This window comes from Streptomyces sp. NPDC000878 (genome assembly GCF_053599695.1).
The window spans coordinates 57,672-114,269 of the sequence record NZ_JBSFMT010000029.1; the positions used below are offsets into that span (position 1 = coordinate 57,672).

52 protein-coding genes and 2 pseudogenes (2 of these 54 running past the window's edge) are annotated in these 56,598 nt (G+C 69.9%); 20 read left to right on the forward strand and 34 right to left on the reverse strand.

Annotated features, from left to right (window positions below; translation table 11 throughout):
* The 4 genes from ACWDR4_RS25040 to ACWDR4_RS25055 form a co-directional block, all read left to right on the forward strand.
* Positions 1–478, forward strand: partial view of an esterase-like activity of phytase family protein gene (locus ACWDR4_RS25040; protein WP_450411806.1) — the end only. 575 nt of this gene lie to the left of the window's left edge; 478 of the gene's 1,053 nt are visible here — the last part of the coding sequence; its start codon lies beyond the left edge, outside the window; its stop codon occupies positions 476–478.
* A gap of 87 nt (positions 479–565) precedes the next feature.
* A complete protein-coding gene (locus ACWDR4_RS25045) occupies positions 566–4,315 on the forward strand; it encodes an ABC transporter ATP-binding protein (RefSeq protein WP_450411808.1) in 3,750 nt (1,249 codons plus the stop codon).
* 249 nt (positions 4,316–4,564) lie between these two features.
* Complete coding sequence (locus tag ACWDR4_RS25050) at positions 4,565–4,888, forward strand: hypothetical protein (RefSeq protein ID WP_450411896.1); 324 nt, start codon at positions 4,565–4,567, stop codon at positions 4,886–4,888.
* 130 nt (positions 4,889–5,018) lie between these two features.
* A complete protein-coding gene (locus tag ACWDR4_RS25055) occupies positions 5,019–6,470 on the forward strand; it encodes an aminopeptidase (RefSeq protein ID WP_450411810.1) in 1,452 nt (483 codons plus the stop codon).
* 72 nt (positions 6,471–6,542) lie between these two features.
* Here ACWDR4_RS25055 and ACWDR4_RS25060 read toward each other — a convergent pair whose 3' ends face one another.
* From ACWDR4_RS25060 to ACWDR4_RS25085, 6 genes are all read right to left on the reverse strand, one after another.
* Positions 6,543–7,166: a GTP-binding protein gene (locus tag ACWDR4_RS25060; RefSeq protein ID WP_450411811.1), complete on the reverse strand. Its 624-nt coding sequence runs from the start codon at positions 7,164–7,166 to the stop codon at positions 6,543–6,545.
* The gene (locus ACWDR4_RS25065; RefSeq protein ID WP_450411813.1) at positions 7,147–7,536 is read right to left on the reverse strand and encodes a DUF742 domain-containing protein; all 390 of its coding nucleotides are present in this window, start codon (positions 7,534–7,536) and stop codon (positions 7,147–7,149) included. Before ACWDR4_RS25065 ends, ACWDR4_RS25060 begins: the two co-directional genes overlap by 20 nt.
* Positions 7,533–7,961, reverse strand: coding sequence for a roadblock/LC7 domain-containing protein (locus tag ACWDR4_RS25070; RefSeq protein ID WP_450411815.1), 429 nt, complete (start codon positions 7,959–7,961; stop codon positions 7,533–7,535). Before ACWDR4_RS25070 ends, ACWDR4_RS25065 begins: the two co-directional genes overlap by 4 nt.
* Entirely contained in the window at positions 7,958–10,588 is a 2,631-nt protein-coding gene (locus tag ACWDR4_RS25075) for a nitrate- and nitrite sensing domain-containing protein (protein WP_450411816.1), read from the reverse strand. The genes ACWDR4_RS25070 and ACWDR4_RS25075 overlap by 4 nt, the downstream gene beginning before the upstream one ends.
* Positions 10,589–10,749: 161 nt before the next feature.
* Positions 10,750–11,454 carry a hypothetical protein gene (locus tag ACWDR4_RS25080; protein ID WP_450411818.1) on the reverse strand — a complete coding sequence of 235 codons (705 nt, stop codon included), beginning with the start codon at positions 11,452–11,454 and terminating at the stop codon, positions 10,750–10,752.
* Between the two features lie 289 nt (positions 11,455–11,743).
* Positions 11,744–13,546: a glycoside hydrolase family 3 protein gene (locus ACWDR4_RS25085; protein WP_450411820.1), complete on the reverse strand. Its 1,803-nt coding sequence runs from the start codon at positions 13,544–13,546 to the stop codon at positions 11,744–11,746.
* Positions 13,547–14,056: 510 nt separating this feature from the next.
* On the opposite strand from ACWDR4_RS25085, the gene ACWDR4_RS25090 reads away from it, so the two are divergent.
* The 3 genes from ACWDR4_RS25090 to ACWDR4_RS25100 all read left to right on the forward strand — a co-directional run bounded on the left by ACWDR4_RS25090 (position 14,057) and on the right by ACWDR4_RS25100 (position 16,965).
* Positions 14,057–14,974, forward strand: a complete 918-nt coding sequence (locus tag ACWDR4_RS25090) for a peptidoglycan-binding protein (RefSeq protein ID WP_450411822.1) — start codon at positions 14,057–14,059, stop codon at positions 14,972–14,974.
* A 196-nt stretch (positions 14,975–15,170) separates the two neighbouring features.
* Complete coding sequence (gene aroA, locus ACWDR4_RS25095) at positions 15,171–16,412, forward strand: 3-phosphoshikimate 1-carboxyvinyltransferase (protein ID WP_450411824.1); 1,242 nt, start codon at positions 15,171–15,173, stop codon at positions 16,410–16,412.
* Between the two features lie 151 nt (positions 16,413–16,563).
* Entirely contained in the window at positions 16,564–16,965 is a 402-nt protein-coding gene (locus ACWDR4_RS25100) for a hypothetical protein (protein WP_450411826.1), read from the forward strand.
* Positions 16,966–16,969: 4 nt separating this feature from the next.
* On the opposite strand, the gene ACWDR4_RS25105 is transcribed toward ACWDR4_RS25100, so the two are convergent.
* Complete coding sequence (locus tag ACWDR4_RS25105; RefSeq protein ID WP_450411828.1) at positions 16,970–19,729, reverse strand: ATP-binding protein; 2,760 nt, start codon at positions 19,727–19,729, stop codon at positions 16,970–16,972.
* Positions 19,730–19,892: 163 nt separating this feature from the next.
* A complete protein-coding gene (locus tag ACWDR4_RS25110; protein ID WP_450411830.1) occupies positions 19,893–20,840 on the reverse strand; it encodes a LysR family transcriptional regulator in 948 nt (315 codons plus the stop codon).
* Positions 20,841–20,891: 51 nt separating this feature from the next.
* Between ACWDR4_RS25110 and ACWDR4_RS25115 the strand changes: the two genes are divergently transcribed.
* Positions 20,892–21,446, forward strand: coding sequence for an RBBP9/YdeN family alpha/beta hydrolase (locus ACWDR4_RS25115; protein ID WP_450411832.1), 555 nt, complete (start codon positions 20,892–20,894; stop codon positions 21,444–21,446).
* Positions 21,447–21,468: 22 nt separating this feature from the next.
* Here the strand turns inward: ACWDR4_RS25115 and ACWDR4_RS25120 are convergent, their stop codons facing one another.
* Positions 21,469–22,269, reverse strand: coding sequence for a sugar phosphate isomerase/epimerase family protein (locus ACWDR4_RS25120; RefSeq protein ID WP_450411834.1), 801 nt, complete (start codon positions 22,267–22,269; stop codon positions 21,469–21,471).
* 31 nt (positions 22,270–22,300) lie between these two features.
* Complete coding sequence (locus ACWDR4_RS25125; RefSeq protein WP_450411836.1) at positions 22,301–23,236, reverse strand: GNAT family N-acetyltransferase; 936 nt, start codon at positions 23,234–23,236, stop codon at positions 22,301–22,303.
* Positions 23,237–23,596: 360 nt separating this feature from the next.
* Here ACWDR4_RS25125 and ACWDR4_RS25130 point away from each other — a divergent pair.
* A pseudogene (locus tag ACWDR4_RS25130) lies at positions 23,597–23,935 on the forward strand (alkaline phosphatase family protein); the annotation flags it as partial.
* 136 nt (positions 23,936–24,071) lie between these two features.
* Here the strand turns inward: ACWDR4_RS25130 and ACWDR4_RS25135 are convergent.
* Positions 24,072–24,527, reverse strand: coding sequence for a MarR family winged helix-turn-helix transcriptional regulator (locus ACWDR4_RS25135; protein WP_450411838.1), 456 nt, complete (start codon positions 24,525–24,527; stop codon positions 24,072–24,074).
* Between the two features lie 63 nt (positions 24,528–24,590).
* Here ACWDR4_RS25135 and ACWDR4_RS25140 point away from each other — a divergent pair, with 63 nt between their 5' ends.
* The gene (locus tag ACWDR4_RS25140; protein WP_327714627.1) at positions 24,591–24,959 is read left to right on the forward strand and encodes a VOC family protein; all 369 of its coding nucleotides are present in this window, start codon (positions 24,591–24,593) and stop codon (positions 24,957–24,959) included.
* A gap of 224 nt (positions 24,960–25,183) precedes the next feature.
* On the opposite strand, the gene ACWDR4_RS25145 is transcribed toward ACWDR4_RS25140, so the two are convergent.
* Positions 25,184–25,579: a nuclear transport factor 2 family protein gene (locus ACWDR4_RS25145; RefSeq protein ID WP_450411840.1), complete on the reverse strand. Its 396-nt coding sequence runs from the start codon at positions 25,577–25,579 to the stop codon at positions 25,184–25,186.
* 79 nt (positions 25,580–25,658) lie between these two features.
* The gene (locus ACWDR4_RS25150; protein WP_450411842.1) at positions 25,659–26,204 is read right to left on the reverse strand and encodes a GNAT family N-acetyltransferase; all 546 of its coding nucleotides are present in this window, start codon (positions 26,202–26,204) and stop codon (positions 25,659–25,661) included.
* 191 nt (positions 26,205–26,395) lie between these two features.
* Between ACWDR4_RS25150 and ACWDR4_RS25155 the strand changes: the two genes are divergently transcribed.
* On the forward strand, positions 26,396–26,917 hold the full coding sequence (locus ACWDR4_RS25155) for a GNAT family N-acetyltransferase (RefSeq protein ID WP_450411843.1): 522 nt from the start codon (positions 26,396–26,398) through the stop codon (positions 26,915–26,917).
* Positions 26,918–27,004: 87 nt separating this feature from the next.
* A pseudogene (locus ACWDR4_RS25160) lies at positions 27,005–27,373 on the forward strand (transposase); the annotation flags it as partial.
* Between the two features lie 22 nt (positions 27,374–27,395).
* Here the strand turns inward: ACWDR4_RS25160 and ACWDR4_RS25165 are convergent.
* From ACWDR4_RS25165 to ACWDR4_RS25180, 4 genes are all read right to left on the reverse strand, one after another.
* Positions 27,396–27,563, reverse strand: a complete 168-nt coding sequence (locus ACWDR4_RS25165) for a hypothetical protein (protein WP_450411901.1) — start codon at positions 27,561–27,563, stop codon at positions 27,396–27,398.
* Positions 27,563–27,865, reverse strand: coding sequence for a hypothetical protein (locus ACWDR4_RS25170; protein ID WP_450411845.1), 303 nt, complete (start codon positions 27,863–27,865; stop codon positions 27,563–27,565). Before ACWDR4_RS25170 ends, ACWDR4_RS25165 begins: the two co-directional genes overlap by 1 nt.
* A gap of 184 nt (positions 27,866–28,049) precedes the next feature.
* A complete protein-coding gene (locus ACWDR4_RS25175) occupies positions 28,050–28,211 on the reverse strand; it encodes a hypothetical protein (protein WP_450411846.1) in 162 nt (53 codons plus the stop codon).
* A gap of 32 nt (positions 28,212–28,243) precedes the next feature.
* A complete protein-coding gene (locus ACWDR4_RS25180; protein WP_450411848.1) occupies positions 28,244–28,501 on the reverse strand; it encodes a hypothetical protein in 258 nt (85 codons plus the stop codon).
* Between the two features lie 159 nt (positions 28,502–28,660).
* Between ACWDR4_RS25180 and ACWDR4_RS25185 the strand changes: the two genes are divergently transcribed.
* Positions 28,661–29,815: a helix-turn-helix domain-containing protein gene (locus tag ACWDR4_RS25185; protein ID WP_450411850.1), complete on the forward strand. Its 1,155-nt coding sequence runs from the start codon at positions 28,661–28,663 to the stop codon at positions 29,813–29,815.
* 152 nt (positions 29,816–29,967) lie between these two features.
* Here the strand turns inward: ACWDR4_RS25185 and ACWDR4_RS25190 are convergent, their stop codons facing one another.
* Complete coding sequence (locus ACWDR4_RS25190; protein WP_450411852.1) at positions 29,968–31,014, reverse strand: LacI family DNA-binding transcriptional regulator; 1,047 nt, start codon at positions 31,012–31,014, stop codon at positions 29,968–29,970.
* A 417-nt stretch (positions 31,015–31,431) separates the two neighbouring features.
* Between ACWDR4_RS25190 and ACWDR4_RS25195 the strand changes: the two genes are divergently transcribed.
* The 3 genes from ACWDR4_RS25195 to ACWDR4_RS25205 are packed head-to-tail and all read left to right on the forward strand — an operon-like array spanning position 31,432 to position 34,576.
* Positions 31,432–32,589, forward strand: coding sequence for a Gfo/Idh/MocA family protein (locus ACWDR4_RS25195; protein ID WP_450411854.1), 1,158 nt, complete (start codon positions 31,432–31,434; stop codon positions 32,587–32,589).
* On the forward strand, positions 32,586–33,743 hold the full coding sequence (locus ACWDR4_RS25200) for a dihydrodipicolinate synthase family protein (protein WP_450411856.1): 1,158 nt from the start codon (positions 32,586–32,588) through the stop codon (positions 33,741–33,743). Before ACWDR4_RS25195 ends, ACWDR4_RS25200 begins: the two co-directional genes overlap by 4 nt.
* Before the next feature lie 35 nt (positions 33,744–33,778).
* Positions 33,779–34,576, forward strand: coding sequence for a sugar phosphate isomerase/epimerase family protein (locus ACWDR4_RS25205; protein ID WP_450411898.1), 798 nt, complete (start codon positions 33,779–33,781; stop codon positions 34,574–34,576).
* Positions 34,577–34,648: 72 nt separating this feature from the next.
* On the opposite strand, the gene ACWDR4_RS25210 is transcribed toward ACWDR4_RS25205, so the two are convergent.
* The 8 genes from ACWDR4_RS25210 to ACWDR4_RS25245 all read right to left on the reverse strand — a co-directional run bounded on the left by ACWDR4_RS25210 (position 34,649) and on the right by ACWDR4_RS25245 (position 41,808).
* Positions 34,649–35,665, reverse strand: coding sequence for a hypothetical protein (locus tag ACWDR4_RS25210; protein ID WP_450411858.1), 1,017 nt, complete (start codon positions 35,663–35,665; stop codon positions 34,649–34,651).
* 59 nt (positions 35,666–35,724) lie between these two features.
* Complete coding sequence (locus tag ACWDR4_RS25215) at positions 35,725–37,173, reverse strand: cytochrome P450 (RefSeq protein ID WP_450411859.1); 1,449 nt, start codon at positions 37,171–37,173, stop codon at positions 35,725–35,727.
* The gene (locus ACWDR4_RS25220; protein ID WP_450411861.1) at positions 37,170–37,856 is read right to left on the reverse strand and encodes a class I SAM-dependent methyltransferase; all 687 of its coding nucleotides are present in this window, start codon (positions 37,854–37,856) and stop codon (positions 37,170–37,172) included. The genes ACWDR4_RS25215 and ACWDR4_RS25220 overlap by 4 nt, the downstream gene beginning before the upstream one ends.
* A gap of 123 nt (positions 37,857–37,979) precedes the next feature.
* Positions 37,980–39,368 carry an NAD(P)/FAD-dependent oxidoreductase gene (locus ACWDR4_RS25225; protein ID WP_450411863.1) on the reverse strand — a complete coding sequence of 463 codons (1,389 nt, stop codon included), beginning with the start codon at positions 39,366–39,368 and terminating at the stop codon, positions 37,980–37,982.
* Positions 39,361–39,882, reverse strand: a complete 522-nt coding sequence (locus ACWDR4_RS25230; RefSeq protein WP_450411864.1) for a flavin reductase family protein — start codon at positions 39,880–39,882, stop codon at positions 39,361–39,363. Before ACWDR4_RS25230 ends, ACWDR4_RS25225 begins: the two co-directional genes overlap by 8 nt.
* Entirely contained in the window at positions 39,875–40,351 is a 477-nt protein-coding gene (locus tag ACWDR4_RS25235; RefSeq protein WP_450411866.1) for an SRPBCC family protein, read from the reverse strand. Before ACWDR4_RS25235 ends, ACWDR4_RS25230 begins: the two co-directional genes overlap by 8 nt.
* Positions 40,352–40,388: 37 nt before the next feature.
* Positions 40,389–41,360: a bifunctional lysylphosphatidylglycerol flippase/synthetase MprF gene (locus ACWDR4_RS25240; RefSeq protein WP_450411868.1), complete on the reverse strand. Its 972-nt coding sequence runs from the start codon at positions 41,358–41,360 to the stop codon at positions 40,389–40,391.
* Positions 41,344–41,808 (reverse strand): hypothetical protein, encoded by a 465-nt coding sequence (locus tag ACWDR4_RS25245; protein WP_450411899.1) that lies wholly within the window; start codon positions 41,806–41,808, stop codon positions 41,344–41,346. Before ACWDR4_RS25245 ends, ACWDR4_RS25240 begins: the two co-directional genes overlap by 17 nt.
* Before the next feature lie 327 nt (positions 41,809–42,135).
* On the opposite strand from ACWDR4_RS25245, the gene ACWDR4_RS25250 reads away from it, so the two are divergent.
* Positions 42,136–42,783 (forward strand): dihydrofolate reductase family protein, encoded by a 648-nt coding sequence (locus tag ACWDR4_RS25250; RefSeq protein WP_450411870.1) that lies wholly within the window; start codon positions 42,136–42,138, stop codon positions 42,781–42,783.
* A gap of 34 nt (positions 42,784–42,817) precedes the next feature.
* Here the strand turns inward: ACWDR4_RS25250 and rbsD are convergent, their stop codons facing one another.
* The 6 genes from rbsD to ACWDR4_RS25280 are packed head-to-tail and all read right to left on the reverse strand — an operon-like array spanning position 42,818 to position 48,867.
* Entirely contained in the window at positions 42,818–43,213 is a 396-nt protein-coding gene (rbsD, locus tag ACWDR4_RS25255) for a D-ribose pyranase (protein ID WP_450411872.1), read from the reverse strand.
* Positions 43,210–44,118, reverse strand: a complete 909-nt coding sequence (locus tag ACWDR4_RS25260) for a ribokinase (RefSeq protein ID WP_450411874.1) — start codon at positions 44,116–44,118, stop codon at positions 43,210–43,212. Before ACWDR4_RS25260 ends, rbsD begins: the two co-directional genes overlap by 4 nt.
* 52 nt (positions 44,119–44,170) lie before the next feature.
* Entirely contained in the window at positions 44,171–44,293 is a 123-nt protein-coding gene (locus ACWDR4_RS25265; RefSeq protein ID WP_450411876.1) for a hypothetical protein, read from the reverse strand.
* A 5-nt stretch (positions 44,294–44,298) separates the two neighbouring features.
* Positions 44,299–46,254, reverse strand: coding sequence for an ABC transporter permease/substrate-binding protein (locus ACWDR4_RS25270; protein WP_450411877.1), 1,956 nt, complete (start codon positions 46,252–46,254; stop codon positions 44,299–44,301).
* Complete coding sequence (locus ACWDR4_RS25275) at positions 46,244–47,797, reverse strand: sugar ABC transporter ATP-binding protein (RefSeq protein WP_450411879.1); 1,554 nt, start codon at positions 47,795–47,797, stop codon at positions 46,244–46,246. The genes ACWDR4_RS25270 and ACWDR4_RS25275 overlap by 11 nt, the downstream gene beginning before the upstream one ends.
* Positions 47,794–48,867: a LacI family DNA-binding transcriptional regulator gene (locus ACWDR4_RS25280; RefSeq protein WP_450411880.1), complete on the reverse strand. Its 1,074-nt coding sequence runs from the start codon at positions 48,865–48,867 to the stop codon at positions 47,794–47,796. Before ACWDR4_RS25280 ends, ACWDR4_RS25275 begins: the two co-directional genes overlap by 4 nt.
* A gap of 251 nt (positions 48,868–49,118) precedes the next feature.
* Here ACWDR4_RS25280 and ACWDR4_RS25285 point away from each other — a divergent pair, with 251 nt between their 5' ends.
* The 3 genes from ACWDR4_RS25285 (at position 49,119) to ACWDR4_RS25295 (ending at position 53,364) form a co-directional block, all read left to right on the forward strand.
* Positions 49,119–49,484 carry a hypothetical protein gene (locus ACWDR4_RS25285; RefSeq protein ID WP_450411882.1) on the forward strand — a complete coding sequence of 122 codons (366 nt, stop codon included), beginning with the start codon at positions 49,119–49,121 and terminating at the stop codon, positions 49,482–49,484.
* 65 nt (positions 49,485–49,549) lie between these two features.
* Positions 49,550–51,823, forward strand: coding sequence for an SF1B family DNA helicase RecD2 (gene recD2, locus ACWDR4_RS25290; protein WP_450411884.1), 2,274 nt, complete (start codon positions 49,550–49,552; stop codon positions 51,821–51,823).
* A gap of 242 nt (positions 51,824–52,065) precedes the next feature.
* Positions 52,066–53,364: a citrate synthase gene (locus ACWDR4_RS25295; protein WP_450411885.1), complete on the forward strand. Its 1,299-nt coding sequence runs from the start codon at positions 52,066–52,068 to the stop codon at positions 53,362–53,364.
* Between the two features lie 720 nt (positions 53,365–54,084).
* On the opposite strand, the gene ACWDR4_RS25300 is transcribed toward ACWDR4_RS25295, so the two are convergent.
* Entirely contained in the window at positions 54,085–56,391 is a 2,307-nt protein-coding gene (locus ACWDR4_RS25300; RefSeq protein WP_450411887.1) for a heavy metal translocating P-type ATPase, read from the reverse strand.
* Positions 56,392–56,414: 23 nt separating this feature from the next.
* Positions 56,415–56,598, reverse strand: the 3' portion of a protein-coding gene (locus ACWDR4_RS25305) for a heavy-metal-associated domain-containing protein (protein WP_389353686.1). It continues 56 nt past the right edge of the window; only the last 184 of its 240 coding nucleotides appear in the window; its start codon lies beyond the right edge, outside the window; its stop codon occupies positions 56,415–56,417.

Consider the following 56,598-nt stretch of genomic DNA (forward strand, 5'->3'; position numbering starts at 1 on the left):
CTCCACGGGCATCGTCCGCTGGCAGACCTGGGAGAGGAAGGGCGGCCCCTTCGGCCCCTTCGTTCTCGGCGCCCAGTACGCCTACCGCACCGACACCAACCTCGGCGTCCCCGAGGTCGCGGCCACCCCCGACGGACGCCTCCTCGTCCTGGAGCGCGGTTTCACCGCCGGCGTCGGCAACACCGTCCGCCTCTACCTGGCCGACCCGCGCCACGCCACGGACACGAGCGGCGTCGAGAACCTCACGGGGCAGTCAGGCGTACGCCTGGTCAAGAAGACCCTTCTCGCCGACATGGTGAACTGCCCGTCACTGGGAGCGACCGCCAAGCAGCCGCAGCCCAACCCCCTCCTCGACAACATCGAGGGCATGGTGATCACCGGCCGTACCCACGGCGGTCTGCGCGTCCTCCTGGTCAGCGACGACAACCAGAACGCCGTACAGACGACCCGTTTCTACTTCCTCCGGGTTCGCGCCTGAAAGATTGCGGAGGGATGAAATCCGCTTCGCTCCGTGTTGGTGTCTACCGGCGGAGTACGGACGAGCGGATCTACGGAGGGCACCGGAGTGACAGACCAACGGGGGCGGGAACCGGAACAGGGATGGGCGCGGCGGCTGGTCGGATACGCCTGGCGGTATCCGAAGGACGTCGTGCTCTCCCTGGGCGCCTCCCTCGGCGGTATGGCCCTCCTGGCGCTCGTCCCGCTGATCACCAAGGTGATCATCGACGACGTCATCGGCGACAAGACCCGCTCGATGGCCCCCTGGGCGGGCGCGCTCGTCGTCGCCGCCGTCCTCGTCTACGTACTGACCTACGTCCGCCGCTACTACGGCGGCCGGCTCGCCCTCGACGTCCAGCACGATCTGCGGACGGAGATGTTCGAGACGATCACCCGGCTCGACGGGCGCCGCCAGGACGAGCTGTCGACCGGGCAGATCGTCGGGCGGGCCACCAGCGACCTCCAGCTGATCCAGAGCCTCTTCTACATGCTCCCGATGACCATCGGGAACGTGCTCCTGTTCCTGATCTCCCTCGCGATCATGGCCTGGCTGTCGATCCCGCTGACCCTGGTCGCCCTCGCCGTCGCCCCCGCCCTCTGGATCATCGCCAAGCACAGCCGTAAGAAGCTCCACCCGGCCACCTGGTACGCGCAGGCCCAGGCCGCCGCCGTCGCCGGTGTCGTCGACGGCGCCGTGACCGGCGTACGCGTGGTGAAGGGGTTCGGGCAGGAGGACCAGGAGACGGGGAAGCTCCGGGAGGTCGGGCGGCGGCTCTTCGCGGGCCGGCTGCGGACGATCCGCTTCAACTCCGTCTACACCCCGGCCCTCCAGGCCGTGCCCGTGCTCGGGCAGGTCGCGATGCTCGCCGTGGGCGGCTGGCTGGCCGTGGGCGGGCACATCACGCTCGGTACGTTCGTCGCGTTCTCCACCTATCTCGCCCAGCTCGTCGGCCCGGTGCGGATGCTCGCCATGGTGCTGACCGTCGGCCAGCAGGCGCGGGCCGGTACCGAACGCGTCCTTGAGCTGATCGACACCAAGCCCTCCATCTCCGACGGGCACAAGGACCTGCCCGCCGACGCCCCCGCCACCGTCGAGTTCGACGACGTGTCGTTCGGGTACGACCCCGAGCGCCCGGTCCTCGACGGGCTCAGCCTGGAGATCCGGGCCGGCGAGACCCTCGCCGTCGTCGGGTCGTCAGGCTCCGGCAAGTCGACCGTCTCCCTCCTCCTCCCGCGCTTCTACGACGTGACGCGCGGCGCGGTCCTCATCGGCGGGCACGACGTCCGCGAGCTGACCAGCGACTCGCTCCGGGCCGCGATCGGGCTCGTCCCCGAGGACTCCTTCCTCTTCTCCGACACCGTCCGCAACAACATCGCGTACGGCCGCCCGGACGCGACCGACGAGCAGATCCTGGTCGCCGCGCGCGCCGCACAGGCCGACCGTTTCATCGCCGAGCTGCCCCACGGCTACGACACCAAGGTCGGCGAGCACGGCCTCACCCTCTCCGGCGGCCAGCGCCAGCGCGTCGCACTCGCCCGCGCGATTCTCACCGACCCCCGCCTCCTCGTCCTCGACGACGCCACCTCCGCCGTGGACGCCCGCGTCGAGCACGAGATCCACGAGGCCCTCAAGCACGTCATGGAGGGGCGGACGACCCTCCTCATCGCCCACCGCCGCTCCACCCTCGGCCTCGCCGACCGCATCGCCGTCCTCGACGGTGGCCGTCTCGCCGACCTCGGCACCCACGAGGAACTCCAGGCCCGTTCCGCCCTGTACCGGCGGCTGCTCACCGACCCGGACGAGCTGGGCGGTGTCTCGCCCGGCCGCGCGCTGCCCTCCCTGCCGCCCGAGGACACCTCCGTACGGGACGAGCTGGACGCCGAGTTCGACGCCGAGCGGGGGGTCACCCCCAGGCTGTGGACCGGTGACCGCGAGCGCAAGGACACGGCGTTCGACGGGATGCCGGCCACGCCCGAACTCCTCGCCCAGGTCGAGGCGTTGCCCCCGGCCGCCGACACCCCGGTCATCGACGAGGCCCGCGCGGTCACGCCCGAGGAGTCGTACGGGCTGAAGCGGCTGCTGCGCGGCTTCGGGCTGCCGCTGCTGGTGACCCTCGGGCTCGTCGCCGTGGACGCCGGCATGGGACTGCTCCTGCCGATCCTGATCCGGCACGGCATCGACTCGGGCGTCTCCCAACTCGCCCTCGGTGCGGTGTGGGTGGCCTCCGTGCTCGCGCTGCTGTCCGTCATCGTCCAGTGGGCGACGCAGATCGGCGAGATGCGGATGACGGGCCGTACCGGCGAACGCGTGCTGTACGCACTCCGGTTGAAGATCTTCGCCCAGCTGCAACGCCTCGGACTCGACTACTACGAACGGGAGTTGACCGGCCGGATCATGACGAGGATGACGACCGACGTCGACGCCCTCTCCACGTTCCTCCAGACGGGCCTGGTCACCGCGTTCGTCTCCGTCGTCACCTTCTTCGGCATCATGGTCGCTCTCGTCGTGATCGACGTACAGCTCGCCCTCGTCGTCTTCGTCACCATCCCGGTGCTGGTCGTCGGCACGTTCTACTTCCGCCGGGCGAGCGTGAAGGCGTACGAACTCGCCCGTGAGCGCGTGTCGTTGGTCAACGCCGACCTCCAGGAGTCGGTGTCCGGGCTGCGGATCGTGCAGGCCTTCCGGCGCGAGCGGGCGGGCGGCGAGCGGTTCGCGGAGGGCAGCGACAGCTACCGCCGGGCGCGGGTCCGGGGCCAGTGGCTGATCTCCGTGTACTTCCCCTTCGTACAGCTGCTGGCCTCGGTGGCCGCAGCGGCGGTGCTGATCGTGGGGGCGGGGCGGATCGAGAACGGCACGCTGACGACCGGTGCGCTGGTGGCGTACCTGCTCTACATCGACCTGTTCTTCGCGCCCGTGCAGCAGCTCTCGCAGGTCTTCGACGGGTACCAGCAGGCGACGGTCTCGCTGGGGCGCATCCAGGAGCTGCTCCAGGAGCGGACCTCGACCGAGGCCGCCGAGGAGCCGCTGGAGGTGCTCTCGCTGCGCGGGGACATCGCCTTCGAGGGCGTGGACTTCGCGTACGGGTCCGATGACGACGCCGAAGAGGCCCTGAGCGGGGTCGAGTTGACGATTCCGGCCGGGCAGACCGTCGCCTTCGTCGGGGAGACGGGCGCCGGCAAGTCGACGCTCGTGAAGCTGGTCGCCCGCTTCTACGACCCGACCGGCGGGCGGGTCACCGTCGACGGCACCGATCTGCGTGACCTCGACATCACCTCGTACCGGCACCGCCTCGGGGTCGTCCCGCAGGAGGCGTACCTGTTCCAGGGGACCGTGCGGGACGCCATCGCGTACGGGCGTCCGGACGCCACCGACGCCCAGGTGGAGGCGGCGGCGCGGGCGGTCGGGGCGCACGACATGATCGCCACGCTGGAGGGCGGCTACCTCCACGAGGTCGCCGAGCGCGGACGCAACCTCTCGGCGGGGCAACGCCAGCTGATCGCACTGGCCCGCGCCGAACTCGTCGACCCGGACATCCTGCTCCTCGACGAGGCCACGGCGGCACTGGACCTGGCCACCGAGGCCCAGGTCAACCAGGCCACGGACCGCCTGGCAGGCCGCCGTACGACCCTGGTCGTCGCCCACCGCCTGACCACGGCGGCCCGAGCCGACCGAGTCGTACTCATGGAACACGGGCGCGTCGCCGAGGACGGCACCCACGACGAACTCCTCCAACGCGACGGCCAATACGCCGAGCTGTGGCGAACCTTCGTAGGCACCCCGGACCAGGAGGAACCGGTCACGTCACGATCCCGCTGACAGAACGGTGAACGCCCCGCAGGGGCCGTTCGCCGTTCAGGGGCGCGGGGCTGTGTCGATATGCGGCTCCGCCGCGGGGCGCGACCAGCCACAGCGGACCGGCACCCGAAAGACCACGCAACCGTTCGACACACCCCTTGCGTCCGTACATCAGTACGGCAATACGCGGCAACGGGAGGGGACACGGTGAGCGTTGGTCAGCCAAGGCGCCGCACGGCACTCGCACTGGCCGTGCTGACCGCGTCAGGCATGCTCGCCCTGGCCAGCCCCGGAACCGCCGAAGCGGCAGCGCCCTGCTCCGGCCGCAAGGCACGCACGCTCACCTTCTCCACCGGCGAGGTGCACATCTACCGGCGCAGCAACTACGTCTGCGCGGTCACCGTGCCCAAGCGCCCCGGCGTCCGCCAGTGGATGTCGGTGAGCGTACGGGCGCGCGGCGGACGCCCGGTCGTCGACGAGGGCGTGTTCTCGAAACGGGCCGGCCCGGTGACCGTGCACGCGGGACGACGGCAGGTGTGGGTGAAGGGGACGGTCGGGCGGGGATCGGTCAGTTCTGGCTGGATTCGGTGTTGAGCCCCTCCCGACACTCTGCTCACACCCTATTTACTGATCCCCTGCCCGAGGGATTTCCCTATCTCCCCTGGTGCGCCCGGCGGTTGCTCCGATAGCTTCCGGCGCACAGATGTTTCATAGGGGAGGGTGCATGCGCAAGGCGCTCAGATGGCTGCTGGCGCTCACCGTGCTCATAGGCACGTTGAGTACGGCGGGAGCGGCGACCGCCGCTCAGCCGGAGGCCACCGGCACCACACAAACGACCAGTAGCGCGGACATCAAGGACCAGCTCCTCGCGATCCCGGGCATGAGCCTGATCCAGGAGAAGCCGTACACCGGCTACCGGTACTTCGTCCTCGACTACACCCAGCCGATCGACCACCGGCGCCCGTCCAAGGGCACGTTCCAGCAGCGCATCACCATCCTGCACAAGGACGTCTCGCGCCCCACGGTCTTCTTCACCAGCGGGTACTTCGTCAGCACGAACCCCAGTCGCAGCGAGCCGACGCGGATCGTCGACGGCAACCAGGTCTCCCTGGAGTACCGCTTCTTCACGCCGTCCCGGCCCGACCCGGCCGACTGGTCCAAGCTGGACATCTGGCAGGCGGCCAGCGACCAGCACCGCCTCTTCACGGCGCTGAAGAAGATCTACACCAAGAAGTGGCTGTCCACGGGCGGCTCCAAGGGCGGGATGACCGCCACGTACTACGAGCGCTTCTACCCGCGTGACATGGACGGCGTCGTCGCGTACGTCGCCCCCAACGACGTGGTGAACAACGAGGACTCGGCCTACGACCGGTTCTTCGCCACCGTCGGCACCAAGGAGTGCCGCGACCGGCTGAACGGCGTACAGCGCGAGGCGCTCGTGCGCCGGGAGCCGCTGGAGAAGCGGTACGCGGAGTTCGCCGCCGCCGAGGGCTTCACCTTCGACACCATCGGCAGCCTCGACAAGGCGTACGAGGCGACCGTCCTTGACTACGTCTGGGGCTTCTGGCAGTACAGCCTGCTCGCCGACTGCGAGTCCATCCCGGCCGACGCGAAGAACGCGACCGACGACGACATCTGGACCTCGATCGACACGATCGCCGGGTTCTCCTTCTACACCGACCAGGGCCTGGAGCCGTACACGCCGTACTACTACCAGGCGGGCACCCAGCTCGGCGCGCCCACCATCGAGTTCCCGCACATCGAGAAGAAGTACATCCGCTACGGCTATCTGCCGCCGCGGGAGTTCGTCCCCCGGGACATCTCGATGAAGTTCCAGCCGCGGGCGATGCGTGACGTCGACAACTGGGTCAAGCACCGTGCGAACCAGATGCTGTTCGTGTACGGGCAGAACGACCCGTGGGGCGCCGAGCAGTTCCGCCTGGGCAAGGGCGCGAAGGACTCGTACGTCTTCACCGCCCCCGGGCTGAACCACGGCGCGAACGTCGCCGCCCTGGTCCCCGAGCAGAAGGACCTCGCCACGGCCCGCATCCTGAAGTGGGCCGGTGTCGCCTCGACCGCCGTCCAGTCGAACCCGTCGGCGGCCAAGCCGCTGGCGACGTACGACGCCAGGCTCGACAAGCGGAACATCGAGCGGGAGCCCACGCTGCGGCCGTAACGGCCGTGGAGAGTATGGGTAGTTGAATGCGACGCGGGCTCGACGGCAGCTGCCGTCGAGCCCGCGCTCGTGTCAGCTGCCGATCGCCGCCGGCGGGCGGCCCGCCATCAGCCGGTTCACCAGGGCCAGCAGCAGGTCCCGGCTGTCCCCTCGCTCCCGGAGGTCGCCCATGACGACCGGGACGTTCGGGTCCAGGTCGAGCGCGTCCCGTACCTCCTCCACCGTGCGGTCCCGCAGCCCGTGGAAGCAGTTGACGCCGACCACGAACGGCACGCCACGGCTCTCGAAGAAGTCGATCGACGCGAAACTGCTCTCCAGCCGCCGGGTGTCCGCGAGGACGACCGCGCCGAGCGCCCCGTGCACCAGGTCGTTCCACATGAACCAGAAGCGTTCCTGGCCGGGCGTCCCGAACAGGTACAGGACCAGCTGGCTGCTCACCGTGATCCGGCCGAAGTCCAGCGCCACGGTGGTCGTGGCCTTTCCTTCTATCCCTCCGAGGTCGTCGACCCCGAGCCCCGCGACGGTCAGCTGCTCCTCGGTGTGCAGCGGCGGGATCTCGCTCACGGAGCCGACCATGGTGGTCTTGCCGACGCCGAAGCCACCCGCGATCAGTATTTTCACCGCGGCGGGCGCGGTGGGCGACCCGGCCACGGACGCCTGCGACCCGGTCTGTTCGTCAGAGTCTGAGTAGGGCATCCTTCACCGCCTGAAGAAGAGTCATGTCCGGTTCCTGGCCGACGGCCACCGCGAGCGGCGGCCGGGCCGTCACCCGGTCCAGCGTGATGAGGTCGCCGACGAGGATCTTCGTCACCGCCACGGGCAGATTCAGCCCGGCGGCGACCTCGGCGAGCGCCACCGGCGTACGGCACTGCCGCAGGATCAGCCGGTGCTCGGGCTGCAGCCCCCGGTCGCCGGACCGTTCGGCCGGCGAGACGGTGGCGATCACCGTGATGAGGGTGAGGTCGTCACGTACCGAGGCCGTACGCCCATGGGTGATCGTGTACGGCCGGACGAGGCTCTCCTCGGCGTCGTCGTCGTCCGGCGACACGTCCGCCCAGTGGTTCACTCACGCCCCCCGCCCTCCAGCTGCCGGCCCCGCACCTCGGTCCCCAGCCGCTGCCCCACCTGCTGTACGAGGGTGTCCATCGCCACGGCCATGATCTCGGCGTCGACCTCCTGGTCCGCCACGACCGCCAGATGGGTGCCCCGCCCCGCCGAGCTGATGAACAGCCAGATGTCGTCCAGCTCGATGATGACCTGGTGGACGGCCCCGCCGCCGAAGACCTCACCGACACCGCGGGCCAGACTCTGCTGACCGGTGGCGATGGCGGCCAGACGTTCCGCGTCGACCCGGGCGATGCTGCTGGACTGGCTCACCACCAGCCCGTCGTCGGACAGCACGATGGCGTTCCGGGTGCCCGGAACCTGGTCGACCAGACGGTCGAGCAGCCAGTCGAGGTCGGAGTTGGTGGCAGTGGTTCGCAGAGTCATCGTCCGTCTTCCTTCCGGGCCCGGTCGGGTCCCGGTGAGGGGTGGGTGGGCTGGTGGTCGGTCTGGCCGCCTGTGTCGGGCCTGAGTCGCGAGGCCCGGGACTGACGCTGGAAGGCACCGACGGTGGCGCCGGACCGGGTGCCCGTCCGGCGGGGGAGCGGTGCCTGTGCGGCGGCGGGCCCGGTGCGCGGCGGTTCGGCGGCGGGGTACGAGGGGGGCGGCTCCCGGAGTTCGGTGACGAGACTGGCCTGCCGGACGCGCCGGGGGAGGGGGTTCTGGCTGCCGTTGGACGCCTGGGCGGGGGCCTGCCCGGGGCGGGCCGGCGGCGTCGACGACCCGGACGACCCGGACGGTGCCGACGGTGCGATCCAGGGGCCGATGAGCGGACGGACGTACGCCTCCTGGTCGCCGCCGGACTGACCGGCGTAACCGGTGTGCCCGGACTGGCCGTTGTGTCCAGCCTGGCCGTTGTGCGGCCGGGGTGCGGGGCGGGTCGGGGCGTCCGCCTGCCTGGGGTGGGCGGACGTGCCGTGGAGCGTGAGCGGGTCCGGGGCCGTCGGGTGCGTGGGGCGGGAGGTCGCGGCGCGCAGCGCGAGGCGGTCCGGGACCGGTGCCGACGGGGAGGCCGTGGGCATCGGGGGCGCCGGAAGCGAGGCGGGCCGCGCCGGGACCCGCTGGTCGCCCGTGATCAGGTCCGCGGGGACCAGCACGACGACCCGGGTGCCCCCGAACGACGAGGGCCGCAGCTCGACCTGGAGGCCCAGGTTGGCGGCGAGCCGGGCCACGACGTACAGGCCGAGGCGGGCGTCGTCGGCGCGGGACATCACGTCCATCCGGGGCGGGTTCAGCATCAGCTCGTTGGCCTCGGCGTACTGCTCCGGGTCCATGCCCATGCCGCGGTCCTCGATCTCGATCGCGATGCCGCGCCCCACCTGGGAGGCGGTCACCTCGACCGGGGTCGGCGGCCGGGAGAACGACACCGCGTTCTCCATGAGTTCCGCGAGGAGGTGGACCATCGGGCCGACGGCACGCTCGGACAGCCAGGTCTCGCCGTCGGTGTCGATGCGGATGCGCCGGTAGTCCTGCACCTCGCCCTGGGCCGAGCGCAGGATGTCCAGCAGCAGGACGGGTCTGCGCCAGCGCCGCTGCGGGGTTCCGCTGCCGAGGATGACCAGGTTCTCTTCGTAGCGGCGCAGCCGGGCCGCCAGGTGGTCGAGGTCGAACAGGCCTTCGAGGACCTCGGGGTCCTCGTGCCGCCGCTGCATCTCGCCGAGACGTTTCAGCTGCATGCCGATCAGCAACTGGGTGCGCCGGGCGATGCGTTGCAGCAGCCGTTCGAAGCCGCGGTACAGCTCGATCTCCCGCACGGCGGTGTCCAGGGACGAGGTGCGGGCCTGGTTGAGGGCCTGGCCGAGCTGGCCGAGTTCGTCGTCGCCGTGCCGGATCTCGGGCAGTTCGGCGTCGGTGTCGACCTTCTCGCCGTTGCGCAGCCGCTCCACGATGTCGGGCAGCCGCTCCTGGAGCTGGAGGGCCTCGGCGCGCAGTCCGAAGATCCGGCGGCGCAGGATGCCGGTGAGGCGCAGCGAGATGACCAGCATCAGCAGTACGGCCGCCGCGCTCACCGCGCTGTTGACCATCATGTCGGTCATCAGACCGCCGAGTTCGTCCTCGGTGGCGGCGACGAGGTCGTCGGCGTAGGCGCTGTTGGCCTGCATCAGCGCGGGGGTCATCCCGGCGAGGCTCTGCTGCCACTGCCTGCCCTGCAAGGCGGAGACGGCGGTCCGGCCGCTGTCGTCGGCGTTCGCGGTGTTCAACAGGCGCTGCTCGACCGAGGTCTTCCGCTTCCAGTCGGCGCCGGACAGCACGGCCCGGTAGGCCTTGGCCCGGTTGGCGGGCAGCTGCGGCAGAACCTTGTCGCTGTAGATGTGCTGCTCGCTGCCGATGACCTCGGCCAGCTGGAAGCGCTCCTCGGCGGTGAGCCGGCCGCTCGCCACACCGGCGGCGATGACGGCGTCCTCGCGCGAGAGCATCTCCAGGCCCCACTGCGCGTCGAGCGCCGGGCGGACGAGGACGGACGTCTCACCGAAGCCGACGTTGCTGAAGTCCTCCAGCAGATGCGTGCTCGACGCGATCACACCGGTGTAGGCGTCGAACGTCTGCTGCCGGTCGGCGGACCGCCGGTCCACGGCGTCCCGGTAGTCGGGCAGCTTCTTCAGACCGAGGGTGACCTCCTGGAAGGCCTCGGCGAGAGCGGACGGGCCGGTGCCGACCGCGTCGAGGCTCTGTACGGACCTGTCGGTGAGCGTGCGCTGACGGGTCAGCTCGGTCCGGCCGGCCTTGGGGTCCGCGAGCGCCGCCACGCTGAGCCGCCGCTCCGCCTGGAGGTTGAAGGAGACGGTGACGAGCGGGGTGCCGAAGCGTTTCCCCTCCTCGTTGCGGTCATGGACGGTCCGCCAGTCGCCGTAGAGCTGGGCCGAGTTCATCGCGCCCAGGGCCACCAGGGCGAGACAGGGCACCAGGGCCAGGACGAGCAGGATCGTCCGGAGCGACAGCTGGCGCTTCGGAGCCGCCTGAGCCTTCGGAGCCCGGTCCTGCTGCTGTTGCGCCGTGCGTGCGTGGAGTGCCACAGAGGTTCCCGGCATGTGAGTGGTGGCGGACTGTCCGAAAAGAAGGGGTCCGCGCCATGACAGGGGGAGCCTATCGATTCACGAATTCACCACAACAGGGGTTCCGGTGAATGGGAGTGACTCGTTATTCGTCCGACATTCGCCCGACAAAATGGAATCTCTCACACCGCTTTCGCGCACCCCACCGGCCGTTCCCCGCCCAGCTGTACGTAAAGGGCCGTGGAGGAAGGGCAGTTGACGCGTTTGACGACGGCCTCGGTCACTTCGTACTCCGGCTTCTTCTCGCCCGTCCCGTCGCACGCCGTCTCGCGGACCTCCCCCTGCCCGGCGCCGTACACGCAGTCGCCGACGATCGTGCGCGGGCCTCCGCCGCCGCCCGGGTCGCCGGGGTGCGGGGCCTGGAGGTTGCGCATGCAGGAGTAGCCCTGCGGAACGGCCCCGTCGCCGTCCTCGTCGGCGGCGGGCCGCTGTTCGCTGATGTGCAGCACGAAGTCGGTGGTCGCCGGGCACGCGGGACCGGTGCTCACCTTGCCGTCGTGCCGGGCCACGACCCGGGCCGCCGCCCGCTCGCTGGTGCAGGGCACCTCGGTGAAGCTGGTGGTGCCGAAGGAGCTGCACTCGTCGACGGAGAGGAAGACGGTGCCGTAGCCGGTGGGCCGGGGCGGCACCGGCCGCTGGTCGACCGCCGTACCGTCGGCGGTCCCGGAGGTCCCGGAGGTCCCCGCCGAGGAGTCGTCCGCGGAACCGCCGCCGGACGCCAGTTGACACCCCGTCCCCATGAACAGCGCGACCACCGCGAGCAGCGCGCAGGCGGACACCCGCACGCGCACCACTTCCGTGGACCCCACAGAACGCCTCTTGCGCATCGCATCCCCCCGAGTACCCCCGCCCAGCGTGGCCCGCGCCGCCAGGGCCACGCCAGATGTCCAGAGGATTTGCGCCTTTTGGGGGTGGTGTGCCGGTTGTGCGACGTACGTCGCGTACGCCGCCTTGCGTCCCGCTCACAAGCGGTCCCGGCGAGATCAACTACGGTCCGGCAGCACCCTGAAGGGGCCGCAGGCCTCCTTCAGGGGCGCGGGGAACTGCGCGACCAGCCACGACGGCGCAGCAGCGACCCGACAACCGGAACCCCCTCACGCACTACCGCCGGAGCACTCAGTAAGACAGCCCGTGACCGATCGGATAAAGCACCTGCGTCGGATCGCCCGCACGCAACACCGGCACCGGCAGCTTCCCGCGCGGCCGGACCCGCCCCGCGATCACCCTCGCGGCGGCCCGGAGTTCGACGTCGGTCCAGGAGTACGAGGCCAGATAGGCCTGGACATCGGGCAGTTGGGCCACGTCGTAGGGATTGCGGACGGCGACGCACACCACCGGCCGCCCGGTGGCGAGGAGTTGGGCGACCAGGGTCCGCTGACTGCTCGCGGCACTGAGGTTGTACGTCCCGACCACCACCGCGTCCACCTCCCCGGCGGCGGCGACGGCCCGGGCGATGACGGCGGCGGAGGGGGCGGTGCCGGTCGAGAGGGTGGTCGCGGTGAAGCCCAGCTCCGTGAGGGCACCCGCGAGGACGGTGGTGGGCGGCCCGGTCGTACCGGACGGCGAGGCGGGATCGGCCCCGACGACGAGCACGTTCTTCTGCGTGACCCTCGAAAGGGGCAGCAGCTTCCGCTCGTTGACGAGGAGGGTGGTGGTCCGCTCGGCGATCCGGTCGGCGGCGCCGAGATGCCCGGCGACACCGACGGCCCGGTCGACGCCGGCGTGGGTGACGTACGGCCGGTCGAGCAGTCCGAGCCGGTTCTTGAGCCGCAGGACGCGCAGGATCGACGCGTCGAGCCGCGCCTCGGTCAACTCCCCCTGCCGTACGGCCGCGAGGACCGCGTTCCAGGCGATGTCGAGCGAGGGCGGGTTGAGCAGCTGATCGACTCCCGCCTTGAGCGCGAGCACCGGAACACGGTCGTCGCCGTACTTCTCCCGTACGCCCTGCATGCCCAGCGAGTCCGTCACCACGACCCCGTCGTAGCCGAGTTCCTCGCGCAGGATGCCGGTGAGGATCGGGCGGGAGAGGGTCGCGGGGTCGCCGGAGGCGTCGAGGGCCGGGACCATGATGTGCGCGGTCATGATCGAGTCGATGCCCGCGCGGATCGCGGCGCGGAACGGCGGCGCGTCGATGGTGCTCCATTCCTCCCGCGTGTGCTCGATGACGGGGAAGCCGTAGTGGCTGTCGACGGCGGTGTCCCCGTGCCCCGGGAAGTGCTTGGCGGTGGCCGCGACGGAGGACCGCTGATACCCGGTGACCTGCGCGGCGACCATCCTCGCCACGGCGTCCGGATCGGCGCCGAAGGACCGTACGCCGATCACCGGATTGGCCGGGTTGACGTTCACGTCGGCGACGGGCGCGTAGTCCTGGCGGATCCCGAGGGCGCGCAGCTCGGCGCCGCCGATGCTGCCCGCCGTACGGGCGTCGGTGCGTGAGCCGCCCGCGCCGAGGGCCATGGCGCCGGGGAGGAGGGTGGCGGGTTTGCCGACGCGGGCGACGATCCCGTGCTCCTGGTCGGTGGAGATGAGCACGGGCAGCCCGCGGGGCAGACCGAGCGAGGCCCGCTGGATCCCATTGCTCAGATCGGCGATCTGATGCGGATCGCGGGTGTTGTGCGCCCAGGCGAAGTAGATGATCCCGCCGACCCGGTACCTGGCGATCAGCTCGGCCGCCGTCCGGACGCCGATCTCCGCGAGGTTGGCGTCGATGTCGGCCTGGTCGGGCGCGGTCGCGGAGTGCCCGTACACCCGCATGACGAACAGCTGACCGACCTTCTCCTCCAGGGTCATCCCGGCGACGATCCGACGGAGCCGCGCGTCACTGTCGTACGGCTGTGCCTCACCCCCGAGGGCGAGCGCGGCGCCGGTGCCGGCGGTCGCGGCGAGAAGAGCACGTCTGGTGGTGCCGGAGTCGCGCACAGGGGCGCTCCTTCCCTTGTGAAGGAAACTTCCGAGAAGTCACGAATAACCGGGAAGTTTCTTCCAGTCAAGGGTGCGCACACTAACGGGAGATGGCCGCTTTTCCCCGGAAAGGGGCCGTCACCGGCGCATCGGAGGGGGGCGCGCCGGTGACGGCTCGCTGCCGGCCGCGGGCGGCTGGAGAGGGTAGGTCAGCGATCGCAGCCAGCAGCGAGGCCGACACCGCACCACGGTGACTCATCCGGCAGTCGTGCCGGTTGGACGGGGGCGGGTCGGCGTGGGTTCCCGGAATCGGCCGAATCCGGAAAGTTGGTACGGGGGAGGGCGGCGGGACGGATGCGATACCCACGAGCGGCTTCCCGTAATCGGACCGACACACCGCAATCACGCCAACCCTCTTACATTCCAAGTCTGTTGGGCGATGATCCCACCAACGCCCTGCATGCTCTCACCGCAGCAGTGCCTGTCGGGGGACCGGCCAGGGGGAAGCCGAGACACAGGAGGCGTCGGATGGCAACGAAGACAGGACCCCAGAGATACCCGGGCGCCAGCCGGGCGAACTGGTACCAGGACGACTACCCGGGCGACCCGATGCAGGTCAACGTCGTCGTCCTGCACACCACCGAGGGGCGCAGCCTGCCCACGTACAGCGGCGGCTCGATAGCGCCCAACCTGACGGCGGTGCCGGACCTCGCCGCCAAGAAGCTGAAGTGGTACCAGCACTTCGACATAGAGACCTCGTCCCGGGCCCTCGCCAACAAGCGGGGCGGGGTCGAGACCAACACGCTCAACGTCACCCAGGTGGAACTGGTCGGCACCTGCGACCCCAAGACGCACAAGAAGTGGACGGAGGCGGGCCAGGCGCACATCTACTGGCCCGAGGCCCCCGACTGGGCGCTGAAGTCGGTCGCGCGGTTCCTGGCCTGGACGCACGAGGAGCACGGCGTGCCGCTGTCCGGCCCGAAGGCATGGCCGGACTACCCGACCTCGTACAAGGACGGCGGCGGCCAGCGGCTGTCCTTCACCGAGTGGAAGGCGTTCAAGGGCGTCTGCGGGCACATGCACGTCCCGGAGAACGACCACGGCGACCCGGGCGGGATCGACTTCTCCGCGATCGTCAGGTACGCCAAGGCCGAACTGGACGTCGACGACGAGCCCACCCCGCCGACGACCACGCCCAAGCCGGCGGTGCCCGCGTACCCGGGCCGCAAGTACTTCAAGGAGGGCGCCGTGAACGACCACGTCCTCAAGCTCGGCAAGCAGCTCGTCAAGCGCGGCTTCGGCGACCACTACAAGGTCGGCCCGAGCCGCAGCTGGGGCGAGAACGACCGCCTCAACGTCCGCGACTTCCAGAAGTCCCGCAAGGAACTCCGAGGCGACGCGGACGGCTACCCGGGGCCACTGACCTGGCGCCTGCTGTTCTCCTGACGGGCAGGGGGGCGCTGCCTGAGACAGCGCCCCCCGCCTTAAGGGGCGCGAGGAACTGCGCGACGAGCCACGACGGCGCAGCAGCAACCCGACAACCGGAAACCTCGCGCACTCCCCGCGGAGCACACCGCACAGTTCATGGTCCATTTCGCGGACGTTCCGACGCGCGAGGCACGGGCCGGGCCAGCATAGGACCATGGCCGTCGTAGACATCCCCGGTTCCAAGTCCATCACCGCGCGCGCCCTCTTCCTCGCCGCCGCAGCCGACGGGGTCACCACCCTCGTACGCCCCCTGCGCTCGGACGACACGGAGGGCTTCGCCGAGGGCCTGGTCGGCCTCGGCTACCGGGTCGGCCGGACCCCCGGCGCCTGGCAGATCGACGGCCGCCCGCAGGGCCCGGCGGCCACCGAGGCGGACGTCTACTGCCGCGACGGCGCCACGACCGCCCGCTTCCTGCCGACGCTCGCCGCCGCAGGCCACGGCACCTACCGCTTCGACGCCTCGCCCCAGATGCGCCGCCGCCCGCTGGCCCCCCTCACCCGCGCCCTGCGCGACCTGGGCGTGGACCTGCGGCACGAGGAGGCGGAGGGCCACCACCCGCTGACCGTCGCGGCGGCGGGCGTCGAGGGCGGAGACGTCACCCTGGACGCGGGCGAGTCGTCCCAGTACCTCACCGCGCTCCTGCTCCTCGGCCCCCTGACCCGCAAGGGCCTGCGCATCCACGTCACGGACCTCGTCTCGGCGCCCTACGTGGAGATCACCATCGCGATGATGCGGGCGTTCGGTGTGGAGGTACGCAGGGAGGGTGACGTGTTCGTGGTCCCGCCCACCGGCTACCGGGCCACGACCTACGCCATCGAGCCCGACGCCTCCACGGCCAGCTACTTCTTCGCGGCGGCGGCCCTCACCGGCGGCGAGGTGACGGTCCCCGGCCTCGGCACCGGCGCGCTCCAGGGCGACCTGGCCTTCGTCGACGTACTGCGGCGGATGGGCGCGCGAGTGGAGATCGGTGAGGGGGGTACGACCGTCACCGGCACGGGCGAGCTGCGCGGCCTGACGGTGAACATGCGGGACATCTCCGACACCATGCCGACCCTGGCGGCACTCGCCCCCTTCGCCTCCGGCCCCGTACGCATCGAGGACGTGGCCAACACCCGCGTGAAGGAGTGCGACCGCCTGGAGGCCTGCGCGGAGAACCTCCGGCGGCTGGGGGTACGGGTGGAGACCGGCCCCGACTGGATCGAGATCCACCCCGGTACGGCTCCCGCACAGGGCACGGACATCAAGTCGTACGGCGACCACCGCATCGTCATGTCCTTCGCGGTGACCGCCCTGCGCGCCCCCGGAATCACCTTCGACGACCCGGGCTGCGTACGGAAGACGTTCCCCGGGTTCCATGAGGCGTTCGCGGAACTGAGCACCAAGCTGCCGCGCTAGGGCGGTGCCCGGGGTCGCACCTGGGGTCTTCCCTGAGGCGTACCCCGAGGCGCGGTGGTCCGTGTCATCCCTAATGTCCCCGACGAGGGATGCGGAGGACGCCCGGCAGGGGGCCGGACGGCACGCTTCCCGAACGAGGGAGATGATCGTTGTGGGACCGAACGACGTTGAGATCGTCCGGGTGTTCGCCCGGAACACGGCCAGCCCGAGCGCCGACCCGACCCTGAACCCCAAGGAGGCGGCCGAGGTCGCGGTGGAGGTCGAGGCGGGCGACGCCATCTTCCGGATCGGGGCACCCTACGAGGTCGAGGTCACCGTCAAGGATCTCGTCAGTGGCACGAACATCCCGACGACGACGGCCAACCTGGTCAGCGGGCTGCTCAGCCAGGCCCCTTGGAACAAGCAGCAGAGCACGTTCGTGTTCGGCATCGCGGCCGCCGAGCTGGACAAGCACAAGGGGCACCAGTGCGAGATCTACGCCTCCGTGTACATGGGCCTGACGGACCCGGACGCGAGCTTCGCGACCAGCCCGCGCTTCCTGATCCAGCGCTGACGCGTCATCCGGTGCCGACCGGGCCGGGCGGGAGTCTCGTCGCCAGCTCGACCCGGGAGGAGATGCCGAGCTTCGTGTAGGCATGGCCCAGGTGGTACTCGACCGTCTTCACGCTGAGCAGCAGTTCCCGGGCGACTTGGCGGTTGGTGAGACCGGAGGCGGCGAGCCGGGCGACGGCCAGTTCCTGCGAGGTCAGCACGGGGCCGCGGTCGGGTGGCGACGGGGGACACCCGGCCGTGCGGGCCGTTCCGCAGGCGGCGAGTTCGCGGGCGCAGCGCTCCAGGAGGGGAACCGCACCGAGTCCCGTCAGGGTCTCGAGCGCGGCCTGGAGCGCCTGCGCGGCGGCCGCCCTGCGACCGGTCCGGCGCAGCAGTTCGCCCAACGCGAGCTGGAGCCGGGCCCGTTCGTACGGCGCGGTGACCCGGGCGGCATGCGCGAGTCCGGTACCGAACATGTCCTCGGCGGCCTCGGGTTCGTGCCGGGCCGCGAACAGCTCACCCCGGATCCGGCAGCCGGTGGCCAGGGCGGCCGCGTGTCCACGATCGGTGGCCAGCGCCTCGAAGGCGGTCAGCGCGTGGTCCGCCTCGTCGAGCCGCCCGAGCCCGATGAGCGCCTCGGCCAGCAGATCGCGCCACGGCCCGGTCATCGGCTCGCAGAGCCCCTCGGCGGCGTTCGCCTCCAGGAGCGGCAGCAGTTCGGCCGCGGCGGCGTCCGGCTGCCTCCGCAGGAGGGCGAGGAAGGCACGCGCGCGCCGGGACTCGGTCATGATCATCCCCGGCGTGACCGGTATGTCGGGCACTTGGCGCAGATGCCACTCCGCCCGGTCGTGGTCCCCGCGGGCGGCGAGGACCCACGCGGCCGCCGCGTGCACCGTCGGGTGCAGTTCGTTGCCGGTGTCGTCGGTGAGGGACGCGGCCGAGTCCAGGAGCTGTGCGGCCTCCTCCCAGGCGCCCAGCGCGTACTGTGTGAGGCCCAGCTGGAACATCGCGATGATCCGCAGCATCATCGGCCCGTCCCGGCAGATGAACACCGCTTCCCGTAAGTCCCTTTCGGCGCCCGCCAGTTCGCCCGCCCACAGCCGCAGCAGACCGCGTCCGCAGAGCAGATCCACGTCGGCGGTGGTGACGAGGGAGGCGTCGGGCAGCTCCGCGACCACGGCGAGCCCGCGCTCGATGTCACCGCTGAGGCCGTAACCGGTCATCCGGACGTAGCGCAGCATCGTGCTGGAGGCCCGCCGGGCGCACAGTCGCAGGGACCGTCCGGCCCATTCGGCGGCGTCCAGGCCCTGGTTGAGGGACAGTGCCATGAAGCTGAGCATTCCGGCGATGTACGAGGCCGGCTCCGGGTCCGTCGTGGGGTCACAGTCGTTCCAGGCCTCGCGCAGCAGGGGCTCGGCCTGCCTGAGGTCGCCGTCGAAGGGCAGCATCATCGCCCGTGCATACCGATGCGCAGCCGAACAGGGGTCCCCCGGCAGTTCGTCGAACACCGCCTGCGCCTCCTCGCGCCGCCCTTCCCACAGCAGCGCCTCGACCGCCTCGACGCCATACCGCTCGCGGTCCCGCTCCGTACGGGCCAGTCGGGCGGCGTCGCGCAGCAGCGGGGCGGCGCTGCCCCAGCGCCGGGCGGCGGCCTCGGTGCGGGCGGCGTCGGCGAGCTGTCCGGCCAGCGTGTCGTCCGGGCCCTGCGCGGCGTGCACCAGGTGCTGGAGGCGGCTGTACACCGAGTCCGACTGCCCGGCGGCGGCCCGGTGCAGCGCGTGCCGCCGTACGGGCCCGAGCCTTCGGTAGACGGTGGCGCGCAGCATGGGATGGGGAAAGGACATGCGAGGGCCGCCCGGCTCCGGTGTCTCGTCGAGCAGCCCGGCGCCGACCGCCTCCTCCAGCGCGGGCAGCGGATCCTTCAGCTCCGCGAGCCGGGCGGCCCTGTGCAGCGGGCAGGACATGCCGAGCACGCTCGCGGCGGAGGCCAGGGCCTGTGTCTCGGCGGTGCAGTCCGTCAGCCGTTGTTCGATCAGCCGCGCGTACCCCAGCGGCGCGGGCAGTGGGAACGCCGTGGACATCAGGCGGGCGGGCGGTACCTGTTCGAGCAGCGCTTTGACGTGCAGCGGGTTGCCGTCGGTGTGGTCGAGCAGCCGTACGACGGCGGTCGGTGGCAGCGAACCGCCGCGGGCGGCGGCGAGCTCACCGACCTCACCCGCGCTCAGCCCGGTCAGGGACAGCTGTAGCGTCCCCTCTCCGGTGAGCAGCCGCCGCAACCCCTCGGGCAACGCCGGATCATCGGCCTCCCGTACGACGACGACCGTGAGTACCCGGTCGGCGCGCAGTCGGCGCAGGGCGAAGGCCAGCGCCTGGAGGGACGAGGAGTCCGCCCAGTGCGCGTCGTCCACGACGAGGATCAACGGCCCGACGGTACGGGTCTGGAGCTCACCGAGCGCGTCGAGCAGCCGGGCGCCGGCGGTCGGCGCGTCGGCCGCCGGGGGCCGGGGGAGGACCTGCTCGTTGTGCGCGGTACGGGAGAGGAGCTGGTCGAGCAGCCCGAGCGGCAGCCCGGTCTCGTTCTCCTCCCCGCATGCCTTCAGTACCTCGGCGTCCGGGTGCCCGGCGACGAAGCGCCTGATCAGCGCGGTCTTCCCGATCCCGGCGGGCCCGTCGACCAGCACGATCCGGGACGCCCCGGCGACGACGTGCGCCAACTGCCCGTCCAGAGCCGAGAGATGACTGCCCCGCCCGACGAACAGACTGCCCTGATCCCCCAGATCCCCCATACCGGCCACTCCCCCAAGCTCGCGCCGCGGGCCCCGCAGCCCCTGCCACCCTCGCGTACGGGGGAGCACCGCTCAAGGGGCCATCCGGCCCAATCCGGGGCGCTGCGGACATGGAGGACACGGTCGGCCGGCAGACGTACCTCACACGGAGGTCTCCGACGCGTCACCCTGCCCGGCGGCTGACCAGCTCCGCGGCTGACAATCGCAGTTGCTCCCGCACCGCCCCCAGCACCGGATCTCCCTCCGCCCCCGTCCGTACGGCCGCGAAGACGTTCCGCGACGGTGGTGCCCCCTCCGTCGTCAGCAGGACGAGACGCCGATGGGTGTACAGCGGCTGGACCAGGCGCGGGATCAGCGCCACCCCCTGCCCCGCCTCGACGAGGGCCGCCAGCGCACCCCAGTCGTTCACGGCGTGCCGGATGTCCGGCGTGAAGCCGGCCGCCGCGCAGACGGAACGGGCCACCGCACCGCAGCAACTCCGTGCGGCGCCGATGATCCATGGTTCGGCGGAGAGTTCGCGCAGGTCGAACCGGTCGCGGCCGGCCAGGCGATGGCCGGCCGGTACCGCGAGGTCCAGGACGTCGGTGAGCAGGTCGAGGCGGTGGTAGCGGCGGTCGGTGTGCGGTGGCGCGGCGGCGAAGTCCACGGCCACGGCGAGGTCGACCTGTCCGGAGTCCAACGCCGTGAAGATGTCCGGCGGCTCGGCCTCGACGACGTCGATACGGACCTGAGGCAGCCGGTCGGCCAGTGCGTTCATCGCCCTCGGCAGCAGCCCGAGGATGCCGCTGGAGAAGCACCCGACGGTGACCGAGCCCCGTCCACCCTCCCCGTACGCCGCCAAGTCGGCCCGCGCCCGCTCCAGTTGGGCCGCGATCACATCGGCGTGGGTGAGCAGGACCCGTGCCTGAGCGGTCAGGCGTACGCCCCGCCCCTCCCGCTCCGTCAGCGGCACACCCATCTCGCGGGCCAGGGCCGCGATCTGCTGGGAGACCGCCGAAGGCGTCAGATGCAGTGCCTCGGCCGTTCTCGCCAGGCTGCCCCGGCGCTGGAGTTCGCGCAGGACGGTCAGGCGGCGCAGGTCGACATTGAAGGTATTGCTTACCTGTTCCACCATAAAAGATTAACTGGACCGAATGCCTGGTGATCGGAAACCATCGCATCCATGACCGCGTACTCCTACCTGATCCTCCACGGCTGGCGGAACCACCGTCCGAAGAACCACTGGCAGCACTGGCTGGCCGACCGCCTCACCGGGCTCGGCCACCACGTCACCTACCCGCAGCTGCCCGACCCCGACGACCCCGACCTGGAGCTGTGGCTGACGGAGCTTGCTCGCCACCTCGACGACCTGCCGGCCGGCGCGGAGCGCGTGGTGCTGGCCCACAGCGCCGCCGCCGTGCTGTGGCTGCACGCCGCCGCCAGGGGGATGCCCGGCCTCGGCGTCGACCGGGTCCTGCTGGTCGCGCCGCCGTCCGCCTCCGTCCTCGTACAGCACCCGGAGGTCGCCCGGTTCGCCCCGCCCGCGCTAGACTTCACCCTGCCCGGCCGTACGGAGCTGATCGCGGGCGACAACGACCCGTACTGCCCGGAGGGCGCACGGGCCCTCTACGGCGACCCCCTGAACATCCCCACGGAGATCGTCCCGGGCGGCGCCCACCTCGACCTGGACGCTGGGTACGGCCCGTGGCCCGCGGTACTGGACTGGTGCCTGGCCTGACCGAGGTGGTCCAGGGAGGTGGTCAGGCCGACTCGTTGAGCAGCCGCGCGAGGTGGTCGTGGCCGACGCCCAGCAGGCCCTCCAGGGGTGCGGCGGCCTCGTACCACCGCTTCTCGTACTCCCAGCACAGCCAGCCGTCCCAGCCGTGCCGGGAGAGGACCTCGACGCACTCGGCGAGCGGCAGGACGCCGGCGCCCAGGGCCAGCGGGGTGGTGTCCTCGGCCGAGGCGATGTCCTTGACCTGGACGTATCCGAGGTGCGGGGCGAGGGCCGCGTAACTCTCCGACGGCTGCTCGCCGCCGAGCCAGGTGTGCATGACGTCCCAGAGCGAGCCCACCTGCCGGTGACCGACCGGGCCCAGGACGCGGATCGCGGCGGCGCCCGTGCGATGCGAGTCGTGGGTCTCAAGGAGGATGCGTACGCCGAGGTCGGCCGCGTACTCGGCGGCCGTGCCGAGTCTGCGGGCCGCCGCCGCGTCGGCCTCCTCGGGGGTCTGTTCGGTGCCGCCGCCGGGGAAGACGCGGACGAAGGGGGCGCCGAGGTCGCGGGCGAGTTCGAGGAGGGCGCGGAGGCCGGCGAGCACGGGTTCGTCGTCGCCGGGGGCCGCGACCCGGACGTACCCGGCGAGGCCGAGGATCTCGACGCCGGACGCCTTGAACTCGGCGGCCACATCGGCCCGTTCGGCGAGGGTGAGACCGAGGTGGACGGGTTCTTCGGGGTGGGTGCGCAGCTCGACGCCGTGGTAGCCGTGGGTGGTCGCGAGCCGGAGTACATCGGGGAGGGGGAGACCGGGAACGCCGAGGGTGGAGAACGCCAGTTTCATGTTCACGGACACTACCCGTCACTTCGCCAGTTCACCGGTCTGTCGTTCCGTGCAGGTCGAGGCGCCAGTCCTGGCCCACCAGATCCTTGCCGAAGGAACGGTGGGGCTTCTCGGTGGCGAGGACGAAGCCGTGGCGCTGGTAGACGTGGCGGGCGGCGGTGAGGACGTCGTTGGTCCACAGGACGAGATCGCGGTAGCCGACCTCGCGGGCGAAGCCGACGACGGCCGCGACGAGCCGGTCGCCGATACCGAGCCCGCGCGCGTCCGGCTCGACGAGCAGCAGCCGCAGCCGGGCCGTTCCGGGCGCCTCGTCCCGTACGCACATCACGCACCCGACCGGCCGCCCGTCCAGCTCGGCGATCCACACCCGCTCCAGATGCGGGTCGTGGTCCTCGGCGAAGTCGGCGACGATCCGGGCGACCAGACCCTCGTAGTCGGTGTTGAAGCCGTACTCGGACGAATACAGCGCCGCGTTGCGCTGCACGATCCAGCCGAGGTCACCGGGGCCGGGCTCGCGCAGCACGACGTCCTCGCGGCGCGGCGGCCGGCCGTCGGAGAGGAGCGAGCGGACCGTGTGCAGCGCCTCCGCGAGCCGGGGCCGGTCGGCGGCGGGCACGGTGGCGAGCAGCGAGGCGATGGCCTCCGTGGAGCGCTCGTTCAACAGGTTGGCGGTCTCGCGCCCGCGCACGGTGAGCGTGACGCGCCGCCGCCGGGGGTCACGGTCCGAGGGTGCCCGCTCGATCAGCCCGTTCTCCTCGAACTTGTTGAGGATCCGGCTCAAGTACCCGGCGTCCAGGGTGAGTTCGGCACGGAGATCGGCGGCGTCGGTACGGGTGGAGTGTGCGAGTTCGTAGAGGACGCGGGCCTCGGTGAGGGTGTAGGGGGCGTAGAGGCTGCTGCTGTAGTCGAGTGCGCCGATGACGTTCGTGTAGAAGCGGTTGAAGGAACGGATGTCCTGGACGGTCATGGACCACCTCGCGGGCGACGGGATATTCGATATCTGACTCAGTCAGAGATATTGCCGCTACGAGGGTAGGGCGCGCGCGACGGGTTCCTCAAGGCCCGGCAACGGAGCGGCAATGCGCCGCTTCGGCATCCCATGCCTTGGCCAACCCCATGCCACCCGTTGCTCACTTGTTCATCCGCCGTCCCTGACGCCCCTCGCCGACCGAGGCGAAGAGTGAAGCCGAAAGCTAGGCCTACCAGCCTCAAGAAGGGGCAATCATGGCCGAGTTGACCCGTCGTGGACTCCTTGGCTCCGCCGCCGGCACCCTCGGTGGCGCCGCGGCACGGCTCGCTCGACGACATCGAGCACGTAGTGATGCTCATGCAGGAAAACAGGTCCTTCGACCACTACTTCGGCACCCTGTCGGGCGTACGCGGCTTCGCCGACCCGCACGCGCTGAAGCTGCCGAACGGCCGTTCCGTCTTCTACCAGCCGGACGCCGTGAACCCGAAGGGGTATCTGCTCCCCTTCCACCTCGACACAGGATGGACCAGCGGCTGCCGGCCCACCGCAAGGCGGACGGCGTCAACGGCCCGTATGTGATGGGCTATTACACGCGCGAGGACATCCCGTTCCAGTTCGCGCTCGCCGAGACGTTCACCTGGCTCTTGCGAGGATGCCCCGGCGTTCACGTCCGAGGGGGGAGGATTCAAGATCTGCGACAACTACTACTGCTCGGTATTCGGCCCGACCTGGCCGAACCGCCTGATGTCGGTCTTCGAGGTCGCCGACATGGATTTCAGGCCCGGCTGCGCTCCCCTGTCCGAGCGCGACGAGACGTGCGCCGCGGAACGAGCTATGCACCCTCGTTGTCACGCAGGGAATGGATCATGCTCTGCAGGATCCGGAACGCGTCTGACTGCTCGGGCCCGGTCAGGCCGGCCAGCATCCTGGCCTCGACGGACCGGACGGCTGCGCTCGCCTTCTCGAGGCTTCGGCGGCCCCGAGGCGTGAGCCGTGTGGGAAGCACCTTCCCGACGGGTGCCTCCGCGGGCCTGGTCACGTAGCCGTCTCGTTCCAGGGCCTGGAGCAGCACGTTCATCGTCTGCCGTGTCACGAACGCGCCCCGCGCGAGCTCGGAGTTCGACAAGCCCGGTCGTTGCGCCAGCAGCTCGAGGCAGGAGTAGTGCGTCACGCTCATCCCGAGCGGCCGCAGCACTTCCTCCATGGCCGCGCGGAGGGCGCTCGACGCTTCTTTGAGCAGGTAGCCCAGTGACGTCTCCAGGTCGACGCCGACATCGTTTTGACTCATGTCAGTATTCTGACATAGGTTGATGCATGTCAGAAAACTGACATGAAAAGAAGGAGTGTCATCATGCCCGCCACCGGCCCCGACTTCATCTCGCTCCAAGTGCGCGACCTCGACGCTTCGCAGGCGTTCTACGAGCAGTACCTGGGCCTCGTCCGCTCGCCGGCCGGACCTCCGCACGCCGTCGTCTTCGAGACGAAGCCGATCGCGTTCGCACTCCGCGACGTCATTCCCGGCACCGACCTCGCATCCGTCGCTCAGCCCGGCATCGGTGCCGCGATCTGGCTCCACGCCACCGACGTGCAGGCCATCCACGACGCGCTCGTCGCCGACGGTCACACCATCGCCTCCGCACCGATCGACGGTCCCTTCGGCCGGACCTTCACCTTCGCCGACCCCGACGGCTACCAGGTCACGCTCCACGACCGCGCCTGATCGGCCAAACGCCACCGGACGATCATCAGCGGTTGCGCCCTGGGCTCGTGCGTGACGCGACCTTCTGCCCTGATGACTGGTGTCATGCCTGCGGCTGTCTGGGGGCGCGCCGCACGACAGGTCGTGGCGCTTGATGGTGGGCGCGATGGGCCGTCCGACGGGCGAGGCACCCGGAAGCATGGCTCGGGCACCCCACCCGGACAGTCCGGAAGAAGGGGCGGGCCTCAGGCCCAGAACTCGTTGGCGCGGTCGATGTCCTCGACACACTCGTCGAGGTCGGTGACCTTGTCCCCGACGATCCGGAACACGATGGCGCCGGGCTCGTCGATCCGCCTGCCCTGACGCTCGGCGGTGAAACGGTGCACGGCGACCGCGTGCCCCCGGCCGTCGACGAGGATGTTCATCAGCACGACGCGCATACTCCCGGCCGTCTCCTCGGCGAGCCGACCGTACATCTCGATGATCGCGTCCTGCCCCTTGAAGTCCCCGGAGAGAGGATGACTTCCGGGTACGTGGTGCGTGGCGTCCGACGCGATCAGGGTGCGCATGGTGTCCATGTCACCGCGCGAGAAGGCGTCGTATCCCTTGCGTACGAGGGCTGCGTGCGGGTTCTCAGCCATGGTGATCGCCACCTTTCGGTGTGTGGGCGATGTCCGACTGACGGGGCCTATTGTCCTCGTGTTTGGGGTGGTGTGCAGGTCAGGGCGCCGGGCTCCGTCCCGCGTGGCGATCGGCCGCCCCCGGAGCCTCGGGAGCGGCGAAGTCCGCAAGATCGCGGAGATACGACAGACCTGGGCGCCCCGAGAGCTGCCTCTCGCCGACGATCACGAACCCCGAGCGGGCCAGCACAGCCCGCGAAGCCGCGTTGTCGAGCCTGGCCCCGGCACGCAGGGTGGTCAGCCCGTAGCGGTTGGCGGCAAGGCCGCACAGCTTCCGTACGGCCCAGGTGGCCAGCCCCCGGCCGGCGGCGCGCTCCGCGATCCGGTACCCGAGATCGGCGCCTCCGTCCGCCACATCCACGAGATTGATCCGCCCCAGCACTTCATCCTCGGCGCCGACGAGCACGTGGAAGTAACAGACCCCGGCCTCCTGCTCGGCGAGCAGAGCACGATGCCGCTCGTCGAACCGGGCGAAGTAGTCATCGCCTCGGTCGGGGATGGCCGCGGCGAAGTAGGCCCGGTTCTCCTGCTCGAAGGCGAGCAGCGCGGGGGCGTGGCCGGGTCGGAGCAGTTGGATCTCGGGCATGGGCCGGACCTTATTCTCGGGCGACCCACTTCCAGCCCGTCCGGCGTTTGAGGACAAGGCCCGTTCAGGGCCGAAGGGGGTCTGGGGGCAGGCGCCTTCCCAGTAGGTACAGGGTTTGACCTGCGGAAACAGTGGTTTCGGGGCTGAATCTATACTCCAGCTGTAGATCGTGATGATCGGTACGTCGCCGCATGCCTGAATTGATCGCGCCTACCGCCCGCCTGCACCCCGCTTGGATCGAGGCACGTGACGAGTGGGGCCCCGGCCTCCACGAGGACGGATTCGGGGTGGGGCCGTCGGACGAGGTCGACTCGCCAGCCGGGTTCGCCGGCTGGGTAACGCGCTTGGCTGCGGAATCGGACCCGTCGAAGCCGGTGGTGGCCGGTCAGATCAGTTGCATATATCGATGGATCGTCGAGCGTGACCGGGTGCTCGGCGGGATCGCGCTGCGGTACGGGCTCAACGACTACGTTCTGCAGTTTGGCCACATCGGGTATGGCATCCGGCCGTCTTCGCGGCGGCGTGGGCTGGCCACCTGGGCACTGGTCCGCATGCTCGACGAGGCGCGGACACTCGGCCTGGACCGGGTGCTGCTCGTCTGCGCAGTCGACAACCTTGCCTCAGTGAAGACGATCGAGCAGCGGGGCGGCGTCCTCGAAGGAGTTCGGGACACCGAACACGGCCCTGCACGGCGCTACTGGATCAAGGTCTAGTTTGTGATTTCGCGGGCGGGGGTCGGCGCGGAGACAGGCACGGCCCACCGATGATCATCGGTGGGCGTAAAGACAGACGAGGAGTCGGTGGCCGCAGGTCACAGCATAGATCCCGGTCGTTGGCGGGAGGCGTTCGAGGTGGTCATGGGCCGGGTCGCCCGGGTCGAACCCCGGCTGCGGGCCGGGCGGTTGGTGATGGGATTGATGTCGGACCTCCCGCGCAAGAACTGCTGGACGATCGCGGAGTGGGCCGGGGAGAAGACCCCGCACGGCATGCAGCATCTGCTGTGCCGGGCGCCCTGGGACGCCGATGCCGTGCGAGACGACGTTCGCGAGTACGTCGTCGAGCATCTCCATGACGAGGCCGCGGTGCTGGTTGTGGACGAGACCGGTGATGTGAAGAAGGGCACCCATACCGTCGGGGTCCAGCGCCAGTACACCGGCGCCTCCAGCCGCTTCCTGGGGGTCTGGTGGGACATCACGACGGACGCCCCCGTCCGCCGGTCATGGCGTCGAGCCACTCGTACGCGTCCATGCCGTCGATGGTCGGGAAGTCCCCTTCCCAGCGGATCTCTTCGTCGCGTAGTTCGATCCTGAGCCCCTTGGCCTCACGGATGATCTGCTCGGTCTCCTGCTCCCTGGTCATCACGGAGTCTCCCCCTGCCGCCGGTTCGGGCACCCGAAGCAGGGCAGCCACGAACTCTCGGACGGGGTCTGGTGCGTGTGCACGCTCATCGCGTCCGACTCGTACGACCACCCCTCGGGGGTGTTGGCCGCAGTGCGTACCGCTTCGGGGTCCGTGACGGCCACCGGAAGGCAGCCACGGAGACTGACGAGCATGGTCGGTACGTCCCGCCCGGTGAGTGTGCCCAGTTCCCAGGCGCGTCCGTCCCGGGTGATCTCCCAGCACACGCGGTACCAAGTCGCTTTGGTGCCAGGGGAGTTCATGCGGTCGCTCCCTTCACCAGAACCGGAGCCATCCGGTGGCAGCAGCATGTGCAGACCAGGTAGTGCAGTCCTGGCACACCGCTGTCCCGGGGCTCCGCGTCCTGGCACCGGTCGTGCGTGCCGATGGTGCAGCGGCCGGACACGTACGGGGGTTCCGACGCGCAAGCCGGATCCAGGGCGTTGTTCACTCGCCCGCCTCGTTGCTGGTGTTGGTCATGGGGTGGAGCGGGATCACGCCCCACCTGCCGCCGCGCGGGTCCCGGTGGTCCCCCTTGTGCCCCGCGGAGAGGACGCACGCGCCGGACTCGCTGAGGATCGGGGCGCCGTAGAACAGGGAGGCGCGCACCCTCCCACACCGGTCTGAGTTGGTCGGTGTCGTCATCGCGGCCCCCCGGCGTAGGCGCGGCGGTAAGCCGCCCACAGCTCCCGGCCGCCCTCGCAGCCGTCCAGCGCCTTGTGCACGTTCTTGCAGCCGTCGGTGCACTTGCGGGTGTGCTCGTGCCACAGCCGGTAGGCGGTTCGAATTGCCGTCGATGCCTTCCGGCGGGTTCCGGTCGGCGGGAACAGCCGGGTGAGGCCCCAAAGGACAAGGGGCGCCACAAGCCAGTGCAGCGCAGCCGCGCTACGCTCGGCCATGTTCATCAACTCCCGTTCAGTTGGTGGACCACGCCCCCGGCCGGTCGCACGGCGCGGGGGTCTCTCCATCAGCTGACCAGCATTGATGCTGAGTAAGGCCACACGGGAGTTGACCAGCGTTGACTACGATGAGAGTCAACAGTCAACGGGAGCGGTTCTATGATCGACTTCGGCACTGAAGTGCGGGCGGCACTCAAGGCGCAAGGTAAAAGCCTGAGAGGTGCAGCCAGAGAGTTGCACTATGACGTTGCGTACCTGAGCCGAGTCATCAACGGGAAGCAGGCTCCTTCTTCTGAAGTGATCCAAGCCGTTAACGAATACCTCGGCCTATCGCTCAAGGCGGAAGATGCCAGCGGTCCCCAGGGTGACGAAATGGACGCTTGGGAGCTTGCTCGGCGATTACAGGCAAGCGATGTCGGTAACGCCACCCTTGAACGCCTTGAACACACCTTTGACCGCTTGGCCATGGCTTACCCGAGGTCGGCACCCGAGGATTTGTTGCGTCAAGTCCGTAAGCACTCTGGTTACGTAGTAAAGCTCTTGGACGGCCGGAAGACCCTCTCTGAACATCGACGCTTGCTGGTTCTCGGGGGCTGGCTCTCTGTGCTCGCGGCGACAGTCCATATCGACTTGATGCAGGACGATGAGGCTACGGCCAGACTGGAGACAGCCGCGACCTTGGCAAGGGAGGCCGGATATCCGGATATTGAAGCTTGGTGTTATGAAACTGAGGCTTGGCGTGTCCTCACCGATGGGGATTATGTTGAGGCAGTGGACCTTTCAAGGGCGGCTCGGGAAGTAGCTCCGTCCGGTAGCTCAGCCTTGATTCAGGCGACGGCTCAAGAAGGCCGCGCACATGCACGGTTGGGCAACGCGACCGAGACCTATGCGGCTATTGAACGAGTACAGGAAATGTCGGCTTCGCTCGGGATTCCTGATACCCCAGAGCATCACTACCGGTACGACCCCAGTAAATCGCTCTCCTATGCGGCAACAACTCTTGCTTGGCTAGGAGACTCAGCCGCAGAACCCTACGCGCGGGAAGTCATCAAACGACTCAGCCCAAGTACTGATGTCACTAAGTGGCCCAGGCGAGTGGCGTCCGCCAACATCGATTTAGCCCTAGTCCTGTTGAAGGAAAACCGGCTGGACGAAGCATGCGACTCGGCACAGAAAGCCATACTGTCGGGACGCGTAGTCCCCTCGAATCATTGGCGTGCGCTGGAAGTCGTCAAGGCGGTTGAGGCCCGACAGCTCCCTGAGGGGGTTGATCTGAGAGAGGCATACCAAGGCCTCAAAGCCATCGAACGATAGGCGTACTGACCGCAGAGCCGAAAAAGAGCACCCCCAACCGTCAGTGGTTGGGGGGCGGGTGGGGGCGCAGCCCCCAGGAACGGGATGGGACGGGTAGGGGTGGCGGGGGCGAGAAAAATCCGCGCGACACCCGCACCCCACCTCACCCCCACCTACCCCCGAGGCACCCCCGAAGACCCCCGAACCATCAACTCCCCCCGAACCGTGGCGATCCCCCCAGGCGGCGGCTCCTCCCGCCCCATCGCGATCCGCCCCGCCCGAGCCCCCGCCTCCGACAACGGCAACCGCACCGTCGTCAACGAAGGCACCGCATCCACACTGAACGGCAGATCATCGAACCCGGCGACGGACACGTCGTCCGGAATCCGCCGCCCCGACTCCCGCAGCGCCGCACACGCCCCGATCGCGACGGAGTCGTTCGCGGCCACGACAGCCGTAAGAGACGGGTCCCGCCGCAGCAACTCCAGCGTGGCCTCGTACCCCGACCGACGGTCGTACCGCCCATGGACGGTCCACCGGGGATCTTCGGCAATCCCATGGCCGGCCAGCGCCGCCCGGTGTCCCTCCAGCCGATGCCGAGTCGTCGTCCGTTCCTCCGGCCCCGCGATGTACCCCAGCCGCCGATGCCCCAGCCCGATCAGGTGCTCGGTCAGCTCCTGACCGCCGCCCCGGTTGTCGAACGTCAGTGCGACCGCCGACGTGTCCGGCGCCGGCGGACGCCCGCACAGCACCACCCTCGTCCCTGCCTCCTCCAGCCGCCGCAGCTTCGCCGAGACCGCCGCGAGATGCGGCGGGTTCTCCACCGCGCCACCCGTCAGTACGACCGCCGCCGCGCGCTGCCGCTGCAGCAAGGTCAGATACGTCAGCTCGCGTTCCGGCGAGCCCCCTGTGTTGCACACCACAGCCAGCCGCTCGCCGCCCGCGCGCCCGCCGGGGCCCGAGACCTCCGACTGGATCGCGCTCGCCATGATCCCGAAGAAGGGGTCGGCGATGTCGTTGACCAGGATCCCGACCAGGTCGGACGTGGCCGCGGCGAGCGCGCTCGCGGGCCCGTTGAGCACGTAGTCCAGCTCGTCCACGGCGCGCAGCACCCGCTCACGGGTGGTCGCGGCCACGGGATAGTTCCCGTTCAGTACGCGCGACACCGTCGCGGGCGAGACCTGCGCGCGGGCCGCCACGTCCGCCAAGGTCACCGTCATGTCGTCGTCCTCCGGTCGCGCATCATCTCGTCTGTAGCGTCGCTCGTCGCGTCGCTGTAAGTTGTCGTATTTTGCGTCTTCGCGTCCATGCCGGTGCCGACCCTATGACCTTCGAAGAACCCTCGACATGACCTTCGAAGGTTCCTCGACCGGCCGCCGAGGAGCCGCCGAGGAGCCGTTGAAGAACCTCTGAGGAACCTCCGAGGAACCTTCGCCCCCCGATTGTTCGCACCCCCGAACAATTCGACCTCTCTGTGCTCTTGTCCAGACCGCTGCACAGAGGCTAGCTTCTCCCTAGATAGAAAGCGCTTGCTGTAACGCTTGCCAGTAGGGCTGCCGAGGGCTGCTCTCCCACCGGGCGTACGCGGCGCGTACACCGCGTACCCCGCCCCCTGTGGCACCTACGAAGGGAAAGACGTGACACGCAAGACGGTGCGTATCGCCATGAACGGCGTGACCGGGCGCATGGGCTACCGCCAGCACCTGGTCCGCTCGATCCTCGCCCTGCGCGAACAGGGCGGTCTCGACCTCGGCGACGGCACCGTGCTGTGGCCGGAACCGATCCTGGTCGGCCGCCGCGAGCACGTGCTCAAGGGCCTCGCCGAGCAGCACGGCCTGGACCCCGAGAACGTCTCCACGGACGTCGACGCGGTCCTCGCCGACCCGACCGTCGACATCTACTTCGACGCCCAGGTCACCTCCGCCCGCGAGGAGTCGATCAAGAAGGCGATCGCCGCGGGCAAGCACATCTACACCGAGAAGCCCACCGCGACCGGCCTCGACGGCGCCCTGGAGCTGGCCCGGCTGGCGAACGCGGCAGGCGTACGCCACGGCGTCGTCCAGGACAAGCTGTTCCTCCCGGGCCTGCTGAAGCTCAAGCGCCTCATCGACGGCGGCTTCTTCGGCCGCATCCTCTCCATCCGGGGCGAGTTCGGCTACTGGGTCTTCGAGGGCGACTGGCAGAGCGCCCAGCGCCCGTCCTGGAACTACCGCTCCGAGGACGGCGGCGGCATCGTCGTCGACATGTTCCCGCACTGGGAGTACGTGCTCCACGAGCTGTTCGGCCGCGTCAAGTCCGTCCAGGCCCTCACCGCCACCCACATCCCGCAGCGCTGGGACGAGAACGACAAGCCGTACGACGCCACCGCCGACGACGCCGCCTACGGCATCTTCGAACTCGAGGGCGGCGCGATCGCCCAGATCAACTCCTCCTGGACCGTACGGGTCAACCGCGATGAGCTGGTGGAGTTCCAGGTTGACGGGACTGAAGGGTCGGCCGTCGCCGGTCTGCGCAACTGCCGTGTCCAGCACCGCAGTTCCACGCCCAAGCCGGTCTGGAACCCCGACATCCCGGCGACCTACTCCTTCCGCGACCAGTGGCAGGAGATCCCGGACAACGCCGAGTTCGACAACGGCTTCAAGGCCCAGTGGGAGCTGTTCCTCAAGCACGTCTACGCCGACGCGCCCTACCAGTGGGACCTGCTGGCCGGCGCCCGTGGTGTCCAGCTCGCCGAACTGGGCCTGAAGTCCTCGGCGGAGGGCATCCGTCTCGACGTACCGGAGATCGCGCTGTGACCATCCAACTCCCGGACGCAAGCGGTGCGTTGAGCGCGTACGAGCCGCGCTCGACACCCCTCGCCCTCACCCCCGGCACCCCCTTCACCTCTCGTACGGTCTACTCGGCGGCCCACGTCGTCGCCGACCCGTACGCCGACGTGTCCCCGGACTCCCCGGCCGCCGTCGACTGGGACGCGACCCTCGCCTTCCGCCGCCACCTCTGGTCCCACGGCCTCGGCGTCGCGGAGGCCATGGACACCGCCCAGCGCGGAATGGGTCTCGACTGGGCCGGTGCGGCCGAGCTGATCCGCCGGTCCGCCGCCGAGGCGAAGTCGGTCGGCGGGCTCATCGCCTGTGGCGTCGGCACCGACCAACTCACCACCCCCGGCGCCTCCTTGGCGGACATCCGCAAGGCGTACGAGGAGCAGCTCGCCCTCGTCGAGGAGGCAGGCGCCAAGACGATCCTGATGGCGTCCCGGGCGCTCGCCGCCGCCGCGAAGGGGCCCGAGGACTACCTCGACATCTACGGCCACCTGCTCCGCCAGTCCGCCGAGCCCGTGATCCTGCACTGGCTCGGCCCGATGTTCGACCCGGCGCTGGAGGGCTACTGGGGGTCGAGCGACCTCGACGCGGCCACCGAGACCTTCCTGGACGTCATCGCCGCCCACCCCGACAAGGTCGACGGCATCAAGGTGTCGCTGCTCGACGCCCAGCGCGAGATCGACATCCGGCGCCGTCTCCCGCAGGGCGTGCGCTGCTACACGGGCGACGACTTCAACTACCCCGAGCTGATCGCGGGCGACGACAAGGGCTTCAGCCACGCCCTCCTCGGCATCTTCGACCCGCTGGGCCCGCTGGCGGCGGAGGCGGTGCACGTCCTCGACACCGGGAACACGGCCGGTTTCCGTGAACTCCTCGACCCCACGGTCGAGTTGTCCCGCCATCTCTTCCAGACGCCGACCCGCTTCTACAAGACGGGGGTCGTGTTCCTGGCCTGGCTGGCCGGCCACCAGTCGCACTTCACCATGGTCGGCGGGCTGCAGTCGGCCCGCTCCCTCCCGCACTTCGCCCGCGCCTACCAACTCGCCGACGGACTGGGCCTGTTCCCCGACCCGAAGCTGGCGGAGGAGCGGATGAAGAACCTGCTGTCCCTGTACGGAGTGACCCAGTGAGCACCGACGACCTCGCCCGCTTCAGCATCAACCAGATGACGGTCAAGCAGCTGTCGATGCCCGAACTGGTCGACGCCTGCGGCCAGTTGGGCATCAGCAACGTCGGCCTGTGGCGGGAGCCCGTCCAGTCGTACGGTCTGGAGGCGACGGCCAAGCTGGTCCGTGACGCGGGCCTGACCGTCACCACCCTGTGCCGCGGCGGCTTCTTCACGGCCATCGAGCCGGAGGAGCGGGCCAAGGCGCTGGACGACAACCGCCGTGCCGTCGACGAGGCGGCGACGCTCGGCACGGACACCCTGGTCCTGGTCTCGGGCGGCCTCCCGGCCGGCTCCAAGGACCTGTACGGCGCCCGCGAGCGCATCGCGGACGCCCTGGCGGTCCTGGGCCCGTACGCGGAGAAGCACGGCGTGAAGCTGGCCATCGAGCCGCTCCACCCCATGTACGCCGCCGACCGCTGCGTCGTCTCGACGCTCACCCAGGCCCTCGACCTCGCGGAGCGCTTCCCCGCCCACCAGGTCGGCGTCACGGTGGACACGTACCACATCTGGTGGGACGACAGCGCGCCCGCGCAGATCGCCCGCGCCGGCGCCGGTGGCCGTATCCACACCTTCCAACTCGCCGACTGGACAACCCCGTTGCCGGAGGGCGTCCTCAACGGCCGGGGCCAGATCGGCGACGGCTCGATCGACATGCGCGAGTGGAAGACGTACGTCGAGGCCGCCGGTTACACCGGTGCCATCGAGGTCGAGCTGTTCAACGACGCGCTGTGGGCCCGGGACGGGCGCGAGGTGCTCGCGGAGACCGCGGCGCGGTTCGTGGAGCACGCGGCGTAACGGTACGGCCGTCCGTGCCCGGTGAACAGGCGGATCACCGGGCACGGACGGTTCCCTCTGCTGCCGATGGCCTCACGCCCGGATCTCGATGCCGTGGGAGCGGTCGTCGGTGAGGATCTCCATCAGGGCGCGGTGTTCGGTGCGCAGCCGGTCGACCTTGCCGGTGACCTTGTTGCGGACCTCCAGCTCACAGCTGGTGATCTTGGTGTTGAGGCAGTGCTTGATACCGCCGGGCGGGTTGTAGTAATTGAGCCCGACGAACTGCTCCTTCGTGGCGAGGAAGCGGCCGTTGACCGCCACGGTGTCGTCGCCCGTGCTGAAGTCCCAGTGGAAGTAGCCGAATTGGGCCTTGGCCGTCAACGCCCGCCGCATCGAGATGAGTTGGTACTCGCGGTCGTCGTGCCGCAGGACGAGGAAGGTCGCCATCGGGGTCCGTACCGGGCCGATCTTCGCCCGCGCGGTGACGATCTCCAGGAAGCTGTCCGGGGCGTCGTCGAACCCGGCGACCTGCCCGAAGGCGTAGTAATCCGTGTGCTGGCTGCCCCAGTTGTGGTTCTGGCTGCCCGTCCAGCCGTCCACCTCGACCGTCTCGCCGTCGACCGTGAGCGAGCCGTCGAAGCGGGCCAGCGGCATCCCGACCAGGCTCTTGGCCTTGGGGAAGCCGCCCGCGTACATCTTCTGCGGCAGCAGGAACAGCGGCGGCTCGGTGCCCTCGTACGTCAGGTCCCAGCCGATGCCGCCGTTCGGTCCCGTCGCCTCGCCCTTGAGCCGGCCCGGTTCCAGGACGCGGTCGCCGACGCGCGCGCCGAACACCCCGCGCCGGAAGTCGCATTCGGCGATCGGGTGCTCCTCCTTGGCGACCACGTGCCGGCCCGTCACCCCGTCGAAGTACACCGCCCACAGCTCGCCGATGGCCGCCTCCGGCATCCCGGCGGGGCTGAAGACGGTGTACCGGATCCAGAAGGCGCGCGGCTCGGTGGGATGGTTTCCGCGCTGGTAGAAGCTCTCGTAGTGGCCCTGCGGCCGGGCCGGGTCGTACTGGACCGTGTTGAGCGGCAGGGTGTGCGGATCGTCCTGGCGCGTCACCATCAGAGGCTCCAAATCCATTGCTGTGGACGGGGGTTGGGGGGCTCTACTAGGGGTCTGCACTAGCGAACGGGGTTGCGGGGTCGGCGGTCGTGCAGGGTCATCACCATGCCGTAGCGGGGGCGCAGGGTGATCGTCGCGTGGTCGACGACCCGGTGGGAGGGGACGTGCCGGAACTCGTAGCGCTGGAGCAGCGCGGCGAGCAGCAGGTGCGCCTCCATCAGCGCGAAGTGCTTGCCGATGCACAGGTGCGGGCCCGCGCCGAAGGGCATGTAGGCGAACCGGTGCCGTTTCCCCGGTGTCCTGCCCTCCTGGGTGCGGAAACGGTCGGGGTCGAAGCGCTCGGCGTCGGTCCAGTGCGCCGGATGGCGGTGGATGTTGTGCAGGTTGACCAGGACGCGTGAGCCCGCCGGCATCCGGTGGCCGCCCAACTCGGTGTCCTTCAGGGTCAGTCGGGGCACGATCGGCGCCGACGGGTACATCCGCAGCGACTCCTCGAAGACCTGGAGCGTGTACGGCATGGCGCGCAGGTCCTCGACGGTGGGCAGGCGTCCGCCGAGGGCGTCGTCGACCTCGCGCTGCACGGCCGCCAGGACGTCACGGTGGCGGGAGAGGAGGTAGAAGGTCCAGCTGAGGGTGACCGCGGTCGTCTCGTGACCGGCGGCGAAGGTGGTGATCACCTCGTCGCGCAGCTGACGGTCGTCCATGCCCCTGCCGGTGTCCTCGTCCCGGGCGGCGAGAAGCATGTCCAGCAGGTCGTCGGACCGGACCTCCGCGCTCTCCGACTCCGCCTCGGCCCGCCGTTCACGGATGATCCGGCAGATCAGCGCGTCGATGCCGTCCATGACCTCCCGGAACCGCCGGTTGCGCGGGGTCGGCCAGTGCGTGGGCGGGCTGAAGGGGTTCTGGAGCCGGTCGAAGGCGAAGTTGATCGCCACGTCCACGGCGTCCGGCCCGAGTTCGCCGAGGCCCTCGGTGATGTCGGTGCTGAACATGCACCGGCTGACGATGTCGAGCGTCACCCGCATCAGCTCGGTGTGCAGATCGACGGCGTCACCGGTGCGGTAGGTGGCCGCTATGTGGGTCAGCTGGTCCTCGACCGAGGCGGACATCGTACGGAACATCGAGGACAGGGCCTGTTTGCTGTAGATCGGCTGCATCATGCGCCGGTTGGTCAGCCAGCTCTCGTGGTCGTCGCTGGTCAGCAGGCCCTCGCCGAGCACCAGGCGCAGCGGGTTGTCGGGGCCGAGTTTGCCGTAGGCGGCGCTGTCGGTCAGCACCTCGCCGGCCAGCTCCGGGCTGGACACCCCGTGCACGGACACGGGCCCGAGCCGGTACCGCACGAGGTCGCCGCCCTCGCGCCAGCCGTCGCGCATCGCGGCGAGGATGTCCCGCCGGAAAGCCGGCACACTGCCGAGCAGGGGCAGCCCACGCACCTCGGGAGCCATTCGCCGGCTCGCTCGATGGTCCACGTGCTGGTGGCTCACCCGGCTGCCCACTTGGCTGCTCATTTGGTTCCCAGGGCGCAGACCCAGCCGAGGGAACGGCGGGGCTCGGCGACGAACCGGGTGTCCTTGAAACCGGCGACATCGAGCAGCGCCACGAGTTCGGCGCCGGACAGGATGCGCAGCCCGTCCTGCTCGGACCGCTCGGTGAAGCGCCGCCCGAACAGCCGCTGGGTGAGCGTCGGTACGGTCGCCGCCTCCTGGCTCATCTCCAGGGTGACGGCCAACTGTCCACCGGGTTTGAGGACTCGGTAGGCCTCGGCGAGGCCGCGCAGCGGGTCCGGCCAGAAGTAGAAGGTCTCGATCGCGCTGACCCGGTCGAACACACCGTCCTCGTACGGCAGTTGACCCACATCCCCCTGGCGGATCGCCACCCGCCCCCGGCCGATGCCGACGGCGTTGCGCCGCACGGCCTGCCGGACCATGGTGGCCGAGTAGTCGAGCCCCGCGACGAACCCCAACTCGGCCCGCCGGGCCAGCAGTTCGACGGCCATCCCGCTGCCGCAGCCGAGATCGAGCACATGATGGGTACGGCGGACGTCCAGATGCTCCGCCGACCACCGGGTGAGCCCGCGATGCTGCACGGTCATCAGATGCCCGACCAGGGCACCCGGCGCACCTGCCGGGCGCCGGAAGTTCTCCTGCAGCAGACGGTAGGGACCTCTGGTCGTTGTCGTTGCGCCAGGCACGGGCTTCCCCTCTTCCTCGGTATCCGCTTTCTCGGTCTCCACCAGGTTTTACGATCTCTCGCCGCGACGTCCCTCGCGCGGATTTGCGGGGAATTGGGGGCGAGTGTCAGAGATGCGTGAGCGTCAGAGATATGGGCTGCGCCGCACATCGCGGTCCAGCCGGTCGAGGTACCGGCGCAGCACCACCCGCCCCGCTCCACCGAACGGCAGCGTGGGAGCGGCCGACCGATGCCAGGGCAGAGACGGCCCCCCGCCCTCCCAGCTCCCCTCGCCATCCCCACCCCCCACCAACTGCCGTGCCACATAAGCCCCGTGGGCGATGGACAGCGCCAGCCCGTGCCCGCAGCACCCACCGATGAACCACATCCCGGGCGCCCCGGCGAGCGGACCCGCGACGGGCAGATCGTCGAGGGTGACGCCGATGCGGCCGGTCCACCGGTGTGTGACGTCGGTGTCGGCGAGGAGCGGATGCAGACCGCGCATACGCTCCGCGAGCCACCGCCAGGTCGCGAGGCGGGCCCTGTCGTCCCTCCGGGCCCCGGCAGCACAGGCCCGTCCCGGCAGCGAGGCCCGCCCACCCCCCACCACCAGCCGCCCGTCAGGCGTCAGCCGAAAATACGGTGCCAGCCGCGCCGCATCGACCAGCGCCGCCCCCGACGCCTCCCCGAGCGCCTCCCGCGCCGCCGGCTTCAACGGCTCGGTGGCGATGGCGTGCACCTCCAGCGGGGCGACCGTACCGACCGGGAGACCGAGGGCACCGGCCCCGCCGTTGACCGCGAACACCCCCGCGCCCGTACGGAGTTCACCGCGCAGGAAGACCAGCCGGGTGCCGCCGCTGCCGGTGCCGGACCGGCCGACGACCGGTGAACGCCCGTACAGCCGGGCCCCGTTGGCCACGCAGGCCCGGGCGAGGGCGGCGGTAAGCTGGGCGGGGTCCAGGGTGGCCGCCTGCCGGTGGAGCAGCCCGGCCTGGCAGGGCACGTCGATGCGCTCGCGCACCCCGGCCGCCGACAGGGGCCGTACGTCCAGGCCAAGGGCGCGATAGGCCGCCGCCTGTCCGGACAGCCGGGCCAGTCCCTCCGGTGAGCGGGCGACGACCAGTTGCTCGCCGGTGCGCACGGGCACGTCCAGGGTGCGGCACAGCTCCAGGGCACCGGCCACCGCGTCCTCGCTGGCCCGGTGCATACGACGGGCCGTGTCCGGGCCGAAGCGGCGGACCGCGCGGTCGACGGGCGGACCTGCCCGGGGGCCGAGGAGCCCGGTGCCGTGGCCGCTGGCACCGGCCGCGGGATGGCCCGCGTCGACGACGGCGACATCGGCGCCGGGTGCGTATCGCAGGAGGTGGTACGCGGTGGAGAGGCCGGCCAGACCGGCGCCGACGACGGTGAAGTCGGCGCTCACCAGGCCCCGTACAGAAGGGAGTTGGTGATCCTCGGGACGTCCGCCCCGCCACGGCGGAGCCATCGCGACGGGTACGTCGAAGAGGTCGCCGGACGACCGCCGGTCACCCATGCCGGGCCGCGCTCCGCCCATGGAAACCCCGGTCGTACCAGAGCAGCGGATGCCCGGTGCCGGTGTGGGCGGCGAGGACCTCGCCGACGACCAGGTGGTGGTCGCCGTACGCCCGTATGTCCGTCACCGCGCACACCGACCAGGCGAGGGCGTCGGTGCGGACGGGCACGTCATGGACGTACTCCGCCTGCTCCTCGCCGAAGCGTTCGGCGGCGGTGGCGAGGGGGTCGGCGCAGCGTTCGGCCCAGGGGCGGTGCCGTTCGTCGAGGACGTGCAGGGCGAAGGAGCCGTGCCGGCGGAGGGCGGCGAGAGTACGGGAGGCGTTGGCCAGGCAGAGGGACATCAGGGCCGGTGCCGCCGAGACGGCCGCCGCTGAGGAGACCGTGGCACAGGCCGGCCGCCCGTCGGCACCCCGGGTGGTCACGACGCACACGCCGGACGCCAACTTGGCGTACATGTCGAGGCATTGGGCGACACCGGGCCGCGTCGCCAGGGACGACACCGGGTCAGCCATGCCGGGACGCGGTGAGGTCCAGGGGGCTCATCGGGGTCACCCGGCCCATCAGCCCTTCGAGGATGCGCAGGATGTTGTCCCGCAGGGTGCTCTCGGCGACCGGGTCGAGAATCTCCGCCAGAGAGGGGATGCCGAGGTCGAAGTCGGACCGGAAGGTGACCACGGCACCCTCGCTCCGCTCCTCGCACACCCAGGAGCCGTGGAAGACCTCGAAGTCGCCCTTGATCTGCTCGAACTCGACGGTCAGCGTCTCCGGGACGAACCGGTCGCGTTCGCTCCACCGCATCAGCCCGTTACGGAAGATGACACTCCAGTCCGACCGCAGCGACCCGTCGGCCTCCGGCGGATGCACGACGACCTCGTTCACCTTGTCGGTCAGCTCGGGATAGCGGCGGAAGTCGCAGATCAGGTCGTACGCCTGACGGGCCGTACGCTCCTCGGCGACCACCTGGACGATTACTTCGCGCATACGGGATGTACTCCTTTTCTGCTGGCTGCCGGGGTGGTCAGAAGGCGTTGGTTTCCCGCCCGAGCCGCCACAACGCGCCCGGCCGGACTCGCCCCTGGAAGGCGATGTACTCGGGCAGTACGACATGCGGCGCCCATTTCTCCTTGTATTCGAGCTGGGCGGCGGCCGGATAGACACGCTCACCGCGCTCGCCGAGAAAGCGCAGGACACGCGTGACCGCGCTACTGGCGCCAGGCATTTCCAGCGATGGCTCAAGCCCGACGAATGGAGTGAACCCGAAATGCAGCCACTCGGTGCCCTCCCCGGTAAAGCGCTCGATCGCGGTGGAGTTGAGGAGTTCCATGGTGCCGGGCGGGGCGTCGGCGCGACGGCGACTGAGATCGTGCAGCCAGCCAGGACGGCTGCCGAAGGCGGGGGAGTAGCTGATGTACCCCACGATGCGTCCGTCGACGGTACCGGTGAAGACCCGCTGATGTTTCTGCTCGGGCCCGCCGCGCTCTCCGACGAGAAACCGGAGTTCTTTCGCGTGCTTCCCTTTCCCGAGCAGCCATTCGCGGTCGATGAGATCGAGTTCACCCGAAACGTCCGAGAGGCCGACCTCGGTGACCTCCACCCCCGCCCGCCGGGCACGCGAGATCTTGTTCCGCAGCCGTACGAACGGCGACCCGCGCAGGGTGAACCGCGCCAGATCGACGGCGTACGAAGACCCCATCTGGTTCACGGTGAACCCATGGGCCGCGTACAACTTGGCGTCATCCGCCTGAAGTTGTACGGCGATGACGCGCCGCCGCCCGCCCGCGGCCCGGTCGAGAAAGGCGTCCAGCAGCCCGGCACGGTCGCCGGGGGCGGCGAAGGGCCCGCCGAGCTGCAGCAGATGCCGCCCGGCCGGACGAAAGGCGCAGACACCGTCGTGCCGATCGTCGACAAAGAACTCGTTCCCGCTGTTGAGGGCAAGAAAAGCACTGGGATTGTCGGCATGCGCCGACACCAGATCAAACGCGGACGGCATCGCTCCCCTTCCCCTCGTAGGCCCGCTGGAATGCTGCGAAGTCCGGATGGGTGCACGGCTCGAAGGGCACCCCGAAGGGTTTGAGGGAGTTCCCGAACAGGGCCCGGTCACCCATGAGATGGATCGGCAGCGCGAGCAACGCCCATTCCGCACCCACCAACCAGCTCCACAGCCCCGCGAAAACCGCCCAGGTGACCAGTGAGTGCATGAGGTTGTAGGCGACGTAGTATCCGCGCCCGATATGCCCGTCAGGACTTGTCCGAAAGGCGATGGCGCCCGGGACGTACCCGATGAGATCGATGACGAGAAACAGGGAGGCGAAAAGCCACCAGCGGATCTCGGAAAGATGCGTCAGAGCGGCGACGGAGGAAACGGCGAGAGCGACCGACCATTCAAGCCGGGCGAGTCGAGACGTGGTTCTGGTGTAGAAGAGATTCCTGGCATCCACAAAGGCCCCCGTACCCCCGGAGTGGGACATTCTCATCTGTCTTACGGCCCGGGCCGGGGCGTCCCTCGCGGCAGCCGAAAAAATCTTGGTCCCGCCGTACAACCCTCCCCCCACCTCGCCGGTCGTACATGGCATCAGGACTTCTGGAGGGGGATCTGGGGGGATCGCTGGGGTTCTGATATGGAGGGGAAGCCGAGGGGGCCAGGTCGACGGACCGGGCCCCCTCGAAGCTGTCCCCGGCCCTACCCCGTATCCCGTTCCGGTGGCGCATGACCCGGCGGTCCGAGGAGACTGGAGCGGCAGCGGCCGGCCAAGGAGGCGTCAGTCATGTCACTCGCCCGCGTCCACAACTTCACGATCTCGCTCGACGGCTTCGGCACCGGTGAGGGGCTGAGCCGTGAGGCGCCGTTCGGCCATGCCGGCGAGCGGCTGCACCAGTGGATGTTCACCACCCGGTTCTGGCACGAGATGACCGGCCGGCCCGGCGGGACCGGCGGCATCGACGACGCCTTCGCACAGCAGTTCGCACCCGGTATCGGCGCCGAGATCATGGGCGCCGGGAAGTTCGGCCCGCCCGGCTGGCACGAGGACCCGGAGTGGAAGGGGTGGTGGGGGCCCAACCCGCCGTTCCACACACCGACCTTCGTCCTCACCCATCACCCGCGCCCGCCGATCGAGATGGAGGGCGGTACGACGTTCCACTTCCTCGACACGTCGCCCGCCGAGGCGCTCGACACGGCCCGCAAGGCCGCGGGCGACCAGGACGTACGCATCGGCGGCGGGCCCACCGTGGTCCGCGACTTCCTCGCCGCCGGACTCGTCGACCGCCTGCACGTGGTGGTGGTCCCCGTGCTGCTGGGCCGAGGCGTACGCCTCTGGGACGGCCTGGAGGACGTCGAGAAGGACTACGCGGTCGAGGCCACGTCCTCGCCCACCGGGGTCACGCACGTGACGTTCACCCGCGCGGCCCGCTGAAGCGCCTCACACCCGCCTCGACTCAGAACCCGACTCAGAAAAAGACCCCGCACCGCAGCAGCACGTTCGCGTACGGCCGAGCCTCCCCCGTCCGTACGACCAGCCGCGCCCCCGCCGACAGCTCCTTGAGCCGCTCGTGCGAGACGAGGGTGAGGTCGCCGTCGGGAAAGCGCCCCTCCAGCAGCTTCGCGGCCCCCGGATTCGCGCCCCGTACCTCCGCCGCAGCCGTCGCCCCCTCCACCACCAGCTCGGTCAGCAACCCGTCGAGCACCTCTGCGAAGGACGGCACCCCGGCCCGGAAGGCCAGGTCGACGACGCGCGGCCCGGTCGGGATCGGCATACCGGCGTCGCACACCAGCACCCCGTCCCCGTGCCCCAACTCGGCGAGCGCGCCCGCGAGATGACGGTTCAGGATTCCGCCCCGCTTCACAGCTGCTCGACCTCCTCAGCCGTAGGAAAGGAGTCCTGCGCCCCGGCCCGCGTCACCGCGACCGCGCCCACCCGGGCCGCGTACGCCGCCGCCTCCGCCAACGACTCGCCCGCGCCCAGCCGCCAGGCCAGCGCCGCGGTGAACGCGTCGCCCGCCCCGGTCGTGTCCACGGCCTCCACCGGCACCGACGGCACCCGCACCCGCTCCCCGGCCCGTACGGCGACCAACGCACCCTCCGCGCCCAGCGTGATGACGACCGAGCGCGGCCCGAGCGCGAGCAGCGTCTTCGCCCAGTCCTCCGGCGAGTCGCCCAACTCGGCGTCCGCACCGGCGATCACCCGGGCCTCGTGCTCGTTCACGATCAACGGGTCGCAGGCGGCCAGGACTTCACGCGGCAACGGGCGCGGCGGGGACGGGTTGAGGACGAACCGGCCCTCGGGAGCCAGGTTCCGTACGACCTCCACCACCGACTCCAGCGGGATCTCCAGCTGCGCCGACACCACCCGCGAGGCCTGGAACAGGCTCCCGGCGGCCCGGATGTCCTCGGCCACCAGCCGCCCGTTGGCCCCCGGCGACACCACGATGCTGTTGTCGCCGGACGGGTCGACCGTGATCAGCGCGACCCCTGTCGGCGCCCCGCCGACCAGCACGCCCACCGTGTCGACACCGGCGCCCCGCATCGAGTCCAGCAGCAGGCGGCCGTGACCGTCGTGACCGACCCGGGCCAGGAGCGCCGTACGGGCCCCCAACCGGGCCGCTGCGACCGCCTGGTTGGCGCCCTTGCCGCCCGGATGGACCACCAGATCGGAACCGAGCACCGTCTCACCGGCGGCGGGCCGCCGCTCGACCACGGTCACCAGGTCGGCGTTGGCCGATCCCACGACCAGCAGGTCGTAGTCGTACATGAACTGTCTCCCCATACACATCAGTTGTACCGGCCGCAGATCGGTCAGTCGGTCAATTGCCCAGTTCGGTCAGCCGGTCGGCCACTTCGGCCAGGCGCAGGCCGGGCAGCCTCCGCGAGAGGCGCCCGGCCGTACCCACTCGTCCTCCGGCGCTCAGCCCGCTCGGCCTGCTCACCCCGCTCAGCCGCCGAACTCCGCCACGTTCTCCTTCGTGACCACCTTCACCGGCACCATCACCGTCTTCTCGACGTCCTTGTCCTCGGCGACCCGCAGCGCGTTCTCCACCGCGATCCGCCCGAGTTCCTTGGGCTGCTGGGCGACCGACGCGTACAGCGTGCCGTCCGCGACCGCCTTCAGCCCGTCCGGCGTGCCGTCGAAGCCGATCACCGAGACCGACTTGCCGGCCTTGCTGCCCAGCGCCTTGATCGCGCCGAGCGCCATCTCGTCGTTCTCGGCGAAGACACCGCTGATGCCGGGGTTGGCCTGGAGGAGGTTGGTCATGACGTCGAGGCCCTTGGTGCGGTCCCAGTCGGCGGGTTGCTTGGCGACGACCTTGATGCCCGGGTAGGCCTTCAGCCCCTCCGTGAAGCCGGCGCCGCGCTCCCGGCTGGCGGAGGTGCCCGCCTGGCCCTGGAGGACGACGATCGTGCCCGTACCGCCCAGCTTCTCGGCGAGCGCCTTCGCGGCCAGCACACCGCCGGCGGTGTTGTCGGAGGCGACGAGCGTCGCGGTCTCCGCGTTGTTCACCGACCGGTCGACGGCGACCAGCGGGATCCCGGACTTGTTCACCGACCGCGCCGCCGGACCCATCGCGTCCGAGTCCACCGGGTTGACGATGATCGCCCCCAGCCCCGAACTGGCGAAGTTCTCCAGCTGGTTGGCCTGCTGCGAGGCGTCGTTCTGGGCGTCCGTGACGGTCAGGTCCACGCCCAGCTTCTTCGCCTCGGCCTGGGCACCGGCCCGGATCTGCACGAAGAAGGGGTTGTTCAGCGTCGACAGCGACAGGCCCACCTTCTGGGTCGACGCGGACGACGAGCCGTTGTGCAGCAGGGAGGTGGCGCCCACGATCGCCGCCGCGACGACAGCGGCCAGTACGTACGTGAAGGCCTGCTTGCGCCGGTCACCACCACCGGACGCCCCGGCGGGCGCGACCGTAGCCCCGCTCTTCCTCCTCACGGTGTCGAACAGCACCGCCAGCGCGATCACGACACCGATGACGACCTGCTGCCAAAAAGCGGACACGGAGAGGAGGTTGAGGCCGTTCCGCAGCACCGCGAGGATCAGCGCACCGATCAGCGTCCCGGACGCCTTACCGGTACCACCCGCCAGCGAAGCCCCGCCGATGACCACGGCGGCGATGGCGTCCAGCTCGTACCCCTGCGCGGCCTGCGGCTGCGCGGAGGACAGCCGCGACGCGAGCACGATGCCCGCCGCGGCGGCGAACAGCCCGGACAGTGCGTAGATCGCCAGCTTCTGCTTCTTCACCCGCAGCCCGGAGAGCCGGGCCGCCTCCTCGTTGCCGCCGATCGCGTACATGGAGCGCCCCAGGTACGTACGGGCGAGGATGAACGCCGTGACGAGCCCCATGGCCACCATCACCAGCACGGGCACCGGCAGCCAGCCGCCCAGCGTGTCACCGAGGTGCGACACCGACTCGGGGAACGCGATCGGCGAACCCTGCGAGATCACCAGCGACAGCCCGCGCCCCACCGACAGCATGGCGAGCGTCGCGATGAACGGCGGCAGTTTGCCGTACGAGATCAGGAAACCGTTGACCAGGCCGCACGCGATGCCGGTGAGGACGGCGAGAACGACCGCTATCGCGACCGGTACGCCCTCCGAAGTCGCCGCCCAGGCAAGGACGGTGGCCGACAGCGCGGCGACGGAACCGACCGACAGGTCGATGCCCGCCGAGACGATCACGAAGGTGACGCCGAAGGCGAGGACGGCGGTCACGGCCGCCTGGACGCCCACGTTGAGCAGGTTGTCCGTCGTCAGGAAGTCGCCGGACAGCGCCGACATCGCGATGACCAGGACGATGAGCGCGGTCAGCGCACCGTTGTCGAGCAGAACGCGGCGCAGGCCGCTCGTGGCGCCACTCGCGCCCGTCGTGCTCTTGAGCGTGTCAGTGGCCACGAGAGCCCTCCACTTCGTTCCCGGAGTTGTCGATCGAGTTGATGTTCGAGTCGGTGTTCGTGCTGACGGCGAGTGCCATCACCGAGTCCTGAGTCGCTTCCGCAGCGGTGAGTTCACCGGCGATCCGCCCCTGCGCCATCACCAGCACCCGGTCGCTCATCCCGAGCACCTCGGGCAGATCGCTGGAGATCATCAGTACGGCGGCACCGGCGGCCGTCAGCTCGTTGATCAGCTGGTAGATCTCGACCTTGGCGCCTACATCGATCCCGCGCGTCGGCTCGTCGAGGATCAGCACCCTGGTGTTCGCGAGCAGCCACTTGCCGATGACGACCTTCTGCTGGTTGCCGCCGGAGAGGGTGCGCACATGCTGGCCGAGCCCGGCCATCCGTACGCCCAGCTGCTCGGCGACCTTCGCGGCGGCGGCCCGCTGCCCCTTGAGGTCGACAAGGCCGCCCTTGGTCGCGGCCCGCAGGGTGACCAGCCCGAGGTTCTCCTCGACGGAGGCGTCGAGGACCAGCCCCTGCCCCTTGCGGTCCTCGGGCACGAGCCCGATCCCGGCGGCCATCGCGGCCCCGACGTCGCTCCCGCGCACGGCGGCTCCCGCGACGGACACGGACCCCTTGTCGTACGGATCGGCGCCGAACACGGCACGCGCGACCTCCGTACGCCCGGCCCCCACCAGTCCCGCGATGCCGACGACCTCACCGGCCCGCACCTCGAAGCCGACGTCGTGGAAGACCCCGTCCCGGGTGAGCCCCTCCACCTTGAGGAGAGCGGCACCCGTCTCCACGGCCTCCCGGGGGTACTGCTGTTCGATCGACCGCCCGACCATCAGCCGTACGAGTTCGTCCTCGGGCGTGTCGGCAGGCACCTGCCCGACGGTCCTGCCGTCGCGGATGACGGTCACCCGGTCCCCCAGAGCGGCGATCTCCTCCAGGTGATGCGTGATGAAGACGATCCCGACGCCGTCCTCGCGCAGCGAGCGCACGATCGCGAACAGCTTCTCGACCTCTTCGGAGGTGAGGACGGCGGTCGGCTCGTCCATGATCAGGACGCGCGCGTTCAGACTCAGCGCCTTCGCGATCTCGACCATCTGGAGCCGCGCGATACCGAGTTCACGCACCCGCGCGCGTGGAGACACGTTCACGCCCACCCGCTCCAGCAGCGTGGCGGCCTCGGCCTCCATCCGCTTGCGGTCGATCATCCCGTAGCGGCGCGGCTGCCGCCCCAGGAAGATGTTCTCGGCGACCGTCAGATCGGGTACGAGGTTGAACTCCTGGTAGATGGTGGCGATCCCGAGTCGCTCGGAATCCTGCGCCCCGTGGATACGGGTCTCCTCGCCGTCGACGAGGATGCGGCCGGCATCGGGGCGGTAGGCGCCGGAGAGCATCTTGATGAGGGTGCTCTTGCCCGCGCCGTTCTCACCGAGCAGCACATGCACCTCGCCCCGGCGCAGATCGAAGTCGACGCCGTCGAGCGCGACCACACCGGGGAAGGACTTCCGTATGCCTTCGATGCGCAGCAACTCGTCCGGGTTGCTCACGACTGACTCCTGTTCGTCACGGGGGGCTCCGCAGAGGGAGTTGTGGAGGGCGCTTCCAGGGGAGGCGGTTCCAGAGGCGGCGGCTCACCGCACGACCGCCGTACGACGAGCCGCGCGGCCAGCGTCACGGACTGCGCGGGCCGCCCCTCGATCACGTCGACCAGCGCCCGGACGGCGGCCCGCCCCAGCTCACCGGTCGGCTGCGCGACGGCCGTGACCGGCGGATCGGTGTGCACGAACCACGGGATGTCGTCGAAGGCCGCGAGCGCGATGTCCCGTGGAACACGCATCCCGCGCGCGCGTACGGCGTCCAGCGCGCCCAGCGCCATCAGGTTGTCGGCCGCGAACACGACCTCGGGCGGCTCGGCCAGGTCGAGGAAGGCGTCCGTCACCCGGCGCCCGCTCTCGGCCTGGAAGTCGCCCTGCCCGATGTAGGCCTCGGGCAGCGGCAGCCCGTACTCGGCCAGGGCCTCCCTGAAGGCCTCGACGCGCTCACTGCCGGTCGTGGTGGCCGCCGGGCCCGCGATGATCGCGAGCCGCCGGTGACCGAGCCCGTACAGGTGGGCGACGAGATCCCGGACCGCGGGGCGACCGTCAGCCCGTACGACCGGCACGTCCACGCCCGGGATCCAGCGGTCCACGAAGACCATCGGGGTGCCCCCGCGCGCGGCGTCCAGCATCAGCGGGGAGCCGCCGTCGGTGGGGGAGACGAGGAGGCCGTCGATACGGCGGTCCAGGAGCGTTCGTACGTGGTGGTCCTGGAGGTCGGGGCGTTCGTCGGCGTTGCCGATGATCACGCTGTAGCCGAGCGCGCGGGCCTCTTCCTCGACGGAGCGGGCCAACTCGGTGAAGTACGGGTTCATCACATCGCTGATGACCAGGCCGAGGGTGCGGGTCTGGTCGGTGCGCAGGGAGCGGGCGACGGCGTTCGGGCGGTAGCCCAGCGCCTCGACGGCGGCCAGCACGCGCGTGCGTGCGTCGACGCTGACCGACGGATGGTCGTTCAGGACCCGCGACACCGTGGCGACGGAGACCCCCGCCTCGGCAGCGACGTCCTTGATGCTCGCCATCGCCGCTCCACCTCCTTGTGGATCGTTCATGGAATCGATTACATCGACGTGTACGAGGATTGGAATCGATTACACGGAGGTTAATCAACCCCCCGGCCGCATCCCGAGACCGGATCGTGATGGAAGGAGGATCCAAGCCGCCGCTGCTTCGGCCGCGAAGTCGCACGCCGGTCGGAGGCGGTCCAGGCTGGACGTGTGGGGCGGACGCGGGGGCCTCACCAGGACCACGGCGGACCGGAAACGGAGGAGTCATGACGGCGGCGACTCGAAGCGACGTCCCCATCGCGCTCGACGGCGGTGGAGTGGAATTGCGTACGCAGGTGATCGGAGGCGGCTTCTCGGTCGGCTATGTGAGCCTGCCACAGGGCACGGACATGGGCCCGGCGTTCAAGGGCCTGCCCGGCGACGCCTGCCAGTGCCCGCACTGGGGCTACGTGCTCAAGGGCCGGCTGCTGATGCACACCGGCGACGGCGACGAGACGTACGAGGCGGGACAGGCCTACTACTGGGCGCCCGGCCATGTCCCGGAGGCCCTTGAGGACTGCGAGTTCGTGGAGTTCTCCCCGACGGAGGACTTCCGGACGGTGCTCGACCACGTCAAGTCCGCCATGGGGTGACGGCCTTCGGGGGGCGTCGTCCACAGGCCCGGCGGTCTGTCAGTGCTTGGCGGTAGCGTCGGATCATGTCGATTCAGGCGGGCGGCGGTCCGAAGCAGACGACGCAGGGGGAACGGCGCCTGGCCGTCCTCGAAGGCGTCCTGGAGCGGATCACGTACGCCAACGAGGAGAACGGCTACACGGTCGCCCGTGTCGACACCGGCCGAGGCGCCGGCGACCTCCTCACCGTCGTGGGCGCGCTGCTCGGCGCCCAGGCCGGCGAGTCCCTGCGGATGGAGGGCCGTTGGGGCTCCCATCCGCAGTACGGCAAGCAGTTCACCGTCGAGAACTACACGACCGTCCTGCCCGCCACCATCCAGGGCATCCGCCGCTATCTCGGCTCGGGCCTGGTCAAGGGCATCGGGCCGGTCTTCGCCGACCGGATCACCCAGCACTTCGGCCTGGACACCCTCCGGATCATCGAGGAGGAGCCCAAGCGGCTCGTCGAGGTGCCGGGGCTCGGCCCCAAGCGCACGAAGAAGATCGCCGACGCCTGGGAGGAACAGAAGGCGATCAAGGAGGTCATGCTCTTCCTCCAGACCGTCGGCGTGTCCACGTCCATCGCCGTGCGCATCTACAAGAAGTACGGCGACGCCTCGATCTCGGTCGTCAGGAACCAGCCCTACCGCCTCGCCTCCGACGTCTGGGGCATCGGCTTCCTCACCGCCGACAAGATCGCCCAGTCCGTCGGCATCCCGCACGACAGCCCCGAGCGCGTCAAGGCGGGCCTCCAGTACGCCCTTTCGCAAGCCACCGACCAGGGCAACTGCTACCTCCCCGAGGAACGCCTGATCGCGGACGCGGTGAAGCTCCTCCAGGTCGACACGGGCCTCGTCATCGAGTGCCTCGCCGAACTCGCGGCACCCCCGGAGGAGGGCGAGGACCCCGGTGTCGTACGGGAGAAGGTCCCCGGCCCCGACGGCGACTCGGAACCGGTGACGGCCGTCTACCTGGTTCCCTTCCACCGGGCCGAACTCTCCCTCTCCGCCCAGCTGTTGCGCCTCCTGCGCACCGGGCAGGACCGGATGCCCGCCTTCCACGACGTGGCCTGGGACAAGGCCCTGGTGTGGCTCCAGGGGCGTACGGGGGCCGATCTCGCCCCCGAGCAGGAGGCGGCCGTCCGGCTCGCGCTGACCGAGAAGGTCGCCGTCCTCACCGGCGGACCGGGCTGCGGCAAGTCCTTCACGGTCCGCTCGATCGTGGAGCTGGCGCGCGCCAAGAAGGCCAAGGTCGTCCTCGCCGCCCCGACCGGCCGCGCCGCCAAGCGCCTCGCCGAACTCACCGGCGCCGAGGCCTCCACCGTCCACCGCCTCCTGGAGCTGAAGCCCGGCGGAGACGCGGCCTACGACAAGGACCGTCCGCTCGACGCCGACCTGGTGGTGGTCGACGAGGCCTCCATGCTGGACCTGCTCCTCGCCAACAAGCTGGTGAAGGCGGTCCCGCCGGGCGCGCACCTGCTGTTCGTCGGAGACGTGGACCAACTCCCCAGCGTCGGCGCGGGCGAGGTCCTGCGGGACCTGCTGGCCGACGGCAGCCCGGTGCCCGCCGTCCGGCTCACCAAGGTCTTCCGGCAGGCCCAGCAGTCGGGCGTCGTGACGAACGCGCACCGGATCAACTCCGGGCAGCATCCGGTCATTGACGGCATGAAGGACTTCTTCCTCTTCGTAGAAGAGGACACGGAGGAGGCCGGCCGCCTCACCGTGGATGTGGCCGCACGGCGAATTCCGGCCAAGTTCGGCCTCGATCCCCGGCGGGACGTCCAGGTGCTCGCGCCGATGCACCGGGGCCCGGCGGGCGCCGGCAACCTCAACGGGCTGCTCCAGCAGGCGATCACCCCGGGCCGCCCCGACCTCCCGGAGAAGCGGTTCGGCGGCCGGGTCTTCCGGATCGGCGACAAGGTCACGCAGATCCGCAACAACTACGACAAGGGCGAGAACGGCGTCTTCAACGGCACCGTCGGCGTCGTCACCTCCCTCGACGAGGTCGAACAGCGCCTCACCGTACTGACGGACGAGGACGAGGAGGTGCCGTACGACTTCGACGAGCTGGACGAACTCGCCCACGCCTACGCCGTGACCATCCACCGCTCCCAGGGCAGCGAGTACCCGGCGGTGGTCATCCCGGTCACCACGGGCGCGTGGATGATGCTTCAGCGCAACCTCCTCTACACAGCCGTCACCCGGGCGAAGAAGCTGGTCGTCCTGGTCGGTTCACGCAAGGCGATAGGCCAGGCGGTGCGCACGGTTTCGGCGGGACGGCGTTGCACGGCACTGGATTTCAGACTGCGGTCGCAGGGGTAACGGGACTGTTGCGGGACCGGTGTCGGAGCGATCGCGAAAAATGATCGATCAAATGAGTCACAAAGGTCACACAGGACTTCCGGAACCAGGGCGAAGGGGGGCAGGATGAGTAGCTTGGCGGCACTGAGTGCCGCCAATAGGCCCAATGGTCGACCCCGAGTGCACTCTCCTGCGCCAAATGGGGGATGGTAGAGACAGTCAGGGCACCTCGAAGAAGAGGCACAACGTCGGTGAGGGATGACGTGAGCGAGCACACCAATAACGCTGTAGTACTGCGGTTCGGCGACGGCGAGTACACCTACCCGGTGATCGACAGCACCGTCGGCGACAAGGGCTTCGACATCGGGAAGCTCCGCGCTCAGACCGGTCTGGTGACTCTGGACAGCGGCTATGGCAACACCGCCGCCTATAAATCCGCGATCACCTACCTCGACGGTGAGCAGGGCATCCTGCGGTACCGCGGCTACCCGATCGAGCAGCTGGCCGAGCGCTCCACCTTCCTCGAGGTGGCGTTCCTGCTCATCAACGGCGAGCTGCCGACCGTGGACGAGCTCTCCGTGTTCAAGAACGAGATCACGCAGCACACCCTGCTGCACGAGGACGTCAAGAACTTCTACCGTGGCTTCCCCCGTGACGCGCACCCGATGGCGATGCTGTCGTCGGTCGTCTCGGCGCTGTCGACCTTCTACCAGGACAGCCACAACCCGTTCGACGAGAAGCAGCGCAACCTCTCGACGATCCGGCTGCTCGCCAAGCTTCCGACGATCGCCGCGTACGCGTACAAGAAGTCGATCGGTCACCCCTTCGTCTACCCGCGCAACGACCTCGGCTACGTCGAGAACTTCCTCCGCATGACGTTCTCGGTCCCGGCGCAGGAGTACGACCTCGACCCGGTCGTCGTCTCCGCCCTCGACAAGCTGCTCATCCTGCACGCCGACCACGAGCAGAACTGTTCGACGTCGACGGTCCGTCTGGTCGGCTCCTCCCAGGCGAACATGTTCGCGTCGATCTCGGCCGGTATCTCGGCGCTCTGGGGCCCGCTGCACGGCGGCGCCAACCAGTCCGTCCTGGAGATGCTGGAGGGCATCCAGGCCAACGGCGGCGACGTCGACTCCTTCATCCGCAAGGTGAAGAACAAGGAGGACGGCGTCCGCCTGATGGGCTTCGGCCACCGGGTGTACAAGTCCTTCGACCCGCGCGCGAAGATCATCAAGGCTGCCGCGCACGACGTCCTCTCGGCCCTCGGCAAGTCCGACGAGCTGCTGGACATCGCGCTGAAGCTGGAGGAGCACGCGCTCTCCGACGACTACTTCGTCTCGCGCAACCTCTACCCGAACGTCGACTTCTACACGGGCCTCATCTACCGCGCGATGGGCTTCCCGACGGAGATGTTCACGGTCCTGTTCGCCCTCGGCCGTCTCCCGGGCTGGATCGCCCAGTGGCACGAGATGATCAAGGAGCCCGGCTCGCGCATCGGGCGCCCGCGCCAGATCTACACGGGTGTGGTCGAGCGGGACTTCGTTCCCGTAGAAGAGCGCTGATCGCTCTGCGGGAAGTGCGGTACTGAAGCTGCGGGTCCGTTGTGGCTGGTCACGCAGTTCCCCGCGCCCCTAAGGGGCGCGGGTGAACCGTGCCTGACTTCGCAGACTCTGTTTGGCATAAAAGCGGAAGGCGCCCTGCCGACGGTCCCCCCACGGGCCGGCGTACAGGGCGCCTTCCCATGTCCCGGTGCGGATTCCCCCCACGGGATCCGGCCGGGCGTTCGAGAGGACAGCGCCTGAATTCGCTATCACTGGTGTGCAGGCTGCCAAAGCAACCGTTGTTGTGCCAACTGCCGGTCAGGCAGCTGTTGAGCAGAACGAGCAAAACTCGTCGCACTCCTGCTGTGTGCGGTCTGCCGGGACGCGCACGCTGGGGTGGGCCGCTCAAGCTTCCCGGTGTACGTGTCCCGGCAACGCATTTCCGAGGACGTCCCCCAAGACATCCCCAGACGTCAGCCAACGCCCCCCAAGACGCTGTCTGACATCGCCAACTTAGACCTTCGAACCCCTTCGATGGTTACGTTCACAGCACTGTGATCTGCGTCTCTCGCATATGTCCGTTAGGTACACCAGATCCCGGTTGTCGCGACCGGGGCCCAAGCGTAAGGATGATGCGCGAGCCTTGTGAAGAGCTTATGTGAGGCTCGCGTTGGACTCCATAGGGACTTTGACAACGACTTGGGCATACTCACGGTAACTTCGGGCAGATCCCGGCTGCCCTCAGCGGAACGTACGCAGTCGGAGGCTGTTCGTCACCACGAACACCGACGAGAACGCCATCGCGGCCCCCGCGATCATCGGATTGAGCAGCCCGGCGGCGGCCAGCGGCAGCGCGGCCACGTTGTAGCCGAAGGCCCACAGCAGATTGCCCTTGATGGTCGCGAGCGTCTTCCGGGACAGTCGGATGGCATCGGCGGCCACCCGCAGATCCCCGCGCACCAGCGTCAGATCGCTCGCCTCGATCGCCGCGTCCGTGCCCGTACCCATCGCCAGCCCCAGATCGGCGGTCGCCAGCGCCGCCGCGTCGTTCACCCCGTCGCCGACCATGGCGACGGTCCGCCCCTCGCCCTGCAGCCGCCGTACGACGTCGACCTTCTCCTCGGGCAGCACCTCGGCGATCACCTGGTCGATCCCGACCGCCTGGGCCACCGCCTCCGCCACCGCCCGGTTGTCCCCGGTCAGCAGCACCGGCGTGAGCCCCAGCGCGCGCAGCTCGCGCACGGCCTCGGCGCTGGTCTCCTTGACCGCGTCGGCGACGGTGAGGACACCGTGCGCCGCCCCGTCCCAGGCGACCACGACGGCCGTACGTCCGCTGCTCTCGGCCTCGGCCTTCACGCGGGCCAATTCCTCCGGGAGCGGCCCCGGCAGCCCGTCCACGAGCCGTCCGACGGCCACCTCGTGCCCGTCCACGCGCCCGCGTACGCCCCGTCCGGGCACGTTCTCGAACGACTCGGCCTCCGGCAGCGCCCCGACCCGCTCCTCCGCCCCCGCCGCGATGGCTCGGGCGACCGGGTGCTCGGAGGCGTGTTCGAGGGCGCCCGCGAGCCGCAGCACCTGCTTCTCGTCGGCGCCCTCGGCGACGTACACCTCCTGGAGGGTCATACGTCCCGTCGTCACCGTGCCCGTCTTGTCCAGGACGATCGTGTCGACGCGGCGCGTGGACTCCAGGACCTCGGGGCCCTTGATGAGGATGCCGAGCTGAGCCCCGCGCCCGGTGCCGACCATGAGCGCGGTCGGGGTGGCGAGCCCCAGCGCACACGGGCAGGCGATGATCAGCACGGCGACGGCGGCGGTGAAGGCGGCGACGGTGTCGCCGGTCACGCCGAGCCAGGTACCGAACGTACCGACCGCGATCAGCAGCACCACCGGCACGAAGATCCCGGAGATCCGGTCGGCGAGCCGCTGTACCTCGGCCTTGCCGTTCTGCGCGTCCTCCACCAGCCGGGCCATCCGCGCGAGTTGGGTGTCCGCGCCGACCCGGGTGGCCTCGACGACCAGCCGGCCCCCGGCGTTCACGGTCGCACCGGTGACGGCGTCCCCGGCACCGACATCGACCGGTACGGACTCGCCGGTCAGCATCGACGCGTCGACCGCCGAGACACCCTCGACGACCGTACCGTCGGTGGCGACCTTCTCCCCGGGACGTACGACGAACCGGTCGCCGATCGCCAACTCGCCGACCGGGACCCGCACTTCACGCCCGCCGCGCAGCACCGAGACGTCCTTGGCGCCGAGTTGCATCAGCGCCCGCAGCGCAGCTCCCGAGCGCCGCTTGGCGCGAGCCTCCAAATACCGCCCGAGGAGGATGAACGCGACGACTCCGGCGGCGACTTCGAGATAGATCTCGGAGGTGCCGCCGGCGCGGGAGGCGGTGAACGAGAAACTCTCCCGCACCCCCATGCCTTCCATGCCCTCCATCCCCGGCATGCCGGGGATGGCAGGTCTGCCCGCGTCGCCCCAGAACAGTGCCCAGAGGGACCAGCCGAAAGCGGCGAGCGTACCGACCGACACCAGGGTGTCCATCGTGGCCGCGCCGTGCCGCGCGTTGGTGAACGCGGCCCGGTGGAACGGCAGTCCGCCCCAGACGACGACCGGCGAGGCGAGCGTCAGTGCGAGCCACCGCCAGTTGTCGAACTGGAGCGCGGGAATCATGGACATCAGGACGACGGGCGCGGCGAGCAGGGCGGAGACGACCAACCGCTGCCGTAGACCGACGAGTTCAGGGTCTTCGTCGTCACGCTCGGCCGGGGACGCCTCCACCAGGACCGGCGGAGGCGGCTCCTCGGCCGTGTACCCCGTCTTCACGACGGTGGCGATCAGATCGTCGACCCCGACCCCGTCGGCGTACGAGACCTTGGCCTTCTCCGTCGCGTAGTTGACCGTCGCGAGGACGCCCTCCATGCGGTTGAGCTTCTTCTCGACGCGGACCGCGCAGGTGGCACACGTCATCCCGCCGATGGTCAGCTCGACCTCGTGGGGCGTGGCTATCGGGGTCTCGGTGCCGGTGCCGGTGCCGGTGCTGGTCATGGTCGTCGTGTCCGTCCGTACGGTCAGACCCGGCCGGCCAGCTCGAAGCCCGCCTCGTCCACCGCGGCGCGTACGGCGGCCTCGTCGAGCGGGGCCTCGGACACGACGGTGACCTCACCGGTGGCGGCGACGGCCTTCACGGAGGTGACCCCGGCCAGCTCCGAGATCTCGCTCGACACCGAGCCCTCGCAGTGCCCGCAGCTCATT

Coding starts and splice junctions, on each gene's coding strand:
- ACWDR4_RS25170 (WP_450411845.1), bottom strand. CDS start 27,865: ATGAACTCCCCTGGCACCAAAGCGACTTGGTACCGCGTGTGCTGGGAG.
- ACWDR4_RS25155 (WP_450411843.1), top strand. CDS start 26,396: ATGCCTGAATTGATCGCGCCTACCGCCCGCCTGCACCCCGCTTGGATC.
- ACWDR4_RS25070 (WP_450411815.1), bottom strand. CDS start 7,961: ATGACTCTGCGAACCACTGCCACCAACTCCGACCTCGACTGGCTGCTC.
- aroA (WP_450411824.1), top strand. CDS start 15,171: ATGGCCGTCGTAGACATCCCCGGTTCCAAGTCCATCACCGCGCGCGCC.
- ACWDR4_RS25230 (WP_450411864.1), bottom strand. CDS start 39,882: ATGGCTGACCCGGTGTCGTCCCTGGCGACGCGGCCCGGTGTCGCCCAA.
- ACWDR4_RS25260 (WP_450411874.1), bottom strand. CDS start 44,118: ATGTACGACTACGACCTGCTGGTCGTGGGATCGGCCAACGCCGACCTG.
- ACWDR4_RS25190 (WP_450411852.1), bottom strand. CDS start 31,014: ATGACGGTGACCTTGGCGGACGTGGCGGCCCGCGCGCAGGTCTCGCCC.
- ACWDR4_RS25215 (WP_450411859.1), bottom strand. CDS start 37,173: ATGAGCAGCCAAGTGGGCAGCCGGGTGAGCCACCAGCACGTGGACCAT.
- ACWDR4_RS25125 (WP_450411836.1), bottom strand. CDS start 23,236: ATGACCGTCCAGGACATCCGTTCCTTCAACCGCTTCTACACGAACGTC.
- ACWDR4_RS25205 (WP_450411898.1), top strand. CDS start 33,779: ATGACGGTCAAGCAGCTGTCGATGCCCGAACTGGTCGACGCCTGCGGC.
- ACWDR4_RS25090 (WP_450411822.1), top strand. CDS start 14,057: ATGGCAACGAAGACAGGACCCCAGAGATACCCGGGCGCCAGCCGGGCG.
- ACWDR4_RS25115 (WP_450411832.1), top strand. CDS start 20,892: ATGACCGCGTACTCCTACCTGATCCTCCACGGCTGGCGGAACCACCGT.
- ACWDR4_RS25225 (WP_450411863.1), bottom strand. CDS start 39,368: ATGGGTGACCGGCGGTCGTCCGGCGACCTCTTCGACGTACCCGTCGCG.
- ACWDR4_RS25210 (WP_450411858.1), bottom strand. CDS start 35,665: ATGGTGACGCGCCAGGACGATCCGCACACCCTGCCGCTCAACACGGTC.
- ACWDR4_RS25180 (WP_450411848.1), bottom strand. CDS start 28,501: ATGGCCGAGCGTAGCGCGGCTGCGCTGCACTGGCTTGTGGCGCCCCTT.
- ACWDR4_RS25250 (WP_450411870.1), top strand. CDS start 42,136: ATGTCACTCGCCCGCGTCCACAACTTCACGATCTCGCTCGACGGCTTC.
- ACWDR4_RS25145 (WP_450411840.1), bottom strand. CDS start 25,579: ATGGCTGAGAACCCGCACGCAGCCCTCGTACGCAAGGGATACGACGCC.
- ACWDR4_RS25150 (WP_450411842.1), bottom strand. CDS start 26,204: ATGCCCGAGATCCAACTGCTCCGACCCGGCCACGCCCCCGCGCTGCTC.
- ACWDR4_RS25165 (WP_450411901.1), bottom strand. CDS start 27,563: ATGACCAGGGAGCAGGAGACCGAGCAGATCATCCGTGAGGCCAAGGGG.
- ACWDR4_RS25140 (WP_327714627.1), top strand. CDS start 24,591: ATGCCCGCCACCGGCCCCGACTTCATCTCGCTCCAAGTGCGCGACCTC.
- ACWDR4_RS25120 (WP_450411834.1), bottom strand. CDS start 22,269: ATGAAACTGGCGTTCTCCACCCTCGGCGTTCCCGGTCTCCCCCTCCCC.
- ACWDR4_RS25285 (WP_450411882.1), top strand. CDS start 49,119: ATGACGGCGGCGACTCGAAGCGACGTCCCCATCGCGCTCGACGGCGGT.
- ACWDR4_RS25105 (WP_450411828.1), bottom strand. CDS start 19,729: ATGGGGGATCTGGGGGATCAGGGCAGTCTGTTCGTCGGGCGGGGCAGT.
- ACWDR4_RS25060 (WP_450411811.1), bottom strand. CDS start 7,166: ATGCCCTACTCAGACTCTGACGAACAGACCGGGTCGCAGGCGTCCGTG.
- ACWDR4_RS25280 (WP_450411880.1), bottom strand. CDS start 48,867: ATGGCGAGCATCAAGGACGTCGCTGCCGAGGCGGGGGTCTCCGTCGCC.
- ACWDR4_RS25080 (WP_450411818.1), bottom strand. CDS start 11,454: ATGCGCAAGAGGCGTTCTGTGGGGTCCACGGAAGTGGTGCGCGTGCGG.
- ACWDR4_RS25185 (WP_450411850.1), top strand. CDS start 28,661: ATGATCGACTTCGGCACTGAAGTGCGGGCGGCACTCAAGGCGCAAGGT.
- recD2 (WP_450411884.1), top strand. CDS start 49,550: ATGTCGATTCAGGCGGGCGGCGGTCCGAAGCAGACGACGCAGGGGGAA.
- ACWDR4_RS25240 (WP_450411868.1), bottom strand. CDS start 41,360: ATGCCGTCCGCGTTTGATCTGGTGTCGGCGCATGCCGACAATCCCAGT.
- ACWDR4_RS25050 (WP_450411896.1), top strand. CDS start 4,565: ATGCTCGCCCTGGCCAGCCCCGGAACCGCCGAAGCGGCAGCGCCCTGC.
- ACWDR4_RS25135 (WP_450411838.1), bottom strand. CDS start 24,527: ATGAGTCAAAACGATGTCGGCGTCGACCTGGAGACGTCACTGGGCTAC.
- ACWDR4_RS25300 (WP_450411887.1), bottom strand. CDS start 56,391: ATGACCAGCACCGGCACCGGCACCGGCACCGAGACCCCGATAGCCACG.
- ACWDR4_RS25055 (WP_450411810.1), top strand. CDS start 5,019: ATGCGCAAGGCGCTCAGATGGCTGCTGGCGCTCACCGTGCTCATAGGC.
- ACWDR4_RS25235 (WP_450411866.1), bottom strand. CDS start 40,351: ATGCGCGAAGTAATCGTCCAGGTGGTCGCCGAGGAGCGTACGGCCCGT.